Raw genomic sequence first — 57,671 nt, 5'->3', positions numbered from 1 at the left:
GAAAGACAGGAGGCGATCTCCCATGTTTCTATCAAGCTACAAGGGATAAACTATAGTACATTATCCGATCAATTTGGCAACTTCGAAATAAAAGAAATACCCTCAGGAAATTATTCGGCTACGCTATCAGCAATAGGCTACAAATCTGTATCTGTAGAAATTTCTATTACTGAAAAACCACCAAAAAAATCACAAACATTTGTATTAGAGGAAAATAAAAAAGAGATAGAACAAGTGGAAATTGTGGCCCGCAGTCGTGCTGAGGAAATTAATAGACAAGCCTACAATGTGACAGCTATTGATGCGAAAAAATTCTATAACACCACCATGGATATCGGACAAACTTTAAATAGAGTATCTGGCGTCCGAATACGAGAAAATGGTGGATTAGGCTCTAACATTAGTCTATCTCTCAATGGTTTTTCTGGAAATCAAGTAAAACTATTTATTGATGGTCTGCCGATGAGTAATTTTGGCTCATCATTTCAACTCAACAATATCCCTATTAATTTCGCAGAAAGGGTAGAAGTGTATCGCGGTGTTGTGCCGATATGGCTTGGAGGTGATGCTCTCGGTGGTGCAATCAATATCGTCACGAAAAACGAGGCTAGAAAATATCTGGATGTATCTTACTCATACGGATCATTCAACACGCATAAAACTACGGTGAATGCTGGATTCGTAGATAAATCTGGTTTTACATTTTTATTAAGCGCTTTCCAAAACTATTCGGACAATAATTATTGGGTAAATGTAGACGTTCATGACTTTCAAACTGGACAATATGAGTATGACCAACGTGTTCGACAGTTCCACAATACGTACCATAACGAAACATTAGTCACTGATATTGGTGTATCCAACAAAAAATACGCCGATCAATTCCTTGTAGGAATAACCCTAGGAAAAAATCAAAAAGAAATACAGACGGGTAACAATATGCAAGATGTATACGGGGGACGAGAGACGCTCGGAAATATTATACAACCTAGCATCAAATATTTAAAACGCAATTTATTTACAGAAGGGCTTACGGTAAGTATGGCTGGACGTTATAACTTAGGACGCGAACGCAGCCTTGACACCATTCCTGCTCTATTTAATTGGCGAGGGGAAATGAAATACAAAAATCCAAATAATCCGACGGCTCCTGGAGGAGAATCGACACTCACTGATTATCGATATCGAAATAACAATGCTGTTTTTTCTGCAAACATCACATATGATTTAAATTCATCACACAACTTCGCTTTAAATCATCAGTTTAGCAACTTCGATCGAAAAGGAGAAGATCGATTTTACCCCGATTCAGAAGAAAATAATCAACCCAAGAAAACGCGTAAACATATTACAGGTATAGGTTACCGCTATACATTCAATGAAAAATGGAATACAAATGTTTTTGCTAAGCACTATTACCAAAAAAATATATCACATGATGTGAGCAATGGCATTTACTACCATGCAGAAAAGCAGATGGATTATATGGGTTATGGTATTGCTATGACTTATTTCCTTCAATCAGATTTACAATTAAAGACATCTTTTGAACGAGCTATCCGACTTCCAGAGAACAATGAACTATTTGGAGATCTTGAAAACCAGTCGGGAAATGCAAATTTAAAACCTGAAAAGAGCTATAACTTTAACTTTGGAGCCTCTTACTTCGTAAAACTAAATGATCAACACAGGGCAAGTCTTGATGCCAATTATATTTTCCGTAATGCCAGTGATTATATTCGCGCAGTAGTAGAAGCGGAAGATGCCAATGGCAGACAGATATCTCATTTTTTAAATTTAAGAAGCGCCTTAAACCATAGTTTCGATTTCAACTTTCGCTACTTTTACAAGAATTTGATTTCCCTTGGGGGAAATATGACCTATCAACGATTAACCAATCAAACAAAAGTTGAACCAAATAAAATAAACGAAAGTGCAATTTATGGAGATCAACTTCCTAATATTCCCTACCAATACGGCAATTTTGATGCAAACATTCACTTTCAAAATGTTTTACAAGAGGGATCTGTATTAAGCTTGGGTTACAATTTGCTGTACGTTCACGAATTTTTCTTAGACTGGCCAAGCTACGGAACTCCTAGCAAACGCAATACTATACCAGAACAACTCTCACACGATCTGAATATCGTTTATAGCTTAAAATCGGGTAAATATAATATCGCCTTTGAATGCCTAAACTTTACTGATGTGACCCGCTACGACAACTTTGCATTACAAAAGCCAAGTCGAAGCTTTAACCTCAAACTACGTTATTTCATTAAAAACAAATAAAAATCAAACACATGAAAATTAACACTTTGTTAAAAACAAGTCTCTTTATTGGTGCCTGCTCTCTTGGCTTACTTGGCTGTAAAAAAGATTCTGCAGTAGACAATACTGTGGTTACAGAAGCCGAATCTACTTTCGTATTTGTGGTACAAAGTGAGGCATCTAGCGAAGGTGGCGGAACAGGAACATATGCCGTACATGCCGATGATCTTACAAAAGGAACCCTAAGTATTATTGGTAACGGTATTCCAACCAATGAGTATTACTTTCAAGCACAGAACAACTATGTTTTTGGAATGGCCTATAGCACGCAAGGACCGATCACACCCTATGGTTTTGACAACTTCGGAGAATTGAACAAGTTTGATAAGAAAACAGTCAATACAATGCGTATAGGTATATTTGGAAACTACGGAGACAAAAATATCATATTAGGGTCCACAAATCGTAACATCAATGACCCTGTTGCTACTCTTCTAAACTTCGATGCAGAAAATTTTCTTATTGCGAACACAAACACGATTAACCTATCTACAGAAATCGCCGGTTCCGATCGCATGACCGTTTGGACTGGATTGTTCCAAGTCGGGGATAAGATCTATGTTCCTTATCAGATTGTAGACGGAACCAATACTTGGGGAGGAAACATATTGGAGATGGATAAAGCTACTATTGCAATTTTCGATTATCCAACCCTAAACCTTGTAAAGAAAATTGAAGATAGCAGGGGAAGTTATATTGGCAATTGGGGTAGTAATCAAGGAATAGGAGTCAGCGATAACGGCGATGCCTATACTTGGTTTACTGCTGGAACAACTTCTGCTGGTCTAGCATCTAAAAACAAATCCGGCATTTTAAGAATAAAAAAGGGAACTGATGTATTTGACGAGTCTTATTTTTTCAATGTAGAAGCATTAGGTAAAGGTAAAATTGCACGCGGAAATCATTTAATTGGCGATAAATATTTAATGACACTATACCAAACCGATGAAACAGGTGGCACTGTAGGCGGAAAAGTGAACTTAGCTATCGTAGATGTTGCTAACCAAACGGTTACGGAAGTTACAGGAGCTCCAGATCATGACCAATCGTCATATAATAACAAAGTTTATACAGAAAAAGATGGCAACACAGCATATTACATCTTAACAGATCCTACTGATGGAGAATTGTATGTTTACGTAATCGATATCGAAAAAGCAACTGCTACTCGGGGATTAAAATTCGAGGGAATCACTGATGTGACTGCATTTTCTAAGCTGGAAACAGGTAAATAAAATTTAAAAAAGGAGTTGAAAATTCAACTCCTTTTTTATTTGGTAGCCCCAAGCAGAATCGAACTGCTATCAAATGTTTAGGAAACATCTATTCTATCCGTTGAACTACAGGGCCAAGGCGAATCAACATTGTATTGCAAAAATAGCTTTTTTATTCTTTAATATTAAATAAACAAAATCTATAACTACCAACAACAATATATAGATTTTACCAATACATCATCAAGTTTTTTGATTCTTTCCTCTGCAAAAAAAGTTTAATTTTGTGGAACAAAAAGAAAGAATCATTATGAGTTTTACAGGTAAAAATTTTCCAAACATCACGGTCGACGCTATTGATTATTTAGGAGACAATTTCACAGTTAACATTTTTGAAAAAGCACAAGCTGAAGGCAAAAAAGTGTTGCTTTTTTGGTATCCAAAAGATTTTACTTTTGTTTGTCCTACAGAGTTACATGCATTTCAAGAGCAAGCTGAAGAATTTGCAAAAAGAAATACCATTCTTATTGGTGCTTCATGTGACTCAGCGGAAGTACACTTTGCTTGGTTAAATACAGCTAAAGATAATGGTGGTATTGAAGGTGTAGAATATCCACTTATCGCAGATACAAATCGCAATCTTTCTAGCGTATTGGGTATCTTGGAAATGAAAGAAATTGAACACCCTGAATATGGTACATTAGTAGAAGGTTCTGCTGTTAGTTACCGCGCAACATACCTTATTGATGAAGCAGGAAAAGTATTCCATGAATCTGTAAATGACATGCCTTTAGGTCGTAACGTAAAAGAATATCTTCGTTTGATCGATGCTTATACACACGTTCAAAAACACGGTGAGGTATGTCCAGCAAACTGGGAAGAGGGTAAAGATGCGATGAATGCGACTCGCGAGGGGGTTGCTTCTTATTTATCTGCCAACTAAAATATTAATCCTAGAAGGTGTCTAAATATTCGCTAAATTGATTCTTCAAAAGCTTTAGTGACTTATTCAATCCAAAAGAAATCACTATTTAGACACCTTCTTCAAAACATTTATCCTTTATGTTACAAGAATTAGAAAATGATTCTCTACAACAAATTGTTGAGAGCAATGATATCGTTTTGGTTCAATATTCAGCTTCTTGGTGTGGAAACTGCCGTATCATGAAACCAAAATTTAAAAAACTTGCATCGGAAACAGAGCAGGTACCGTTTGTAATCGTTGATGCTGAAAAATTTCCAGATTCGAGAAAACTCGCCAATGTAGATAACTTGCCTACATTTGCGGCTTTTAAAAACGGAAAATTAGTGAATCAAGTGCAAACAAATAAAATTGACGGTTTAATAGATCTTTTAAATGAAGTTACCAGTAATTAAACATTTGCTCGAGTTCATTGAGCAAAACGATGTAGATTTTGTCTTAGAGACCATCGAGACCCTTGAATCCTTAACAGAGGTATCGACATTAAAGGACGAGGAATTGGATGTTATTGGCGAGCTGATCTCTAATATGTATGGCGCGGTAGAAGTAGATAAATTAGTTAAAGAAGGTGCTTCAAAAAAAGATGCGTTAAACGGCTTCATGAAACGCGTCTTAGGATCTATTGATAAATAAACACACCTTACTGGAAGACTAAACAAAAGACCCGGTTGTTTATAACTTGTTCGTTGTGGAAAAGTTTTTCTTTCGAATATGGATAATTCCTGTTAATAAATCCTACTTTTATAATACTAAAGGTTACTATTTTAAAACTGTCGACTGTTACCGTTTGGTTTTTTCGAAATTCACAGGGTTGAATTGGAAGTTTTAGACAAAAAGATTTTTAATTGTTGGTAAAAGGGATCAAATGGCGATTTGATCCCTTTTATTCTTTATGATAACACGTGAAGACAGATTGTAGAAAACGAATTAAAGATTTACACCCTTTAGGAGATACTGCCAATCCAAATAATCCCGTGACTGCCATATTCGACGCTTAGTTTATGACAAAATCTTTAACCGATATTGTAATTACAAACTATTCCTCAACAGGGAATAAACCTTCAAACTCAAACCCTTTAATTCCTTAGGTTTAAGCATCTATAAGGATAATGTCTGCTCAGGATTGTTCAATCCCATGCATTTGAACGGGACGGATTTTTACCTCGAAGAGGACCTTCTGAAGGCTATGGAAGAGAGCCGAAATAAGGGCAGATGATGAAAAATTTGTCATAAACTCATATAAGTTTGTCGTATCCGAACTTCGTTTGTCATAAATTGATACGCGTTTGCGGTAGACTTGGTTGCGTTTGCGGTAAACTGATTCTCGTCTGTGAAAAACGCAATCGCGGTTGCTACAGATTGATATGCGGTTGGGGTGTCAGATGCTAGCTGATGATAAACTTGACTTCGTTTGCGACAGACGCAGTTGCGTTTGTGATACACTGATTCTCATTTGCAATAAACTACCATGCGGTTGGGATAGACTGTAATACGGCTGGGACAAATGTATATCGGGTTGGTTCAGACTAAGTGTCGGTTATGGGGGCTTTTTGGTTTTTTCTGGTAGGAAACAGGTCAGATTGGGTCAATTTAGGTCAAATCGGGTCAAAATTTCTTGGTGGTGGGTCTATTTTTTACGTTTGTACTGTTCGGATAGCTCGCGAGGAAGAACGGACAGTAGTGGCACACGCCGTGTTTTGTGTGCTAAGATGAATGAAAAAATGACGACTAAATTTAAAGCGCTCATCGGCTTTTCAGGGTTAAAAGAAGATGGGCTTGTGGTCGCTACGACGACAATCGTTAATACAATGACAGTAATGTTAGTCGAACAGATCGATTTCAACTAAAGTCTTTTCAACGTGAGCTGATTGAAAAAATTTTACAACAATCAGACCTTGCTTACGTCAAAATATTTTCTATTTTAGAAGCCATGAGAAGATATTTTATCTGCATTGCTGTTGCGGCTGTATTCATCAAGTATTCGAGTGCGCAATATCAGCCACTAAACGCATCTGAGATTTATCAAAACATTGAACGTTTAAACGTACTAGGATCTGTTTTATATTTTGCAGCTCATCCAGATGATGAGAATACAAAACTGATTGCTTATCTCGCTTCAGAGCGTAAAGTACGAACAGCCTATCTTTCTCTTACCCGCGGTGATGGGGGGCAAAATTTAATAGGTACAGAACAAGGAATTGAACTTGGTCTTATACGAACACAAGAGCTTCTACAAGCTCGGAAAATTGATGGAGGCGAACAGTACTTTTCCTCTGCGTTCGACTTTGGATTTTCGAAAACTTTCGAAGAGACCTTTTCCTTTTGGAAAAAACAGGAAGTTCTTCGCGAAGCCGTTTGGATTATTCGTAAACTGCAGCCCGATGTAATCATTACTCGATTTCCACCAGATGAAAGGGGGGGACATGGTCATCATCAAGCTTCGGCAATACTAGCACGAGAAGCCTTTAATGCTGCTGCCGATCCTAAAGCTTTTCCGGAACAACTTAAAGAGGTAAAACCTTGGAAAACGGCTCGCCTACTTTGGAATACTGCGAACTTTATGCAAATGCAAGGTGATAGTAAGAATCAGTTAAAAATAGATATTGGTGCCTTCAATCCCGTTCTGGGATTATCCTATGGAGAAATTTCTGCAAAAAGTCGCTCGCAACACAAAAGCCAAGGTTTTGGCACAGCCGCCACAAACGGAAAAACAATCGAAACATTCGAGTTTGTAGCAGGAAGCAAACCGTCCACAGATCTTTTCGACGGACTTGATATCAGTTGGGAACGTGTACCAAAGAGTCAATCCGTGCACAACGAAATTAAGAAACTCATTTCGAATTTCAACTTCTCTAAACCAGAAACAGCGGTTCCTCAGCTCGCAAAAATATGGAATGAGTTAAACAATCTAGATAACGGCTACTGGAAAACGCAAAAAATCAAAGAAGTTGAAAATCTTATTCTTGCTTGCAGTGGAATAAAGATAGAGAGCATCTCCCTACAACCTCGTTTCACTGAGAATAGCAATATTCCTTTCCAAACGGAAATTATTAAAAGAAACAATGATCTTTCTGTTCAATTACTTACAATCAATGAACAACGAATCAATAAGACATTACCAACAAATGAAATTGAACGTTTTGAAGGTACTATACCAAATGTAAACAGTACGCAGCCCTATTGGTTACAAAAGCCTAGTAGTCTAGGCAAATTCGACGTAGAAGAGAAATATTACGGCTTTCCTACCAATCCCGATATGCCTTCTGCAAAAGTTGTATTGGACTTTCAAGGTATTCCGATAAATATTTCGGTTCCTATACAGTACAGATATGTTGACCCCGTAAGAGGTGAAATACATGAATACATCGAAGTTGTCCCTTCCATTACCGCTAGCGTAGAAACAAAATCCGTACTTTTAGAAACAGGACAGAAGAGAACGCTTTCAATTACCTTCGAAAGAAATGATACGAATCTAAATACTGCAAATATTGACGTTAACATTTCATCGCCTGGATGGACAGTATCTGAAGAGAAAATACCTTTAACGTTTGAAAAAAATCAAACAAACATTACGAAAACGATCCAAATAAGTAATCTTCCTGGAAATACCGAAGACGCTTCATTGCGTTTTATTTATAATGGTAAAGCCTTGAAAGATATTCGTGAAATTAGCTATGAACATATTCCTCGTCAAGCTTGGTTTCCAGACGTAAACGTTAAACTCGAACCGTTAACGTTAATAAACCCTGTAAAAAAAGTTGGCTATATTATGGGGGCTGGGGACTTAGTTCCAGAATCCCTACGAAATATTGGAATTGGCGTAGATATCTTGGATATCACCAAATTAAACCGTGATATACTGTCTTCCTACGATGCTATCATATTCGGTGTTCGTGTTTTGAACGTTGAACCAGGGATTGCAAAAAAATTACCCATCGTTTTTGATTACGTAAAAGATGGTGGAACTTTGCTCATGCAATATAACGTAAACTCGCGTCTTATAACGGAGAATATTGCTCCATATCCTTTCCAAATCACAAGATCCCGCGTAACAGAAGAAGACGCCATTGTAGAATTTATAGATCCTTCAGATCCTGTGTTAAATTACCCGAATAAAATTACTTCGAATGATTTTAAGGGTTGGATACAGGAACGTGGGTTATATTTTGCGGAACATATCGATTCTAGTTACCGTACTCCATTGCTTATGCATGACAAAAACGAACCCGCACATAATGGCTCACTATTGGTTAATAAATTAGGAAAAGGCAAATTTGTCTATACGTCACTATCTTTTTTCAGACAATTACCCGCAGGAATTCCCGGAGCTTACAGATTATTTGTAAATTTGTTAGCAAAAGAACAATAAGCACAAGTTGATACAATGGAAAATCAAGTAGAAAAAAATGAAACATTGGATGCAAAAGGCATCATTATATTAGCAGGAACTATCTTCGGCGCGTTAATTTCAATTGTTGCCTCTGGTACATTCCTTGGTTTTATTAAAGGAATCGTTATTGGACTCGTTTTCGCTATTTTCTTTATTAGCGTATTTCTTCCACATAAACCCCATGACAGATAGAGGATTACCTCCCTTTGTAAAAAGTTGGCGGCAGTTTTACATATTCGTTTGTGTTTGGCTGGGGCTCTGCATTTTGCTAATGTATTGGTTTACTAAAATCTTTTCATGAGTACTATTGATTGGATAGTACTCTTTTTTACTCTCCTTATTATTGTCGCTTATGGCATGTATAAGAGCAGGGGAATAAAAAATATAGAAGGTTATATTGTTGGCGACCGTCAACTCCCTTGGTATAACGTGGGCTTGTCAGTAATGGCTACACAAGCTAGTGCTATAACCTTTCTATCGGCACCCGGTCTAGCTTACTCTTCAGGGATGAGTTTTGCCCAGTTCTATTTTGGACTACCTCTTGCCATGATCGTCCTGTGCATTACATTTGTACCTATATTTCATCGTCTACGTATCTATACTGCTTACGAATTTCTTGAAAAACGATTCGATGTACAAACGCGAGTATTAACAGCGTCGTTATTCCTTATACAGCGGGGAATCTCTACAGGCATCACAATATTCGCACCTTCTATCATATTATCGAGCATATTACATTTAGATGTCACTTATACGACATTGATGATAGGTAGCGTAGTTATTCTTTATACTGTATGGGGTGGTACTAAAGCGGTTTCTTATACGCAGCTTTTACAAATGGCTATCATTATCGGAGCACTATTGACAGCAGGAGTAATGGTAGTGCATTTGCTTCCCGACAATATCGGTTTTCTAGATGCTCTGCATATTGCTGGAAAAACAGGTAAAACAAACGCAATAGATTGGACTTTTGATCTGGAGAATCAATACACAGTATGGACAGGCTTAATAGGCGGTTTTTTCTTACAGTTATCTTATTTCGGCACTGACCAAAGCCAAGTTGGACGATATCTAACAGGATCGTCGGTTCGCGATTCCCGTATGGGACTTCTCATGAATGGACTATTGAAAGTACCCATGCAATTTTGTATTCTATTAATTGGGGTATTGGTGTTTGCTTATTATCAATTCAATACACCTCCTTTATTCTTTAATAATGTCGAAGTAAACCGTATTGAAAAAAGTGCATATGCTTCAGATTATGCCCAAATCATACAAAAACACGAATCGCTAAACGAGACAAAACGAGAAAACATAAAACAATTTCTTGCTGCTAAGGCACAAAAAAATGCACAAGTAGAAGAAGCTGCAATACAGGCTTTAAAAAGTAAAAATCAAGAGGACATAGCTCTACGAGCAGATTTAGAATCTCTACTAAAGAAAAATAATCCCCAAGTTGAGCTCAACGACAACAACTATATCTTCCTTTCTTTTGTTACGAACACATTTCCTATTGGATTGATCGGTTTACTGATCGCTGTCATTTTTTTAGCATCAATGGGCGCAACGGCAAGTGCGATCAACTCACTGGCATCGACCACTGTAGTCGATATCTATAAGCGTTTTATCAATAAAAAGGGCTCAGATAGAGGCTACTTGAACGCTTCTCGTGTATTTACTTTTTTATGGGGTATAATTGCATTGCTTGTTGCTCTATTTGCGAGTCAATTAGGCAACCTATTAGAGGCTGTAAACATATTGGGATCTTTATTCTACGGTACTATTTTAGGAATTTTCCTTGTAGCATTCTACTTGAAGAGCATAGGTGGTAAAGCAGTTTTTTGGGCAGCTATCCTATCCGAAATAGTCGTGTTTATCATTTGGAAAACGGATATTATGGCTTATCTATGGCTCAATTTGGTAGGCTGTATAACTGTGATATCAATCTCTTTTTTATTCCAATTGTTATCTCGAAGATCAAAAATATCGACGATATAAATTGTACAGCACCCGTTTATCAAAATCTGTAAGCATCTCACTGTTACCATCCAAGCCGATAAACTTTCGCTTAAAGGCTATAATTGTGGCCCTTAAATTACTTACATCATACCCTATTATACGCAGGGCATCTACATAATTAAAATTTTCAGGAACAGGAACTAGATTCGATTCGTCATACCAAACACCAAAACCTTGTTCTGCAAGTTTCTTCCAAGGAAAAAAAACACTCGGATCATCTTTGCGTGTGGGCGCTATATCAGCATGACCAATAAAATTTGTGAAAGGAATCTGATATTTTGTTTTTAAAGTGTCCAACAAGGTTAAAAGTGCATTTATTTGCACGTCTGGAAATGCTTCCTTTCCATTATTGTCCAACTCTATACCGAGTGATATTGAATTCATATCCGTTACATTTCCCCATTTCGATTTTCCCGCGTGCCAAGAACGGAGATAGTCATTCAGCATTTGTACGATTTGACCATCTTTGCCTATAACATAGTGTGCTGAGACCTTCGTATGCTCTAACTGAAAGGTACGTATCGTCTGATTAATACTCTGTTGAGCCGTGTGATGAATAATAACAAAATTTGGCTTACGTACATCATAATGAATCGCTTCCGTCCAATCTGCACTTTTGGTAATTCCATTTCGCATCATCATCTGTATCCGGTCCTCTGTTGTTAAAACAGAGGGAATTCCGCTCAACTGATTTTCCATTAGCGTTTCGGCCAGCGGGGGAGGCCGTAGTGAATCAATGCTTATTTTTAGGGTATCTGAACGTAAAACAGGTATATTCCCTGCCTGCAAAATTCGATTTTTAGGCGTTCCACAAGCAACGAAAAATGGTATAATTAAAAAAAAATATATTCTTTTCAATATTCTATTTATTGTGGCAAGGAGTAGGTTAGTCCCAAGGCTAAAAACTGACTAAATTGAAGTTCTGGTTTTGTTTTCCCGCGATCTTTATCGATAAAGTCACTATCGTATAACATTACACCGCCCAAAGATACCTGAACAAGCTTCGTAACTTTCGCTGCTAAAGTCAAATCTAAACGATGTGAAGGATCGCCCAATTTTTCGTAATCAGCAGTTAACAAATATTCAGATTTAATATTTAAATTCTTCGCAAGATCTCGATTCAATTTAGCTCTTAATTGAAAAGCGAGCAAATTCTTCATTGTCTTTCCTTCTTCAATATCATACAACGTTACATCAACATTCTTATCAAATACGAATGTCTGACGCGCTGTTCCCGTACCAAAACTTAGAGAAAATGTTTTATCAGGAATAAACTCAAAACCGAAAGATTCTGTCAAACGAGCTGGGGCGAAGAAGTTTGATTTTGTACCACTAACGTACTCATTTCCTAAGGAATCTTTCGCATAAGTATATCCTTTGTCAAACTGGCTTTCGAAGGCAAGAGAAGCAAATAACGACCATTTTGGAGACAATTTATAGGAAACTTTATGATCCCAATACATACGATCCAAATTCTTTTTTGAAAGGGTTTTTACATCATGATTTAAAAAATCATTTTGTATTTTTCCATATTGCAAGTCCAATTCTGTCGTATACGAAAATTTATTCTTCGTATACTCCGATTTATGATTAGCTAATATAGATACCGCTATAGAACTAACCCCTCCCTGGCTCCAGCTATCACTGAAAGCCGTCTGATTAGCGTTCATCCCGAGTTTTGTCCAATGTTTCCAGTAATTTACTTCTAAACCTAGTTTGGGGATCGGAACAAGTATTTGATTGATATTCGCTACAGGCGATTTAGATTCGTCCACCAAAACTGTATCCGGTTTCGCGCGAAGCTTTTTTAGGTCAACTTGAGCACTAGCAAACTTTCCTGCCAGCAATGCCGCAACAACTACAAGTAACTTAATTTTATTCACTATCATGTCCTTAAATTAATTAACATCTAAATCTATATCCGGTAATTTCGGTAAAAAGCGCAAGTTAGGATTTAATTTAAATATTTCATATTTACTTCGAATATAGGAAGAAAGTTCATAGGGTGATGCAGCCACGGCAAAATAGTAGGTCGGTCTAAAATTATGCATAAAAATAGAAAGACGTTCACCTGTCAACCCCGTAACTCCCGTTACTAAATCTGGCGTAAATTTCGAATCAATAACATTATCCTCATACTCAAGCTGTATTATATGTGTTAAGCGTCTGGCATTTTTTCCTTCTCTGCTAAGCATGTTATAGATTGCGCCAATGCTAAGTCCAGCTCCAGTTGGCCCGACACTAAATACGGAACCTGGATCCGCCAACTTAAACGCTTTATTAAAATCGTCTTTACGTTGCTGCAAGACTTCTTCTGGCGATCGGCGGGCAACAACGTTAACCTCAGGAATATAAATAGAGGATCGGTGTAAGTACATCATTAAGACTTTTTGTCCGCTGTATTGAATAGTATCAGCAAAATAACCTTCTTTCGATGTGATGATCAAATCGCCTAATGATACCTCCATGTTAAACTCCCCACGTGCATTATTATAAGCATTCTCTTTACTCCGTTCGTTTTTAACAAAAACTTTACCAATTCTTTGATTCGTATCTTTATCAAAAACAATACCCTGCACTAGTGCTCTCTGTGCATAGAGTGAGGAAAAAACAAAAAAGTAAACCCAGACAAGAATATATTTCAAAGCATCCACGGATATAAAACTACAGGAAAGAAGTTTATGTTTCCATTTTTTAACAACTTTTATCCTTTTACTTCGATATAACCAAAAGTTGCCCTATAGATAAATTGTCAGAAGAAAGACCATTGAGTTGTTTAAGTTGTTCAACGCTTATACGATATTTCGTGCTAATACTAAAGAGGGTTTCCGAAGCTTTCACTTCGTGAATAATCATAGCCACAGCATTTTTTATTTGTTCTGTCTGAACTTGAGGTTCTTGAACGGCTTTCTCTTGGATAATTTCCTCCACTTTTTCTTCCCTTTGCTCTTTTGCAACATAGGAGGCCTCAGCACGATCGTATTTATAAAGCTGATAGCGCTCTATAAGATCTATCAAGAGATCAGGATACCTTGGGTTTGTTGCATATCCAGCATCCTTCAAGCCTCTGGCCCAACCGCGATAGTCATTTTTATCCAAAAGGAACAATTTTTCATACCGTTTCCGTAAAAGAAATTGGCTATGATCGCGAAATGATTGTTCTGGATTATCGTATACTCGAAAACAATCATCTACCTTGTCATCCGGCCTTGTTACCGACTTCCCAGACCAAACACCTCCGCACTTGATTCCAAAATGATTATTTGCCTCACGCGCCAGATAACTGTTACCACTTCCAGACTCTAGGAGAGCCTGAGCTAGCTTAATGCTTGCTGGTATACCATATTGGTTCATTTCAGCAATAGCGATATCCTTGTATTGTGAAATGTAATTCAAACCAGAAGAAGATGTTCCGCTACTCGTTCGTGTATTTTCTATAGACCTATGAACGTCTTTCTTATTCGTAGGTGACTGCAGTACTGTAGATCTTTTAGATGCACAAGAACTTATTCCGAACGCGAGAATCAGTATAAAATATAATCTGGTTGATTTCATTAAAGTAATAATCGTTGACCGATGGCAAGCTTCGACGACTGCAAGTTATTTCTTTTCTTAAGCGTCTCAATAGAGGTATCATATTGCTTAGCGACCTCAGATAAAGTGTCTCCTTTCTTGACTATATGTGTCTGCAAGCCTTTCAGGTGATCTATCGATGATTCATTTTTTTCCATTACGCTCATCAACAAATCTGAAGACTTGTTGTCTTCTTGGTTCGCTAAAAGTACATTTTCAGTATTCAATTGGTCAAATTCATCCAAATTATACCTATTAATGGTCGCTATCACCTTCGAAGACCAAGATCGAGTCGTAGAATAACCCGAACGGGCAATCCCCTTGATCCAGCTGTTATAATCTTCTTGACTACAGGTTTCAAAAAGTGTATTCGTCGATTTTCTTCGCTTCAAAAAACCAATAAAATCCAAATAGGAATCTTTTACTGAACCATATCCCTTATACGCCGACCGAATAGTTTTACTGGTATTTTTTCCTTTAATCCCGAAATGGTTGTTCAGGTGTTGGGCTATACGACTATTTCCATAAGCACTTTCATGGATCGCTACAGCTAAAATAACAGATGCTGGCACACCTGTCTCAATCATTAATTGTTGTGCTATATCTTTATGTTCAGCGATATAGCTACTCGGGGAAAATTTTTGTGCAATTGTCGTCTTGACAGTAAACACAAACATCAGCAGCACAAAAACGTACTTACCAATACCTGTCTTTTGCATACATTTACTTTTAGTTCAACAATTACTTTTTGCGTAATACAAAAAGTCCATCTCTAATTGGCAAAATAAGCTTCTCCACACGTTGATCTTTTGCCAAAGTTTCGTTCAACGTCGATACCATTTTCGTTTGGCTATCAGCGGCATTTAATACTACTTTTCCTTTCCAGAGCACATTATCAATCAATATCAATCCTCCACTCGGAACACGTTCTATCAAAGCATCATAGTAAAAAAGATTTCTTTTTTTATCTGCATCGATAAACAAAATATCCAATAGACCTTCAATAGACGAGATGACAGTTGCTGCATCTCCTATATGATATTGTATTTGCTCAGCATAAGGAGATTCATTAAAATACCCTTGCACTCTTTCTTGTTGTTCTTCGTTTATATCTATGGTATGAATAACCCCGTCGGCAGATAAACCTTCGGCTAGACATAAAGTTGCATATCCCGTAAACGTACCTATTTCCAAAATTTGCTTTGGTTGAACAAGTTTTGAAAGCATAGCCAATACACGTCCTTGAAAATGTCCAGACAACATATGTGGCATTGTCTCCTTTAAATACGTTTCTCTATTGATCCGTTTTAAAAGTTCGCTTTCTTCGTCACACGTCCCCTCCAAATAAGTATTTAAAGCCTCTTCAGTCTCAAGCATAGCCACAAAAGTAATAAGTACTTCGATATTGCGAAATACTTTAACAAAAATTAATAAACTGCCTTACACCACATTAGCTATAAAAAGGCACTTTTTGAAATCAAAAAGTGCCTTTTTATAGCTAAAAATACTAATCCAAAGAAGCGGTTATTAACCGAATAAATTCTGATCTTGTAACATCATTCTGGAAAGCACCTGTAAAAGCAGATGTTGTGGTTACAGAGTTTTGCTTTTGTACCCCTCTCATCGCCATACACATATGCTTACATTCTATAACAACAGCCACACCAGCGGGTTTTAGAGTATCTTGGATACAATCTCGAATTTCGTTTGTTAAACGCTCTTGCACTTGCAATCTCCTTGCAAAAGCGTCGACAACCCGAGGAATCTTACTTAATCCAACGATATGACCATTCGGAATATATGCGATATGTGCTTTGCCGAAAAAAGGAAGCATATGATGTTCACACATTGAATATACTTCTATGTCCTTAACCACAACCATCTGGCTATAATCTTCTTCAAACATAGCGCTACGTAAAACCTTAGCAGCATCGATATCATATCCATGTGTCAAAAATTGCAAGGCTTTCGCTACACGCTCTGGAGTTTTCGCAAGACCTTCGCGCCCTGGATTTTCACCAAGAGCTTTCAAAATAGCAGGGTAATGTGCCGCAATTTCTTCGACTTGCTTTTCATTATATTGGTCAATTTTCATATAACCGTCCTGCTCTTCGTGTTCGAAAGATGTTATGTCACTCATTTTTAAAAAGTAAAAAGTAAAAATTAACACTAAAACCTAAGCCTTAGACACGCTTAGATTTAGTTTGCTATTCGTATTATTCGCCGAAATATTCGACATAATTGTTTTCGGTTTCGTGGAGTTTTACAGCGTGTAATTGTACCTTTTCCTGTTCGAAAAATGGCTGAAGTACATGAAAAATTTCGACAGCAATAACTTCTGTCGATGCTTTTTTTCCTTTCATAAAGTCCACGTCAAGGTTAACGTTTTTATGATCTAATTTATCGATCACATGCCTCAAGATAATGCTTTTCATTTTCTTGAGATCAATGACAAATCCCGTTTCTGGATTAATTTCTCCTTTTACGGTTACAAATAACACATAATTATGTCCATGCCAATTTGGATTGGAACAGTTGCCAAACACAGCCTCATTCTGTTCCTGTGACCAATCCTCGCGATATAGTTTATGCGCTGCGGAAAATCTCTCTCTTCTTGTGATATAGATCATAATACAAAGATAGGGCTAAAAAACTATATTTTGTTATCTTGCACATTGCAAACAGCACGCCATTCCATGAACACACTTGTCATAGCAGCAACCGTAGAAGAAATTCAACCTTCTTTGCATTTTCTAAACGAAAGAAAAATTCCCTATATAATTACAGGGGTAGGTATGATAGCAAGTGCATATGCGATAACGAAGGCCGTGACACTCACGAATCCCGATTTACTCATACAGGTCGGTATTGGTGGCATATTAGATACAGAAGCAACATTAGGAAGTGTTTATCAAATCCAAGAAGATCTAATTTTCGACTTCGGAGCAGAAGACAACGACAGCTTTATTCCAATGGATCGACTAGGTTTCGGCAAATCTCATTTCTCGCAACCCAAGTTACCAGACGCTATTGTTCTCCCCAACACGAAGCATGCGCGGGGTATCACTGTGAATAAAGTACATGGAAACCCATCAAGTATAGCACAATTAAAAAACCAATATTCAAGTCCAATCGTCGAGTCTATGGAGGGAGCTTCTGTTTTCTATGTCGCTGAAAAAGAGAAAATAATGGCATTACAGTTCAGAGGCATATCGAATTTTGTTGAGCCAAGAAATAGAGAATCATGGCAAATTGGCTTAGCAATACGAAACTTAAACATACATCTCCAAGAAGTCATACATTGCTTAGCTTAAAAAGAGGGCACTAAGTATTAAAAATGTTCCTAAATAATGACATATTTAAGGCTTTTTTGCGTTAAATCCATTACGAAATATCAATTAAATATAGTAGTTTTGCGATATTCAAAAAAGACACAATTTTACTACTGATGAGAGAAATACAATTCAGAGAAGCGCTTCGTGAGGCAATGAACGAAGAAATGCGTAAAGATGATAAAATATTCTTGATGGGCGAAGAAGTCGCTGAATACAATGGTGCATACAAAGTGAGCCAAGGTATGTTAGATGAATTTGGCCCAAAACGAGTGATTGACACGCCTATCGCTGAGCTTGGTTTTGCAGGTATCGGGGTAGGAGCCGCAATGAACGGTTTGCATCCAATCATCGAGTTCATGACTTTCAACTTCTCTTTAGTTGCCATCGATCAGGTTATTAATGCAGCAGCTAAAATTCGGCAGATGAGTGGTGGCCAATTCTCTTGTCCAATCGTTTTCCGAGGTCCTACAGGAAATGCTGGACAATTAGCGGCACAGCACTCTCAAAATTTTGAAAACTGGTTTGCGAACACTCCTGGATTGAAAGTTGTCGTTCCTTCCAACCCTTATGATGCAAAAGGTTTACTAAAATCTTCAATCATCGATCCAGATCCTGTTATATTTATGGAGTCAGAAGTGATGTATGGAGATAAGGGGCATGTTCCTGAAGAAGAGTATTATCTTCCTATCGGAAAAGCAAACATTATCAAAGAAGGAACTGATGTAACGGTTGTTTCTTTTGGTAAAATGGTCCCTCGCGTGGTTATTCCTGCGGTAGAAGAATTAACAAAAGAAGGCATCAATGTCGAATTAATTGATTTACGTTCTGTACGTCCTATCGACTATCCAACTGTAATAGAATCTGTTAAAAAAACAAATAGATTAGTCGTTGTCGAAGAAGCTTGGCCACTAGCCTCTATATCTTCGGAACTAGCATTTAAAGTTCAAAAAGATGCCTTTGACTATCTAGATGCTCCTGTGACACGTGTTACATCAGCAGATGTTCCTCTTGGATACGCACCAACATTGGTAGAAGCTACCTTACCTAGTATCGCTAAAGTGGTAAAAGCAGTGAAAGAAGTGTCTTATCTTAAGAAGTAATATTACATTTTTTAGGAATATACAAAAGGTCTTCAATATATTGAAGACCTTTTTTTGTGCATATTAACAATAAAAAACATATATTCACCACATACTAAAACGTAACTATGAGAAAACTTTTTATTACAGGTGCTATACTCTTCACGGGGTTATTTTCATTTGCCCAAAAAACAATAAATTTCCAATTAAATCCAGAGATTGGTAAACCGTTGATCATTAATATGCTTGTAAAAACTGACGTAGATGGACCACAAAGTATAATTATGGATATGGCCATGAAAATGACTATGACCCCGACGCAAAGAGTGGACGAAAAAATCACGATAGAAAACGTTACGAATTCGATAAAAACAGATATCAATGCTGGCATGATGACTATGTCATATAATTCAGAACAAGAGCCACAGGATGAAGCTGGAAAAATGTTAGCTGCCCAATTTTCTAAAATAGTTGGTCAAACGATAACGATGGTTTTAACCTCAAAAGGCGAAGCTTTAGACATAATTTTGCCAGAAGGAATGCAGGAAACAGTTGATAAAAGCACTTTTTCAAATATCACAACACCTCTACCTGCTGAATCCATTAGTATAGGAGCGAGCTGGAAACATGAAGCCGAAATGTCCAATAATCCCATAATAGCAAAAACCGAAAGCACATCCACTTTTAAAGAAGAAACTTCGGATGGTTACGTCATCGAAGTTGTGGGAAAATTATTAGATGAATCAAACAATGAAATTGGTACTATTAGTGGTTTAAACACCTTAGATAAAAAAACATTCATAACGAAAAAAGCACAAGTAAAAACGATTTTTGAATCCGAAGGAACAAAAATCGTCAGTGACATCGATATGAATGTCGAATAGCATTATTCTTACATAAAAAAAGCGGGGTCTTTGTAGAAAGGACCCCGCTTTTTTATTATACATTATACCTTTTATGCATTAATTTCTGACTTATATTGTTCAGAAGACAATAAAGCATCTACATCTGCTACATTATTTAATTTCACTCGTATAATCCATCCCTCTCCATAAGGATCCGTATTAACAAGTTCTGGTGATGAATCAATAGCATCATTCACTTCTAAAACAGAAGATGCAACCGGCATAAACAAATCAGAGACCGTCTTTACAGCTTCCACTGTACCAAAAACCTCGTTTGCAGCCACTTCTTCACCTACCGTATTGATATCAACGAAAACTATATCTCCTAATTCGCGCTGAGCGAAATCTGTAATACCGATAACGGCTTCATCACCTTCTACACGAACCCACTCGTGATCCTTTGTGTATTTTAACTCTGCTGGAAAATTCATACTTTATTTTTCTTTGTTCAAAAATAAAATTATCCTTTGATATAACCAAAATTTAAACATTTTACGGAAATTTCAAGCGCTACACTCCTTCTTATTCTTAACTTTTCTTGTATTTTTATGATATGAACCCACTAATACAGAGACTTTATCAAATTGCAAAAAAAGACAACAGACGTATCATAGGTTTAATGTCTGGAACTTCTTTAGATGGACTTGATATTGCTTTATGCCACATCACAAACAGTGGAAGCAATACCTCATTGTATTTAGAGAAGTTCATAACTCTCCCTTATGAGGATATCTTCAGACAAGAAATACGTCAGATATTTGCGAAAAGAGAAATAGATCAGCAAACCCTATCAGGCCTTAACGTCTATGTTGCACAAACACATGCTCAACTCGTTAATCAGGCTTTGAAACAATGGCAAATTAATCCTGATCAAATTGATATTATCGCCAGTCATGGCCAAACGGTTTATCATGCTCCACAACGTCTAACAAAGGATTTACATCTCCCAAACAGCACCTTACAAATTGGCGACGGTGATCATATTGCTGTTATGACGGGAATTATAACACTATCCGATTTCCGGCAAAAACATATCGCTACCGGCGGAGAAGGAGCTCCATTAGCTGCTTACGGAGACTATCTTCTTTTTAGGGATAAGATAGAAAATCGCTTTCTACTTAATATTGGTGGGATATCAAACTTTACCTTTCTACCTAAAAGTGGATCGGCTAGAAAAGCTTACGCTACGGATATTGGTCCAGGGAACACCATGATGAATCAATATATGTTTGAAAACTCTGGTTTGGAGATGGATAAAGATGCTACTATGGCAAAAATGGGAACTGTAAACCAATCGCTCTTAGCCACACTATTATCTCATTCCTTTTTTAAAGAATCGTTTCCCAAAACTACAGGACCTGAATTATTTAGCTTATCCTATCTAAAACAAGCCCTTAAAAGTGTCAATTGTAAAGAACTATCTTGTCATGATATAATGGCGACACTCAATAAATTTTCAGCGGAAAGCATTATAAAAGCAATCAAAGAACAAGCAAAATCGTTAGATGATGTAGCCATTTACGTAAGTGGGGGAGGACTCCATAACCCATTATTGATGCAGCATATAAAAGATGGACTTTCTGAAGAAATAAAAGTTACTTCATTTTATGATCTAAACTTAAATCCTGATGCTAAAGAAGCCTGTCTTTTCGCTATTCTCGCAAACGAAACCTTATCCGGAGAAAAAGAAAATGTACGTAATTTATCAGATTCTCCAGCGGTATGTATGGGGAAAATCAGTCTGCCTTATTGATCTAAAGCCTGATGAATAAAACTCTTAAAAGGGTGTATTCTTCGTGCAACGTTAGATAAAAGCTTTACGGATTTTTCACTTGTCAATTCAGCATCCGAAAAAGATTGGTATAAAATAAAGCTCTTCAATTTAAAAAGCTCTATATGAGGATCCTCCTCGTTATATCCTGCTGGTGCTCTTTTCAATTTATCCTCTGTAGACAAATCACTCAAAGACCAATTTCCTTGCTCCAATGCTTTCACCAAAGCATCATAATTATAATCGATTTCTTGACGAATAGCATCAAGGTGATGTTTTTCAGGACGCCAATAGCCTGCAGCTAAAAAATTCTTACCGGGTTCGATATGTAAATAATATTCTGGTCCATCCAACTTCCTACCATCGATAGAGATACCGGCTGCAAACCATGTTTTATAAGGCGTTTTATCCTTAGAAAATCGAGTATCTCGATAAATGCGAAATAAACATTTTCCAGCCTGTATATCCGTATTGATATGTGGGTCGAAAGTGGAAAGATCCTCAATAAGAGAGGCGATAAACTCTTTAACATTCGCTAAAGAAATTTCATATATCTCCCGATTAGCTTGAAACCAATCTCTATCATTATTTTCTCTTAATTTATTTAAGAAATCAAATGTTTTTTTCTCTATTTTCATATCTATAAGACTGTATTCTCTTTCAAAAACTCATCAAAACACCACAAATTTTAGTAACATATACACTAGAGGTGCTGCCATAAGTAAACCATCGAACCGGTCTAAAAGTCCGCCATGTCCCGGCAAAAGATTACCAGAATCTTTAACACCGAGATTACGTTTGAGCATAGATTCTACCAAGTCACCACATGTACCAAAGATTCCAATAATGAAAGCCATACACACCCATTGCCATCCGAGTAAAGAACCAAAATATTGCGCCAAATTGAGTGCTACAACTACAGCTAAAAGAACTCCTCCGATAAAGCCTTCCCAAGTTTTATTTGGCGATATACGTTCAAACAGCTTGCGACGACCAAAACTTCTTCCAGCAAGATACGCTCCTGTATCATTCGTCCAAAGCAGGATCAAAAAACCTAAGGGAATATATGCATTATAGATACCATTGATAAAGCCCAAGCTCATAAAAATCCCAAACGGGACAGCAGCATATATGATTCCAAACAAAGAATAGGATATATCCTCGATAGGTAACGAACGTTTACGAAAAAGTGCTGCTATGTAAATAAATAAAATCATAACCAACACCCATAAAAGGTTTTTCTCGCCGATAATTCCCAAAATGACCAAACTCCATAAAACTAAAGCAAAGCATGCTGCAGCAGTACCCAAAAAGATTAGCGGTTTTTTATCCTTAGCTTGTACCATTTTATAAAACTCATATACAGAAGCCGTTCCTATTATAGAAAAAAAAGTAAGAAAAGAATAAGCTCCAAATAACACAGCTCCTATCAATACCGCAATAAAAAAGAATCCAGTAATTGCCCTAGTCCTCATTTATTTCTACATTATAAGTATTAACTATTTCTGTAGCTTTTTCTACATCTCCCTCTTTTACAAGGATTTCGATCTTACCAAATTTTAGCGAAGAATCTTGTTTATTCATAAGTACTACGACAATACCTTCTTCTTGAAGAAGGAGCCTACACATTTCACTTGACAATTCATTTGCAAAAGATCCAACTTTAACCCAACCTTTTTCCATATAGCTTCCTTCTGTTATATCGGTAAAATATAAATGCAATAATAATACTAAAAACAAAGCTGCCAAGATACGCAAATAAACCGTAAGAATCACTTTTCATTAAGGCAGCATAGTCTTTACCCGTTGAAGCATAATAGAATGCCAATACCACTACAGTCGTATTGTTTACAAAATGTGCGAAGACTGCAATCCATATATTCCGGGTTAAAACAACCAAATATCCAAATACAACTCCCAAAATAAGTCTTGGAAAAAAACCGTAGAACTGAAAATGGATAGCACTAAATATTACACCTACCACCCAAATTGCTAAATATTCATTCTTAAATACGCGATGAAAAATCCTTTGCATTGCCCCACGAAAAAATAACTCCTCACTAATTGCAGGCAAAAAGCCAATAATAAGAATATTTAACAACAGCTTATGCCATTCTTTGACCATGACAATACGCTCTGTAAGTCTTGCCATAAGATCTTCCTGTGTCCTCATCCAACCTTCAACCCCTTCCAAAAAATCCGGTAATTTCATGTGCATATTCCAGTCTGAAATTAGCGACATTAGCGGACCAAATACGTACAAAAATAAAATGGCTAAGACATACAATTTCCAGTCTGAAACATTTTGAGAAGGAAAAATTTTTACCTGCCTGTTTAATCTTTGGAAATAATAGGCGGGTACTAGAAATGTACCAACAGAACTACTTGCGAGCAAACAGTAATTAAAATAGATTCCCTCTTTTTGCCCTTCGCCTGAACCTATAGAAGAAAGGATATTGAGATCACCTGTAAGTAATGCCCCTAAAACCAAAACAATAAATTGAAGACCAATTGTAAAGAGGAGTGTGATCCCCATCAATATCAATAAATCGGACCAAGGACTTTTTTCTGATTTCTCTAGTGCGTTCATGGCTTAAAAATAAACAATCCTAAAATTAGAAAACAAAATAAGGAGCGAAATTTCGCTCCTTATTTTGTTTTCTAATTAATCCGAACCGGATCTTTTGGATCTTTCAAGTCTTTATATGGATAACTACGCATCTCCTCTAACAATAGATTGATTGTATGTTCCAATTGTGGATCTCTCCCTTCTAAAAGATCTTTTGGCGTTTGCTCTACAAAAACATCAGGAGAAACACCTTCATTTTCAATAATATAATTACCATTCAAATCAAAAATCCCGAAATTTGGAGATGTAATACTACCTCCATCTAAGAGTGGCGGATATCCGGATATTCCAACCAAAATCCCCATAGTGGTACGACCTACTAATTTTCCCAACCCTTTAAACCGGAACATATATGGCATCATATCACCTCCAGATCCAGCATTTTCATTAATTATCATTGCTTTAGGACCATATATACCATTGCCAGGCGTTGTAAAACTCTTTCCGTCCCTTATTTTCCAACCAGAAATCAATTCTCTAGAGAGTAGATCTATAACGTAATCTGCAACCGATCCACCTCCATTATTTCTTTCATCAAGCAACAACGCCTTTTTATCCATTTGAGAAAAATAATAACGGTTAAAATAATTGTATCCATCTTGACCGGTATTTGGCATATATACATAGGCAATTTTACCATTACTCAAAACATCTACCTTTTTGCGATTGCGTTCTACCCAATCCATCTTCCTCAGAGCAACTTCATCCGTAAATGAAATCGGCTTGACAACAATTTCACGAGCTCCTTTCAGTGAAGGCACGTTATTAATTTTTAAAACGATTTGCTTATCAACTGTATTTTCAAGCAACTGATACATATTTATACCTTTAATTAACGCTATGCCGTTAATTGACACAATATATTCCCCTTCTTTAACATTTAAGCCAGGTTCTGCAAGAGGTGCTCTAAAAGATGGATTCCAATCTAAACGGGTATATATTTTCTGAATCCTATAGCAGTCATCAGATACATCCAAATCAACTCCAAGGGTTCCTGTATTAATGGCTGTAGTTGTCGGTTGATCCCCTGGATAAATGTAATTATGGCCAACAACCATTTCCCCCATCATCTCATTCAGTAAATACCCTAAATCTGAGCGGTGTCCCACATAAGGTAAGAATTTTTCATATTTAACCTTTACTGCATCCCAATCTACACCATGCATATTTTCCACATAGAAAAAATCCTTTTGCATAGACCAAACCTCATGAAAAACCTGTCTCCATTCTGCCTCGGGGTCAATCAGTTGCTTAATCCCCTTGAATTCTAGTTTACCACTTCCTGGCGCCGGCTTCTGTCCTGCGTTAACAACATAATAATCCTGTCCTCCTCTATATATCATCTTTTTACCATCCGCACTTAGCTCAAATCCATTTGCATTTTCAACAATAATTTTATCTTCTAACTTTGCCAGATCGTACACACCTATCGATCTCCCGCGCATATAAGTCAATATATTCTCGGTAGCACCGTCTAGTTTGTAATAACCCGGCTGAAGAGGTAATGCCACAATACGGCCATGAATATCATCTAGATCAATAATCGTTTTAACGTCCTTTCCTTTCGCTGTATCTTTTTCTTGTCCTTTCGATTCTGCTTTTCCTTGATTTTTTTCGTCAAGTTGCTCCTCTTTAAGCTTTTCTTCATCACTCTCATTTTTGAAAAGAGAAGGTGTCTCTTTGCTCAAGATTAAAGCATATACGTTATAACTAACATTTTTCTCATAGGCCGACATATGGAGTCCAGAATTTGTCAAACCAGTATTTGTACTAGCAGAAAAGAATAGATACTTACCATCTCTACTAAATGTTGGTTGCATTACGGCACTCATACCATCTGTGATTTGTACCTGTTGTTTGGTTTCCAAATTATATAAAAATAACGTACGTATACCATTATTAAGACTTTTTACATAAGAAATCCAATTAGAATCGTACGACCAAGAAGGTTGAAAATGATTAGATGTTCTACCTGTAATAGAACTTGACCGATCATTATCTACCAACACAATTTTCTTCGTTTCTATATCAACATAGTATAAATTAAGATGTGCGTCATTGTAAAACAGCTTTTTGCTATCAGGCGACCAAGTAGGTTCAAAATAAAATCCTGTTTTTCCTAAGGAAATATATACAGGATCCTCTTTCGCCATTTGATCCCTGAGCACAAGTTCATATTTACCATTTTTATCAGAGATAAAAGATATCCATTTACCATTTGGAGACCAAGCGGGATAACGCTCATGGGAAGAAGGTGAATTGGATATATTCCGAGCATCTCCCTTTTCTTTTGGTACAGAGAAAATTTCTCCACGGTTTTCAAACAATGCACGTTGTCCGGTAGGTGAAATAGCAAATCCACGTATATCATTTCCCATATCTATGTAATGAGGCCTTTTATACATCACATCTGGATACACTTGGACAGGTATATGTTTAACTTTATTATCATCTGTATTTAAGATATATATTCCTCCTTGATATTCAAAAGCCAATTCTCTTCCGTTGCCTGTCAGTGTCCGCACATCGTAGTCTTTAAAATTAGTTAACTTCTCGAGCTTCTTCGATTTAATATCGAAGCTATATACATTTACAATTTTATCTCTGTCAGAAAGAAAATAGACTTTATCACCAAGCCACACGGGTTTTACATCGTTACTGTTTTTACCAGGAATAGCTTCAACAGACTGTGTTTGCGTATCAAAAATCCAAACAGAGGGCATACCTCCTCCACGGTATCTTTTAAAAGCAACACGGTCCCGTTCTGTGGGATCTGTATTTTTTATGTAAGCCCAATAACGTCCATCCTTAGAAGGACTTCCCTGATAAGATTCTGGCATTAAAAGCGGACTGGAAACATCTGCATCCAACGAAGACTTATACAAACGAGATCCTAATGAATACGTAAATTCTCTCGTTGTGGTAAAATAGACTTCCTTATTATTTAGCCAACCACGTAAAATATCAGCAGCGGGATGATAGGTTACTCGTTTAGGGCTTCCACCATAAATAGGTACTGTATATACATCGGTATTTCCATCGTAATTACCTGTAAATGCAATATTCTGCCCATCAGGAGAAAATATAGGATTTTGTTCAACACCTGGATTAACGGTCAAACGTCGAGGATTATCACCTGTCTTATCTGCAATCCAAATATCCCCAGCGTAAACAAAAGAGATATGTTTATCACTAATACTAGGACTACGTAAGAGAAACGTTTCTTGCTGAGCTTGTGCAGCACTAGAGAATAAGATGGTAGAATACAGTAAAACCTTACAAAGGTTATTTTTTTTACTCGTCATATCGTTAATTAGCTGATGTTTTTGTTCAAAAATAATAGAAATTAGATTAATTACCTTTACATATCAGATATGTTGCAATAAATACAGTATTTATTGACTCAGATCTTGAGAAGTAGAACTTTTCTAACGATTATCAAAAAAATAATTAAATAAAAAAGGCTAGGAATGTGATACCTAGCCTTTTTTATTTAATTATTTAAAATACAATTATCCGTTTTCTTCTTCGAAGACAACTCCTTCATCTACAATAATCCTTCCGCAGTGTTCGCATATGATTATTTTCTTTCTCTGGCGTATTTCAGACTGTAATTGAGGAGGTATCTTATTATAACATCCTGAACAGCTATCGCGTTCAATTGAAACTACGGCCAAACCATTGCGAAAAGAGCTACGCAATTTATTATAGACCTTAAGCAAGCGATCCTCAATATGCTTAGTTGCTTCTTCAGTTTTATCAACCAAAGCATCTTCTTCTTTTTGTGTTTCAGAAGTAATCGTTTCCAATTCCTGCTTTTTCACATCAAGCTCACCCTTGCTATAATCTAAATTTTTCTGCGTGGCTTCGTAAGCTTCTGTTTTATTTTTTATTTCGAATTCAGCTTCACGAATACGTTTCTCACAAACCTGAATTTCCAATCCTTGAATCTCGATTTCTTTGGATATAGCATCATATTCGCGGTTGTTTTTCACCTCGTTAAGCTGTCCTTCGTACTTTTTGATTGCTGCTTGCGCATCCTTAATCATATTTTTACGCTTCACAATAGAATCTTCTAGATCATCCAGATCTACTCGAATCTTTTCAATGCGCGTATCAAGACCAGCAATCTCATCTTCAAGATCGGCTACCTCAATAGGTAACTCACCACGTACCTGGCGAATTTTATCTATCTTCGTGTGAATGGACTGCAAGGCCCATAATGCTTTTAACTTTTGTTCTACGGTTTGTTCCATTAACTGTAGTATTTTATAGGATTTGTCTCTATTTCTGTCAATAGAACAGCAAAGTTAACAAATTTTTTCTGAATTACTTCCAATAATAATTCTTGTGTAAATTGTTCACTTTCAAAATGTCCAATATCAGCGATTACAATTTCATCTTCTGCATCAAAAAAATCGTGATACTTATAGTCAGCTGTTATAAAAATATCAGCCCCGGATAGCTTAGCTTCTCTCAATAAAAAGCTTCCAGCTCCACCACAAACTGCCACTCTATTAATAGGTTTATCCAACAATCTGGTGTGTCGGATAAGCTTTAAATTCATCTTATCTTTTAAATAGGCTAAAAAATCAGTAGCGGTGGAAGCAGTGGATAGATTACCTATTACGCCAGCACCAACGGTATGCAGTTGATTTCCTAATGAAAAAATATCATAAGCAACTTCCTCATAAGGGTGAGACTGGTACATAGCTAAGAGTACTGATCGTTCCTTGATTGCAGGATAAATTATTTCAATCTTCGTTTCCTCCACTCTCTCTTGAACACCTATCTTTCCAATGAGGGGATCAGCACCTTCTAAAGCACGAAATGTACCATATCCTAATGTATTATAACTACATTGATCATAGTTACCTATTCCTCCAGCACCAGCAGAAAACAAAGCATTACGAACAATTTCCACATGGGTTCGCGGCACATAGACAATCAATTTTTTCAATAAACCCACTTTAGGTTGCAATACAGCTTGACATTCCAAAGCTAATTTATCAGCAATCTTACTACTAACGCCGCCTAAAACATTGTCCAAATTTGTATGAATAGCATATATGGCAATTTTATTTTGAATAGCTTTAATAACGACACGCTCCACATAATTTTTACCATTAAATTTTTTCAATCCTTTGAAGACTATAGGATGATGAGAAACAATAATATCACAACCTTTGGCTATAGCTTCGTCAACAATATCTTCGGTACAATCTAATGAAATCAATGCTTTTTGGATTTCATCATCAGGATCCCCTACGATTAAACCCGAATTATCATAAGATTCTTGGTAAGATAAAGGAGCTATAAACTCCAAATATTGCGTCAACTCTCTAATTTTCATACTGTTCATTTTGAGCTATATAACCCTTTCCAAACTTGCGTACATGCAACTTCAACAAAGTTTTATATTGATTTACCTTTACCCAATACGTAATAAAATACACCAAATGCAAAATAGCTATAGTAGTCAAAATAAAAACAGGCAAAGGAATGTTACTTAACAAAAATGTCCAAGCAAATAACATTCCCCATTTTCTGGTAGGTTGCTCCTCAACTTCTATTTTCCGATCATAAAACTCGTTATTTAAAGAATCTGTCAACCTTCTAACAACTTCGAAATTCCAATAAATATTAAAAAAAGGAACAGCAATAAACCAAGCTTGATTTGGAAGTATGCATTGATTAGTCTTCTTTACTAATCTTAGTGTAGTATATAGTGTGTAGGCAAAAAGAATCCATATTATCAATCGTATAATTATTCCGATAATAAGAAAATATAAAACATCTTCGGTAATAGTTTCAGGCAACATTTCTAACATCACTCAAGAAATTAATTTACATATAATAAAAATATCGTTGGCTGTTTGTGTAGATCTATTTTTCGGTTCTTCCAATCCGCAATGGAAAGCGTAAGAATAAATTGATCATTTGCTGTCAAATTACTAGCTATACATAGTTTTGTCTCCTTTTTACAGCTTTTTAACAACTCCTCAAATAATGTATTATTTCGAAATGGCGTTTCTATAAAAATCTGCGTTTGACGTTCTTTTTGCGACTGCAATTCCAATTCCTTAATCTTTCTAGTTCTATCACTCTTATCAATAGGCAGATACCCATGAAAAGTAAATTTTTGTCCATTAAATCCAGATGCCATCAAAGCTAATAAAATTGAACTAGGACCAACCAACGGAACCACTTTTATACCTCGTTTGTGGGCTTCAGCAACCACATCAGCACCAGGATCGGCTATACCGGGACAACCAGCTTCCGACATCAGCCCCATATCTTTTCCTTTTAAAAGCGCTTGAAATAATTCGGAATAATCGATTTTATTTCTGAGATGCTTACCATAATCGTGCATAACCAATTCACGTTGAGGCTTCAATAAGCCTGCTTCTTTCAAAAATCTCCGCGCAGTTTTTTCATTCTCCACAATATACTCATTAATATTCTCAATAAGTTCTTTGAAGTAAAAAGTATAAGACGCGCGCTCGGCATTAACAGCTAAGGGCACAGGAAGAAGGTATAAAATTCCCAATGACATGTCCAAAACTACTAAATATTAGGTTCATTGTTATAAAATGAACAGTAAAGTATTTAAAAGAAAATTTGAGGTTTCAATATTATTTAATAATTTGGCTCCGACTAATAAGTTTATTATCAAATGACTACACAGATAACAGAAGGTGTTCGGGTATCCGTAGATGTTATTTATCAACCGGAATATTCCAATCCAGAAAAATTACATTACATGTTTTCCTATCAGGTCACCATTGAGAATCTAAGTGCCTACACAATACAACTACTAAATAGACATTGGGATATCTTTGATTCTTGTGGCGATTTTAAACAAGTAGATGGAGAAGGAGTTGTTGGAGAACAACCTATTTTAGCTCCAGGAAGTAGTCACCAATATATTTCGGGTTGCAACTTAAAAAGCGAAATAGGCTATATGGAAGGCTATTATGAAATGTCAAGGCAATTAGACGATAGCACATTCCTAGTGGATATACCAAGATTCAGTTTAATTGCAACTTTCAAATTGAATTAAATTCTACTTCAAAAGTAAATAAAGCGAAGAGAAGGCTCACTACACGACAAATACCCCAAATATTTACTTATTTTTGTGCTTGGATAGATATATCCCAACTAAAATTGTATTATAGCAGATTTAGTGGATAAAAGTTGTATTTATTAAAATACAACTATTTGGTATTCAACAAATTAAAGAAGTGAGCATATTATCAACGGAACAACTCGGTCATTCTTACAATGACAAATGGTTATTTAAAAATCTTCATTTCGGTCTTCAAAAAGGGGATCGCATAGCCTTAGTAGGCATTAATGGCACAGGAAAATCTACATTACTAAAAATATTAGCAGGTTTAGAAATTCCTACTTCAGGAAAAATTGTAAAAGAAAAAGGTCTAAAAATAGGTTTTCTGAATCAAGATCCAAATTTCGATGGATTAAAAACGGTTAATGATTTCATATATAGTTCAGATAATGAGCAACAACAATTAATCAAAGAATACGAATTTCTTCTATCATCTCCTGAAATAGATCAAAACAAACTAGCCATACTAACAGATAAGATTTCGGAATTAGAAGCTTGGGAATACGAATATAATATAAAAACCATCTTAAATAGGTTACAAATTATAAATTTCGAACAGAACATCAGTGAATTATCTGGAGGTCAAAAGAAACGATTATCACTAGCAAAATTATTGATAGACGAACCGGATGTATATATTCTTGATGAACCAACGAACCACTTAGACATAGAAACCATAGAATGGTTAGAGAAACTATTAACTACAGGAAACAAAACAGTTTTATTGGTTACACACGACAGATATTTCTTAGACAATGTTTGTAATGAAATTCGCGAATTGGATAGAGGTGAAGTATATCTATACAAAGGAAACTACACCTATTTTCTAGAGAAAAAGGCTTCAAGAGAAACTATAGATATTGTTATGGCCGATAAAGCGCGAAATCTAATGAAGAAGGAATTGGAATGGATGCGCAGACAACCACAAGCTCGTGGAACAAAATCAAAGTCACGAATAGAAGCATTTTATGATCTAGAAGAAAAAGCGAAAGGTCCTAAGAAAAATGACACCGTTCAATTATCGGTAAAAGTATCAAGACAAGGATCAAAAATTGTAGAAATTGAAAACATAGAAAAATCTTTCAATAACCAAACACTGTTTAAGAATTTCACCTATACCTTTAAAAAAGGAGATAGAATTGGCTTAGCCGGAAAAAACGGAACAGGAAAATCTACTTTTTTAAATTTGATAACCCAACAGATTCATCCAGATTCAGGCACGATTGACGTAGGGGAAACAACGGTATTTGGATATTATAAGCAAGGTGGACTAGAATTCAAGGAGAGCGACAAAGTTCTAGACGTAGTAAAAAATGTTGCTGATTATATACAAATGGCTAATGGAGATACTTTAACAGCTTCTCAACTTCTTACATTATTCTTATTTCCTCCAGAAAAACAATTCAATTTAGTAAGTAAACTTAGCGGCGGAGAAAAGAAACGTCTTCACCTTATGCGTATACTAATGAAGAGCCCCAACTTCCTCATTCTAGATGAACCTTCAAATGATTTAGACATAGACACACTTAATGTACTCGAAGAGTTCTTAGATAATTACCCAGGAATATTAATTCTAGTATCACACGACAGGTATCTAATAGACAAACTTAGCGATCAACTTTTTATTTTCGAAGGAGAGGGGCATATCAAAATCTATAACGGAAATTATGCAGATTACAAAATAGAAGAAGAAAGTAAAACAAAAAATTTGAAAGAAGAAAACAAAATCAAAGAAGAAAAAAAAGATCAACAAACAAAACAACCCACTGAAAAGAAAAAGCTATCTTATAAAGAACAAAAAGAATACGAGTCACTAGAAATAGAAATAGAAGAAATAGAACTATCCATCGCCATAAAGCAAGAATTTCTATCAAACTCAACAAACTACGACGAACTAACAAAAACAGCAACAGAAATAGAACACTTAAAAAAATCGCTAGATATAAAATCAGAACGATGGTTATCACTAGCTGAATTATCATAACGTTTCACGTGAAACATATATAAAAAAAATAAAAGTTCCACGTGAAACATATAGTTTAAATCATGTTTAAAAAATACAATGTAATAGTAGTAGGTGCAGGTCATGCTGGTTGTGAAGCTGCTGCTGCTGCTGCAAATCTAGGATCTTCGGTACTATTAATAACCATGAATATGGGTGTTATAGCACAAATGAGTTGCAATCCAGCAATCGGAGGAGTTGCAAAAGGACAGATCGTTCGAGAGATTGACGCGATGGGTGGCTATACTGGAATTATAGCCGACAAATCTACCATACAATTTAGAATGCTTAACCAATCTAAAGGACCAGCAATGTGGAGTCCACGTACGCAAAATGATAGAATGCGTTTTGCTGAGGAATGGCGATTAACATTGGAATCTATTCAAAATATCGATATATGGCAAGATACCGTAAAAGAAGTAATAGTAGAGAACGATAAAGCAAAAGGGGTTATCACATCGTTGGGTATTAGAATTGAATCAGATGCTGTTATCCTCACCAATGGAACATTCTTAAATGGGATTATCCATATCGGCGAAAAGAAAATAGGAGGGGGAAGAACAGGAGAAAAGGCAGCTACCGGCCTTACAGAACAACTAGTGTCTCTTGGATTCGAATCAGGAAGAATGAAAACAGGAACTCCACCTCGTATCGATGGTCGATCGTTAAACTACAAATCGATGGAAGAACAATGGGGCGATGAAAACAAAGGAAGATTCTCCTACACGGATGTAGAAAGACCTACAGAACAACGGTGCTGTTGGATTACCTATACGAATGATAAAGTTCACGAAATATTAAAAACTGGTTTCGATAGATCCCCAATGTTCACTGGTAGAATAAAAGGTTTGGGACCACGATACTGTCCTTCTATAGAGGACAAAATAAACAGATTCGCAGAACGGGATAGACACCAAATTTTTGTAGAACCAGAGGGTTTCAAAACGGTAGAAATATACGTAAACGGATTTTCTACTTCTTTACCAGAAGATGTACAATTAAAAGCGTTACAATTAATTCCCGGATTTGAAAATGCTAAAATGTATCGCCCAGGCTATGCTATAGAATATGACTATTTTCCACCAATGCAATTAGATCTAACACTCGAAACGCAAAGAGTAAGGCATCTATTTTTCGCTGGTCAAATAAACGGTACGACGGGATATGAAGAAGCCGCTGCTCAAGGATTTGTAGCTGGAGTTAATGCTCACCAACGTATTAATGACTTACACGAACTAATTTTAAAAAGATCGGAGTCCTATATCGGTGTACTAATAGACGATCTTGTTACCAAAGGGACGGAAGAACCCTATCGCATGTTTACCTCTCGAGCAGAACATCGGTTACTTTTACGTCAAGATAATGCTGACATTAGGCTTACTCCAATCGCACATAAACTAGGTTTAGTAAACGACGAAAGGTTAGAAAAAGTAAATAAAAAAATAAAAGAATCTGATAAAATCGTCGAATATATGCGCCAAAATAGCGTTTCGATGGAAAATATAAATCCTATATTAGCAGAGGTAGGATCGACATCTGTAAACCAAAAAACAAGACTATTTAATATACTTAGCAGACCACAAATCGGTATAAAAGACCTAGCTACAGCAGATAGAGAATTTAATAATTTATTAAATAACTATGATAATGAAACAATAGAACAAGCGGAAATTAAAGTAAAATATGAAAGCTATTTTGATAAAGAAATGGAAATAGTCAATAAGATGAAAAAAATGGAGGATAAAGAAATTAATCCAGAATTTGATTATAAATCTCTAACATCACTTTCAATTGAAGCACGAGAAAAACTACTTAAAGTAAAACCGAGAACTTTAGGGCAAGCATCAAGAATATCAGGCGTTTCTCCCTCAGATATCAGCGTTTTAATGGTTCATATGAGCTAAATACCTGTATATCAATTAATTAATATTTTTAAATAACAAGCTTAAATAAAGCGATTTAAACGAGTATTTTTATTTATATGACTGGAAGTTTCAAAAACAATACAAACGTCTTAAAAGGCTTTAAAATAAAAAAAACACAATATATAGTCCTTTTAGGGTTCATATTCTTACTGTTGTTGACGTTCAACCGCTGTGCTAACGTACAAAAGCCTACAGGAGGACCAAAGGATTCTTTGCCTCCGAAATTATTGCATGAAGCACCTCAAAATTATTCGAGAAATTTCAAAGACAAAGAAATTGTGTTGAGTTTTGATGAGTATATTAAATTAAGCAACCAATTTAAAGAATTCAGTATTAGTCCAAATTTGGATGAACAGCCTATTTTTAAAGTTCGTAAAAAAAATCTGGTCATACAGCTTCCCGATTCATTAGAAGAAAATACAACGTATACAATTAACTTTGGAAAAGGACTTGTCGATTACAATGAAGGAAATCCAATAATCAATTACAATTATGTATTCGCAACCGGAGCAGAGCTTGATTCACTTTCGATTAGTGGCTCAGTCATCAACGGTTTCACAAAAGAATATGACAAGAAGAAAGATGAAAATGTAAAAATTCTTCTAATACCAACCTCACAAGATTCTATTTTTGGAAAACGAAAAGCCAATATCTTCGTAAATGTTGATACTTCGGGAACGTTTAAGTTTAACAACCTAAGAACAAATACGTATCGTATCTATGCTTTGAAAGAACAAAATAATGATAGAATATTTAATGGAAACGATGAATGGATAGGTTTTTTGCGAGATAGTATAGTTTTAGAAAAAGATACAAGTAATATAAAACTCGAGTTTACAAAAGCTTACCCGAAAGATTTTAGAATATTGGACAAAAAAATAGAAACTACAGGAAACATTCTATTAACGTTTAATAAACCATTGCTTGAATCTGAAATCAAAATAATCTATCCATCCGAGTTAGATACGAAAAAAATTGTAAAATACAGTGCAAATAGTGACTCAGCAAAAGTCTTTATTGAAAATATAGAGCTTGATTCTATTAAACTAACTTTAAGAAAATCAGATGAAAATCTGGATACTGTACTCATTCGCGTAAACAAAAATGCAAAATACGATAGAGAACTGAAACCGACGTTAAACATAAATAACAAAGTAGATAAAAGACAACACATAAGGTTAACAAGTAGCACTCCAATAGCTAATGTCGATAAATCCAAAATATTAATATACGAAGATTCTATATCAAGAAGGAATTTTCAACTCCAACAAGATTCAGTCAATAAAGAACTATATCATATCAGATACAATTGGCGAGCAAAGCGTAATTACGAGCTCGTTATACAAGAAAAAGCGATTACAAGCCCTTTTGATGATTTCAATAAAGAATTAAAATCTCAATTTACATTAGATGAATCGGATAATTACGGAAATATAAAATTTACTGTACTTGGTCTCGATAGTGCTAAACAGTATGTTGTGGAACTTATAGATGATAAGAAAGAGAAAGTATTTGATAAACGCTCTATTGATTCATCAAATAATATAATCTCTTACGAAAATTTTCCTGGCGGAAAATATTCTTTAAGAATAATCTATGACGACAACAAAAACGGAAAATGGGATCCTGCTGATGTATATGAACGTAGACAAGCTGAAAACATCTGGTACTTTGGAAAAACGTTTACCATTAGGGCTAACTGGGACCAAAACGAAACAATAGATATTTCAAATTAGATAAGAAAGGAGGGGTACATCCCCTCCTTTCTACTCAAACCAAGAACTATACAAAAGATAATTCTGAGGCAATTTCTGCAACATATCCAACTGATTTTCGGATAATGCTTTAATCTTCTTAGCCGGAATTCCAGCATATAAAAAACCGGACTCCAGTATACTATTTTCTAATACTATAGCTCCCGCTGCTACAATTACGTTGGACTCCACTATCGCTTTATCCATAATAATAGCTCCCATTCCAACTAATACATAATCATTTATAACACAACCGTGTATTATGGCTTTATGACCGATACTGACATTATTACCAATATCCGTTCCATTCTTCAAATAGGTACAATGTATGACTGCTCCATCTTGAATATTGGTAAAATTCCCGACTCTTATATAATTTACATCTCCTCGCACCACAGCTGAAAACCAAATTGAACAATGATCGCCGATCACAACATCGCCAACTACAGTTGCATTTTCGGCTATAAATACAGATTTTCCGAATTTCGGTGTAATACCTTTAACAGGAAGAATAATTGCCATATTACAAAATTGTATCTTTTAAAGAATTTGACTTAACCGAATAATCTGTTGTATAATGCAAACCTCTACTTTCCTTACGCAACATTGCTGATTTTACAATGAGATAGGCTACTTGTATTACGTTTCGAAGTTCACATAGTTTTACAGACAACTTGGTATTTTTATAAAAATCCTCCGTCTCTTCATGCAAAAAACCCAACCTCCGGATTGCTCTATCTAAACGAAAGTCCGATCTTACAATCCCAACATAATCGCTCATCAACTTCTGTGTTTCTCGCAAATTATGGGTAACCAAAATTTCTTCGTTAAGAAGCATCACTTTTGATTCATCCCAATCTGGAATATCTGTATCATACGCTATGTCTTGAATGCGTACTTTTGCATCTTCAAATATACGATGTGCATAAACGACCGCCTCTAGTAATGAATTGGAAGCCAATCGATTAGCACCATGCAATCCTGTAGACGAACATTCGCCGCAAGCATATAAATTCCGAATAGAAGTATTGCCAACCTCATCCACCAAAATTCCACCACATATGTAATGAGCTGCAGGCGTGACTGGTATGTAATCTTTTGTCATATCCAAACCAATGGATAGACATTTCTCATAAATATTAGGAAAATGAGCAAGAATGTCAGCCTTCTTTCGATGTGTAATATCTAAATAAACAAAATCTAAGCCTGATTTCTTCATTTCATTATCAATAGCCCTGGCTACTATATCGCGCGAAGCCAACGATCCCCTAACATCGTATTCTTCCATAAAAGATATACCATCTACGCGTCTTAAAATACCTCCAAAACCACGTACAGCTTCCGATATCAAAAAAGCTGGTGATTCTTTTGGATTATATAATGAGGTAGGGTGAAACTGTATGAACTCCATATTTCGGACTTTCCCTTTTGCACGATAAACCATTGCTATTCCATCTCCTGTAGCTATTGTAGGATTTGTCGTACTTGCATACACATGTCCCGCACCCCCCGAAGCCATAAGGACAATCTTACTCAAAAACGTCTCAATACGACCAGTCCGTGTATCCAAGGCGTAAATACCATAACAGGTGACATCTTTCGTAGATTTATCGACATGTATTCCTTTATGATGCTGTGTGATGATATCCACAGCAAAATAATGCGTTAACATCTCGATGTTAGGATGTGCATGTACCTGCTCTAAAAGTGCGCGTTCTATTTCATATCCCGTGATATCCTTATAGTGGAGTATTCTATGTTTAGAATGTCCACCTTCCCGAGCTAAATCGTAATGTTCTTCATCTACCTTATCAAAATTAGTCCCATAGTCTATTAGTTCCTTAATGCGTGCCGGAGCTTCTTTTACAACGTTTTCCACAATTTGTGGATTACATAATCCATCGCCAGCAATCTCAGTATCAACGATATGCTTATCAAAGCTATCTGATTTATCCACAACTGCAGCTACTCCTCCCTGTGCATACTTTGTATTCGACTCGTCTTCATTAGACTTAGTGATAATCAACACCTTACCTAACTCCGCAGCCTTTAATGCGAAGCTCAAACCCGCTATACCAGACCCGATAATTAAAAAATCCACCTTTTTATGTGCCATAACCTGTTATAAAGTGTGCGCTTTCTCTAAATTAGAAGAAACAAATTAACAAAATATGTGGAAAACCTGTATAAAAACCGTTAACTAAAATTGAAAACTTTTAAACTTTCCACACAGTCTACTATATTCCCACAAATCTTCCCCAAAAATTAACTAAAAATGAAGCAGATATTAACAAAATGTAAACACTAAAAAATCAACACAAAAATATGGAAAGATAAAACTTAGAAAAATCACCTTATTGAAAATCAAGCTATAAGGTGTTTATAACTGTTAATAAAATGTGGATAAGCTTATAAAACTCATTATTCAAAAAATAAAATATTGCACTTTTCCCCATTTTCCACAGACTAATAAACAATAAGATTCTTTCTTTAAAAAAATATTATCATTTATTGGAAAAAGGGAATGTGGATTTCGTTTCATTTTCTTTCTTTACTTTTGTATTGTCGCTTAGTCAAATAAAGTGAACGCTAATTTGTAGAGAAGAAAGATAAATGAACACAACCTTTGAAAGAGATTTGGATGCAAAAGGCTATATTGATGAGCCCATAGATCCAACTATCGATATTATCGCTGAAATTCAGCGACTTAAGAAAGAAAAGAATGCAGTCATTCTTGCTCATTATTATCAAGATGCTGAAATTCAGGATATTGCAGACTATATAGGGGATAGTTTGGGATTATCACAACAAGCTGCAAAAACGGATGCGGATATGATTGTTTTTGCAGGGGTTCATTTTATGGCTGAAACAGCCAAGATATTATCGCCTTCAAAAAAAGTTTTATTACCAGATCTCAAAGCTGGATGTTCACTTTCGGATAGTTGTCCGCCACATCTGTTTGCTAAATTCAAAGAGCAATATCCCGATCATTTAGTAATTACCTACGTTAACTGTACAGCAGAATTAAAAGCATTGTCGGATATCGTTTGTACCTCAAGCAATGCTGTAGAGATTGTAGAAAGTTTGCCAAAAGAACAAAAGATCATATTCGGACCTGATAAAAATTTAGGGGATTATGTTAAAAAGAAAACCGGGCGTGATCTTGTACTTTGGAATGGCGCTTGTATGGTGCATGAAATATTTTCTCAGGATAAGATTACAGATCTAAGGAAGCAGTTTCCGAAAGCTAAATTCATTGCCCATCCAGAATGTGAAGATCATATATTAGCACAGGCAGATTACATTGGGTCTACATCAGGTATGTTAAAGTATACGATAGAGGATAGCGCTCAGGAATTTATAGTAGCAACAGAATCAGGAATATTACATCAGATGCAGAAATCCAGTCCGACTAAAATATTCATTCCAGCTCCTCCAAATAATGTATGTGCATGTAATGATTGTCCACATATGAAATTAAATACATTGGAGAAACTTTATAACTGTTTATATTATGAACTTCCTGAAGTTGACTTACCAGCTGATGTAATCGATCGAGCTAAAAAGCCAATAGAACGAATGCTAGAAATATCAGAACGTTTTGGTCTTTAATAAATAAGTTCGTAAAATTTAATTTTAAACTACTTTACTCAAGAAATGTTTGACAATAAAAATAGAACGAATATCAATGAATTAGGCGAATTTGGTCTCATTGATTACCTAACGAAAGCCGTTGAAATTAGCATGCCTTCTACTATTAAAGGAATTGGCGATGATGCTGCTGTTTTAGACTTTTCAAATAAAAAGACTTTGATATCCACCGATTTACTTTTAGAAGGAATACATTTTGATCTGCGCTATGTACCATTGAAACACTTAGGTTATAAGGCAGTACAGGTAAATTTGAGTGATATCTATGCAATGAACGGAAAAGCTTCGCAGATTACTTTTTCTATCGGATTGTCATCGAAATTTCCATTAGAGGCAGTAGAAGAGATATATGAAGGAGCGCTTATTGCTTGTAAAAAATATAATGTAGATCTTGTTGGGGGAGATACTTCTGCGTCGAAACAAGGGCTAGTTATTTCTGTAACAAGTATAGGTTTTGCCGATGCCGATAAAGTTGTTTATCGTTCGGGAGCGAAAGAAGGTGATCTTCTTTGTGTAAGTGGAGATTTGGGAGGAGCCTATGTAGGACTTCAACTTTTGGAAAGAGAAAAACAAATATTCTTAGAAAACCCTAATATTCAGCCTGATTTAGAGGGAAAGGATTACATTGTTGAAAGACAACTAAAACCAGAATCTCGTAAGGATGTCGTGGAGTTGTTTGAAACTTATGGTATTCAACCCCATTCAATGATTGATATTTCTGATGGTCTAGCTTCCGAAATTATTCATATTTGTAAAGCTTCTCGTGTTGGTTGTAAGTTATATGAAGAAAAGATTCCTATTGATCCGATGACTTATGAAACAGCACGCGAATTTGGATTAGATCCTACTGTATGTGCTTTGAATGGTGGAGAAGACTATGAGTTATTATTTACAGTTCCTCAAGAGCAATACGATAGAGTTAAAAATCAATTGGATATTTCAATAATTGGCTATATAACGGAGGAAAACGAAGGTTGTGAAATGATTTCCAAATCCGGACATGTACACAGCATAAAAGCACAGGGTTGGAACGCTTTTGGTTCTGATAACGTTTCTTCATCGGAAGGATAGTATAATATCTAATTCCCATGATACAAAAAGGTAATTTGTTTTTTTAAGAAATAAATTACCTTTTTACTTTCTGTAGATTATGCTATTAAAAGATTTCAGCTTTTCACAGTTTTTAGTATTTTAGCGGAGTAGCCATTTTTAAACAACATGAAAAAGCCTCTATGGACCCCCAGTGAGCCTTATAAGTTGAGATCTTCGCTGTCACATTATCAACACTATCTATATGAAAATTATGGATATAATTTCTCAACATACACTGATTTGTATTCCTGGTCTATTGAAAACATAGAATCTTTTTGGAAGACCATCTTAGATTTTTTCAAAATAAAATATTCAGGTAGCTATTCGGAAGTACTTATTGCAGGAGGAGATGATACCGGTTTTATTGGAACAAAGTGGTTTAATGGAATATCCTTAAGTTACGCAGAACACATTTTTCTTAATAAAGACAAGGATAAAGTAGCCATATATTACCATGACGAAGAAGATGGTTACAGGGAAGTAACCTGGGGAGATCTTAAAAATAAAGTTTCCGCTATTCAGCAATTTCTACGTAATGAAGGGATAAAGAAAGGAGATACGGTTGTAGGTATTCTTACAAATAATGTAGAAGCTATTGCTATCTTTCTTGCGGTGAATTCTATTGGAGCAATATGGTCTTGTTGTTCACCTGATTTTGGTGATAAGAGTATAATTGAACGTTTTTTATTGATTGAACCTAAGCTACTCTTTATAGAAATTAATTACCGATATAATGGAAAACACTATACAAAGAGTGAAACGCTGTGTGCTATTGAAAAGCAAATAAACAGCCTAACTCGGGTGGTAAAAGTGAATGAATGCGAATGGGAAAATATTTTATCCTCGTTCAGCGCAAAGACTTTAAATTTTGAGCGAGTTCCTTTCGATCATCCTATTTGGATTTTATATTCATCTGGTACAACAGGATCTCCAAAAGCCATTGTTCACGCAACAGGAGGGAATTTACTAGAACATTTTAAAGCATTATCTCTACATCAGAATGTACAAGCAGGAGATAAATTTTTATGGTACACAACCACAGGTTGGATGATGTGGAACTACGCTTTGTCTAGTCTTCTATGTGATGCTAGTTTATGTATATTCAATGGGGCTATAAGTTATAATGGTCACCGTAATTTTTGGAATTTTGTGAGAGACATTAAGGTAGATCATTTAGGCGCAGGTGCAGCCTATTTTTCCACTATACATCAACTTGATATCTCTAATTATTTTCCGAAAGTTATAGGTTCAACTGGCTCCCCTCTACCAATAGCTACATTTGAAAATTTGCAACAGAAATTTCCTGAAACACATATTATTTCGCTAAGTGGGGGAACAGACGTATGCAGTGCGTTTCTATCTGGATGTCCTTGGTTACCTGTATATGCCGGTGCTATACAATGCAGGACATTAGGCTCAGCTATTTTGGCATTAGATGCGAATGGGAATCCAGTTTATAATGAAGTAGGCGAACTCGTTATTAAAAAACCTCTACCATCAATGCCTGTATTTTTTTGGAATGATGAAGGCTTAAATAGATATAAAGAAAGCTATTTTATACAATATCCAGGCTATTGGACGCATGGTGATTGGATTAGTATTGATGATGAAGGGAGTATAGTTATGCAGGGGAGATCCGATGCAACATTAAATAGGGCAGGCATACGTATTGGTACCGCAGAGATATATGATGCAGTACAAACTTGTATAGGGATAATAGACAGTTTAGTGATAGCCACAGAGGGAGTGTATGCGGAATCACAGATAATTCTATTTTTGCAGTTAGAAACAAATGCTTCCCTGTCTTTTATCGTCCCCCAATTGAAGACATATATTCGGGAGCAGTATTCTGCTCGTCATATCCCAGATCTCTTTTTTGAAGTACCTGATATTCCCTATACCCTAAGTGGTAAAAAGTTAGAGATCCCTGTAAAGAAAATCTTTAAAGGATTAACAATTCACGAAGTTGTTTCAAAAGATATTATGCGAAATCCAGAAAGTTTACAACCTTTTTTACGTATTTATAATGATCTATTCGATGGAAAAATATTATAAATAGCTTTTACTTCTATCTACGCTTTTTTTTGCTGATCTAAACTTGGATTACACCAACGTTATAACGCTGTATATCAGTATTATGGTTTGCAGATTCGATCCCCATCGATATTATTTTTCTTGTTTCACGTGGATCTATAACACCATCTACCCATAATCTCGCTGCAGCATAATATGGGCTAAGTTGTTGATTATATAGTTGTTCTATCTCCGATAGTCGTTTTATTCTGTCCTCTTCACTCAGAGAATATTCTTGGCTTTTTAAGTTAGATTCTTGAATTTGTAATAAAGTTTTTCCTGCAGATGCTCCACTCATTACTGCTATTTTAGCCGTTGGCCAAGCATAAATAAGACGAGGATCATACGCTTTTCCACACATAGCGTAATTACCTGCACCATAGCTATTTCCTATAATGAACGTAAATTTAGGAACGACAGAATTAGCCATTGCGTTAACCATTTTTGCTCCATCTTTGATAATTCCACCTTGCTCTGATCGTGAACCAACCATAAATCCTGTTACATCCTGGAAAAATACCAAAGGTATTTTCTGTTGGTTACAATTCATAATAAATCGAGCTGCTTTATCTGCTGAATCCGAGTAGATAACACCTCCCATTTGCATCTCACTTGTATTCCCAACTTTTTTTGCTTTTACTATTTCGCGTTGGTTGGCGACAATACCGACAGCCCATCCATCAATACGTGCTAGGGTACAAATAATGGTTTTTCCGTAATCTTTTTTGTACTCCTCTAAAGAATCTTCATCTATAATAGCCTTTAATATTTCATGCATATCATAAGACTTTAGTCGATCTTTTGGTAGATAATTATAGATAAAATTGCTATCATATAGGGGTTCTTTAGCTTTTATTCTGGAAAAATTTGCTATTGGCCTATGTCCAAATTTTTCGATGATGTTTCGTATAGCCTGTAAACAACTTTCATCATTTGGATATTTATTATCCGTAACACCAGATATCTCACAGTGTGTTGTGGCTCCACCTAAACTTTCATTGTCGATGACTTCCCCTATAGATGATTTTACAAGATAGGAGCCTGCTAAGAAAACGGAACCAGTACCTTCGACTATTAGTGCATAGTCAGACATAATCGGCAAATATGCACCTCCGGCAACGCAAGACCCCATAATTGCAGAAATTTGAGGTATGCCCATAGACGACAATTTAGCATTGTTTCGAAAAATTCGACCGAAATGTTCTTTGTCTGGAAAAATTTCATCCTGCATAGGCAGGTAAACACCAGCAGAATCCACTAAATAGATGATGGGTAAGTGGTTTTCTAGGGCTATTTCTTGTGCTCTTAGATTTTTTTTTGCCGTTATAGGAAACCAAGATCCGGCTTTTACAGTAGCATCATTGGAAACAACAACGCATAATCTACCAGAGATATATCCTATAACAACTACTACGCCTGCATTGGGACAACCACCATGTTCTTCATATAAACCATCACCAGCAAACTTACCTACTTCAATGTATTCACGATCGGTATCTAATAGTATAGATATACGTTCCCAAGCGGTCAACTTACCTTTTTCTTTATGTTTTCGTATTTTATCGGGGCCTCCTCCCAGATGTAGTTCGTCGGTTTTGGTTTTCAGCAAATCTAACAATTCTTGCATAGCTGTCTGTTTTGATATTTTTAATTTATAAGTGGTTAACGGTATTCGGATTACAAAAATTTTAATATGTGAAATATATTTTATATTTTTCGTAAAACACCAGTATAAACTTACAAAATATTATGTTACGTATCTATGAAAATGAACAATTAGCTTTGGTACGGGAAAGTGCTAAACAATTTACTAAAGAATTTATTAAGCCTTTTGTTAAAGATTGGGACGAGAAGCAATATTTTCCTATTGATCTTTTTAAAAAGCTTGGAGAATACGGATTTATGGGAATTCTAGTTCCAGAGAAATATAATGGTGGAGGATTAGGTTATCAAGAATACATCACTATCTTAGATGAAATATCACAGGTTTGTGGTGCTATAGGATTATCTTTAGCAGCGCATAATTCACTATGTACAAATCATATTCTTTCTTTTGCAAGTGAGATTCAGAAACAGAAATATTTACCAAAGTTGGCTACAGGAGAATGGATTGGAGCTTGGGGACTAACGGAAACTTCTTCTGGATCAGATGCTGCGGGATTGTCTACTACCGGTGTTAAAGAAGGTGAATACTATATCATCAATGGATCGAAAACATTTATTACGCATGCAATAAGTGGTGATGTAGCTGTAGTGATGGTTCGAACAGGAAACATGGGAGATAAGAAAGGCGTTACAGCATTTATCATAGATAAAGATACACCTGGTTTTTCAGCGGGAAAAAAATTGGATAAACTGGGGATGAGAGCTTCGGAGACAGCAAGTTTATTTTTTGATAATTGTAAAATACATCAGGATCAGATTATAGGTAAAGAGGGAGAAGGTTTTGTACAAGCTCTAAAACTGCTTGATGGTGGAAGGATTTCTATTGCTGCTCTTTCTTTAGGGATAGCACGGGGAGCTTATCTTTCAGCATTGCGTTATGCAAATGAACGAGAACAATTTAATCAAAAGATTTACGATTTTCAAGCCGTAGGTTTTTGTTTAGCCGATTTATCTACAAAAATTGAAGCGTCGGAATTATTAGTTAGACAAGCGGGACAATTAAAGGATGGAGGTAAAACTGTAACAAAAGAAAGTGCGATGGCTAAATTGTATGCTTCTGAAATTGCCGTTGAAGTTTCAAATGAAGCTGTGCAAATTCATGGAGGATATGGATTTACTAAGGATTATCCAGCAGAGAAATTTTTTCGTGATGCCAAGCTTTGTACAATAGGGGAAGGAACTAGTTCTATACAAAAAATGGTGATATCCAGAGAAATAAGAAAAGATGTATAACGACTCTCCTGTAAAATTAGTAGACTGTCCTCGAGATGCGATTCAAGGGATTAAATCTATTATTCCCACTGAAAAAAAAATAATGTATATGAATAGCCTACTCGAAAGTGAGCTTTTTGATTACATTGATTTCGGAAGTTTTGTATCGCCTCATGCAATACCACAACTTGCTGATACAGCAATGGTATTAGATGGACTACAAAAAAATAACAAAACTAAGTTGATCGCTATCATTGCAAATGAAAAAGGAGCACAAATTGGAAAATATTATGATAAGTTAGATTATTTAGGCTATCCATTCTCTGTATCGGATACGTTTCAAAAAAGAAATACAAATCGTTCTATCCTGGATGCGTATAAAACTATTGCAGCTTGTAAGGATATACTTCAAAATACGGAGAGTCCCGAGTTAATGATATATTTATCTATGGCTTTTGGAAACCCTTATGGAGACCCCTGGCATCCTGAAGAAGTCGTTGCTTGGATGGATAAATTAGTAGCTTTAGGAATAGCTAAATTCTCGATTGCAGATACAACTTCTTTAGCTTCTCCAGCGGCAATAAAAAATTTATTTAGCGTGTTACATGGCTCTTTTCCAAAGGTAGAACTTAGTATACATTTGCATAGTAACGTAGCTTCAGCTACGGACAAGATTCAAGCAGCGTATGAAGCAGGATGTCGTATTTTTGAGGGAGCTGTAATGGGATATGGTGGTTGTCCATTTGCACAGGATGAGCTTGTTGGAAATATACCAAGCGAATTATTACTTAACATGTTCACATCAAATTCTGGACAAGCTGTCGAATCTTTAATAGAAAATTTTCAACTATTACTTCAAAATGCAGTATAATTATATCCGAACACAAAAGAATGGTTCTATTTTTACACTAACATTGGCTCGCCCAGATAAAAGAAATGCATTTACGCCAACAATGATTAGTGAAATATCGCATGCATTGGGCATAGCAGAAGAGGAGAGTGATGTAAAATTAGTGGTGTTACGAGCAGAAGGGAAAATATTTTGCGCAGGAATGGATCTTAAAACATTTGAAGATCCTTCATCAGATAAGTTAAATCCAGAATTGATAAATACGGATGTGTCTTTAGGGGCGGTCATGTACAGTTTTTGTAAACCATCGATAGCTATTGTAGAAGGAGATGTAATTGCCGGAGGTTTTTTACTGATTTTAGGATGTACTTATGTATTGAGTGCAGCAAATGTTCGTTTCCGTTTACCTGAATTGGAACTTGGAATTTTTCCATTTCAAGTTATGGCTAGTTTATTAAAGGTAATGCCAGAGAAGAAAGTACTACAATTATGTTTAGAAACCTCGTATTTTGGCTTTGATGAGGCACTGGCATATGGCATTGTAGACGACTTATTTACTGAGGAAAAATTAAATAGGCTCATCGATTCATTTTCAGATAAAAAAGTTACAGCGCTGAAAGCAGGAATTTATGCACTACGCAAATTGGGTACTATTAATTCGAATGATCAATTTCATTTTCTCAAAAAGCAATTAGAATCGTTGCGTGAAAATTCTCAGTAATTAATTATATGTCCTCTTTTTTTTCTATCCAAAAATTGTTGTAACCTAGACCAACCTCTATTTCCAAGAGACGTTGTTGTAGCATTTCAAGCATAGCTAAGAAATTATATACAAATTGTACTTTATTCTCTGAATGTTTTCTCATTTGCTGAAAATCAAGTTTTCGATTGATTTCTATAAGTTCTGTAATAGCTTTTTTTTGCTGTTCGATGGTGTAAGGATATTGGATTACGGTGTGGGTTACCTCTACAATGCGATGTCTAAAATTGAACATCAATTTTTCGTAAACAAGCATGAGCCTATATAAATCGAACGAATCCAACTGTTCGTCTGTATTGTCTTTTTTACGAGCGAGTTTATTATCGAAAATAATATTTCCGCGATCGTGAATTTTAGATCTGTTTTCTTCGAAAATGCGAAGGTCTTCGCAAATTTCCTTAAATTGTTTATAGAGAATAAGTTTTTGAGTCAGTTCCTTTTTAAGATCTATTTCATTTTCTGCTTCATCAAGTTCGGGACGAGGGAGTAACATTTTTGCCTTTATACGCATAAGGGTGGAGGCAACAAAAATAAATTCACTTGCTAGCTCAATATTTAATGATTGCATTTTTTGGATATAATCCAAAAAATCATCTGTTATTTTAGAGATAGGAATATCATGAATATTTAATTCATCTCTCTCTATAAAAAATAAGAGAAGATCAAAAGGGCCTTCAAATTGTGCTAATTTTATCTCGTAAGCTTCTGTCTGCATAGTTAGCCAAAAATAGGCATTTGCATGGGAATTATATTTTGCAATTTTTTAACAGTCTGGATATGATAAACTTTTATTTGGATTTATTGTTCTGTAGTTTAACGAATAAGTTGTTAATTTGTAACTTATTTATAGACAAGAGAAGATATGCAAGTAGAGGCAGGCCCACTATTACAACAAATAAACTTTCCTTCTGATCTTAGAACATTCAAAGCAACAGATTTGGAAGCTGTTTGTCAGGAATTAAGACAGTTTATTATAGATATTGTATCTGTAAATGGTGGGCATTTTGCGGCTAGTTTGGGGGTGGTGGAGTTGACTGTAGCTTTACACTACGCTCTTAACACACCTTATGACCAAATTATATTTGATGTAGGACACCAAGCATATGGCCATAAAATACTTACCGGACGTCGTGAAGTATTTCATACTAATAGGGTATTTGGCGGAATATCTGGATTCCCGAAGAGAGGAGAAAGCGAATATGACACCTTCGGTGTTGGACATTCTTCTACTTCGATTTCGGCAGCTTTAGGTATGGCTGTGGCTTCGGAATACAAGGGGGAAACAGATCGACAGCATGTGGCTATCATTGGCGATGGAGCATTGACAGGAGGAATGGCTTTTGAAGCACTTAATCATGCAGGAATCGAAAAATCCAATCTGTTAGTCATACTCAATGATAACTGTATGTCAATAGATCCTAATGTCGGAGCTATGAAAGAGTATCTAACAAGTATTACCACTTCTAAAAGCTACAATAAATTTCGTGATGACCTGATAGCTGTTTTAGCAAAAATTTCTAAAAATGGGCCAGATGCTTATGGCTGGGCGAAGAAACTTGAGCAAAGTATTAAAGGTACACTTTTAAAAAATGCCAATTTATTTGAGTCATTGAATTTTAGATATTTTGGACCAGTTGACGGACACGATGTGGTTAAATTGGCAAAGACAATTGAAGACCTTAAACGTATACCAGGACCAAAACTTTTACATGTTGTAACGGTAAAAGGAAAAGGTTATGCTTTAGCAGAAAAAGATCAAACAAAATGGCATGCACCAGGCTTATTTGATAAAATAACTGGAGAAATTAAAAAAAGCACAGCCGATAAACCTCAACCACCAAAGTATCAAGATGTTTTTGGACATACTCTAGTTGAATTAGCGGAATCTAATGATAAAATAATGGGAGTGACACCGGCCATGCCTTCTGGATCTTCTATGAATATTATGATGAAAGCGATGCCGAATAGAGCATTCGATGTTGGTATTGCTGAACAACACGCTGTCACTTTTAGTGCTGGCCTTTCAACACAAGGGATGGTTCCTTTTTGTAATATATATTCCTCTTTTATGCAAAGAGGCTATGATCAGGTTGTGCATGACGTTGCTTTACAAAATTTAAATGTTGTTTTTTGTTTAGATAGAGCTGGAATTGTAGGTGCAGATGGACCTACACATCATGGTGCGTATGATATTGCTTTTATGCGATGTATACCAAATATGATTGTATCAGCGCCAATGAATGAAGAAGAGCTGCGAAATCTTATGTATACAGCCCAGCTTCCAGATCAAGGACCTTTTGTTATACGTTATCCCCGAGGCAATGGAGTTATGGTTGATTGGCAGCGGCCGTTTTCATCAATAGAAATTGGAAAGGGAAGAAAATTGCATGATGGAGAGGAATTGGCTATTTTAAGTTTTGGTGCTATAGGTAATGAAGTTGTAAAAGCAGTTCAACTTTTAAATCAAGAGGGAATATATCCCGCTCATTATGACCTAAGGTTTGCGAAACCTTTAGACAAAAGTTTGTTACATGAGGTTTTTGCTACCTTTAGCAAGGTAATCACGGTGGAAGATGGAAGTATTATGGGAGGTGTTGGATCTGCCGTTTTGGAATTTATGGTTGATCATGGATATAAAGCACAGGTAATACGTTTGGGAATACCTGATGAAGTTGTGGATCACGGTGAGCAATCTGAATTATGGAAGATTTGTGGATATGATGCATCATCTATTGTCTCTACTTGTAAGACATTGGCCACTTCTATTAAAACAGATACGATGGTTTCTTAAATGATGACAGATCAAATATTATAAAAAGGGAGATTTATCAAAATCTCCCTTTTTTTTATACTTAAAAAGTGCTACATTTAATCATGGGAAATGATCAATAGTTTTCCACATATATTTTGTGTTTTACGTATTTTAACAGAAAGTAGCGCGTATAAATCCCTAAAATATATAGCTGTGGAAAAATAAAAATTGTGCGGTTTATTTAGCACAAAAATGCTTTGAAAATATACTTAAGTTACTGATTTACAATTTGTTTACTTTTTTTTAACATTTTAGTTTTTTAGCTCAAAATTTTTGTTCATCTTCGTCATAAGCGAAAGTTTTAAACAATTTTTTTGTCAAATATTGGTTTTCAAGTTATTAACAATTTACGAATGGAAAAAACGTGTATGAGTGTCTGGAATAGTTGTCTTCAAATCATAAAAGACAATATCCCTGCACAAAGTTTTAAGACCTGGTTTGAACCTGTGAAAGCGGTAGGTCTGAACGGAAACGTTTTGACTATTCAAGTGCCTTCGGTATTTTTCTACGAGTGGTTGGAAGAACACTATGTTGGTATTCTTAGAAAAACGATCAAAAAGTTCTTGGGCGAACAAGGTCGTTTAGAGTACAACATTATCGTAGACAAATCTTCTGCAAACACTCCGTATACCACAAACATTCCATCAAATGGGAATGGTGCGGAGGGAAAAAAACAATCTATTCCTGTACCCGTAGCATTAAACAAGAATATCAAAAATCCTTTTGTTATTCCGGGACTAAAGAAGTTGCAGGTTGATCCGCAGCTAAATCATCATTATACTTTTGATAATTTTATTGAAGGAGAATGTAATCGTTTAGCGCGTTCAGCCGGTTTCGCTGTGGCTAATAAGCCAGGAGGAACTTCTTTTAATCCATTAATGATTTATGGTGACGTAGGTTTAGGTAAGACGCATTTAGCTCAAGCTATCGGTAATGAAATTAAGAAGAATTTACCTGATAAGCTTGTGATCTACGTATCCTGTGAGAAATTTTGTCAGCAGTTTGTCGATTCATTGAAAAATAATACAATCAATGATTTTGTAAACTTCTATCAAGCAATGGATGTGATTATTATGGATGATGTACACAATTTCGCGGGTAAAGAAAAGACCCAAGACATTTTCTTCCATATCTTTAATCATTTACATCAATCAGGAAAACAGATCATCTTAACTTCAGATAAAGCTCCTAAAGACTTATCTGGACTAGAGGAACGTTTATTGAGTCGTTTCAAGTGGGGGTTGTCCGCCGATATCCAAGTTCCAGATCTGGAAACGAGAATGGCTATCTTGAAGAAAAAAATGTATTCCGATGGTATCGAATTGCCTGAAAGTGTAGTAGAGTATGTAGCTACACAAATTGACAACAGTGTGCGTGAGTTAGAAGGAGCGATGGTTTCGCTTTTAGCACAGTCTACATTGAACCGTAAAGAAATTGACCTCAACTTGGCTAAATCCATGTTAAAGAACTTTGTGAAAAATACACACAAAGAGATTTCTATGGAATATATCCAAAAGCTGGTTTGTGAATATTTTGAGGTTCCTGTAGAAATGGTGAAATCGAAGGTACGTAAACGTGAGATTGTTCAGGCTCGTCAAATATCGATGTATTTGGCGAAGAATCATACCAAATCTTCTCTCAAATCTATCGGCAGTTTTTTTGGCGGACGAGATCATTCCACCGTGATTTATGCTTGTCAGACTGTAGAAGATTTGATTGAGACAGACAAAAAATTTAAAACTTATGTGCAAGATATTCAAAAGAAACTAAAAACATCTTAGTTTTTTTTGAATGTTTAATGGAATGAAGAAGCGTAACCTTAAGGGTTACGCTTTTTTTGCTTTAAAGAGAGACTATTTTATAGATGTGTTGTTAATGTTAATTTGGAATATTGGTTTATTCTTATTGTTAAGTAATGTTAAATTGTAACATAAGTGATACAATAGAAATACTAAATCATGGTTTTAGTGAGTTATTATAACAAATGAGTTATTAGTAATGGTTTAACAATTAAAATTTATAGTCATGAAAAAATTATTTTTAACAGGTATCAGTTTATTATTCGCGATCACATTGACATTTGCGCAAACCAACCCAGATGAAGTTGCTAAAGAGGAAGTAACTACATTAACAGAAAAACTGACGCTCACTGAGGATCAACAAACGAGCATCTTTCAAATTGTTCTGGAAGGTGAAAAATCAAAAGAAGCGGTAAAAGTAGACGGGACATTATCACCAGAAGTACTTGCCGAATCTCTAAATAAGCTGCAAGCTAGCACAGATGCACAAGTAGCTGAGAAGTTGTCTGATGAGCAAAAACCACTATTTGAAAGAATAGTTTCTGAACGTCCGAAAGAAACTGCTCCTATTCCAGTTGAAACTCCGATCCAGCCAGCTGAACCTGTTCAACCTTAATGGAATAAAGATCGTATAGGCTTTTTGATATAAGTAAATACAATTATCATAAAAAAGAGGAGTCCTAAGATTCCTCTTTTTTTCTTTGCTTAAAGAAGCTTTTCATTAGTCTTTTTTTGGAGGTCGTTGTCCTCGCTTACTCTCCAACTCTTCATATGTTTTTAGCTGTTTTTCATTTAAAAAAGACTTTATCTTTGTGTCGAATTTTTTTCTATTTTCTTGCATAGCTGTACGAATGGTTTCTCTATCACCACTAGCATTTGCAAATATTTCTTTTTCAGCAGTGGCTTGTGCTAAGGCCTGTTTGTATATAGAATCCTGTTGACTTTTTTCTAATGCAAGTTCATCTGTTAATCTTTCGACAATTCCTTTTGCACGATCCGTAGCTGACATCTCCTGAAATTTGCCTCGTTCTTGCGCAAAACCGATACTTATTCCTAGTATCAGAAATACAATACATAAATTGATGTTTTTCATATGTAAATAATTTTTTTAAAAAAGGTCATATGGAATGTCGAGATTATTTTCATTCTTGTTTGTCTTTTGTAATCATGGACATTTCATATGTTTAATAAATTGCTTTTTAATGGCCATATGGTTGTTTTCTACAGCCGTCGACGTTCCATATAGTTTATTTTTGTACTTGTCAAAAGTAAACTATAGGAAGCTAAGTTGTTGTATAAGAAAAGCTTATTTAGGGAAGTTTAACGCTGATTAATACTAATTAACAATATGGAATGCATCAAACAATAAATTATTGAATTTTTCGGCTTGATTAAATAGAATTTCTGTTTCAATAGGGATATAATGAACATTATATGCTGAAACAAATGAGCTAGCTAAACGTTGAATGTCTTTCTCTGTAGTCAGTAATATTTTGTTATCAGCGCTTATATTTTGGAAATTTTTTAAGATATTTTTTTTGTCTTCTTCTGAAAAGTCATGATGATCAGAAAATGCAATATAGTGGAGTTCTTTAACCTGTAATTTTAGATAATCATACAGAGGGACAGGATTTGCTATACCTGTAAACAAAAAAACGATCGTATTCTTTAAATCAAAGTCCGTTAGATCTTTACCATTTGGTTGAATAATATTTTTATAAGATATTTTTGAAAAAAATAAAGGTGCCTTGGAGTAGTTCGAAATTTTTTTTATGATTTTAGTTTTTAGCTCTTCGTTTAGAGTATTTGGACATTTTGTGATGACGATTGTATTTGCTCGTTTGCTTTCTGATAGAGTGTCTCGAAAGTTTCCTGTAGGTAAGGGGAGTGCCTTTTCTAGTAGTGAGTTGTAATCGAATAAGAGTATCGAAAAACTAGGTTTTAAAGAACGATGTTGATAGGCATCATCAAGTAGTACTGCATCGCATCCTTGGTTTATTTTTTTTATAGCTTTTACGCGATCTTCACACACCACTACCGTTGTTTCGGGATATTTTTTTTTAATTTGAAGAGGTTCGTCACCTGTATAGTCCGAAATATCGTTTTCTTCCACATATCTAAACCCTTTGGTTTTTCGACCATAACCTCTACTAAGAATGGCGACTTTTAAATACGGTTTAATCGTCCGTAATATATATTCTGTCATAGGACTTTTTCCAGTACCGCCAACAGCAAGATTTCCAATAACTATTACGGGGAAATCAAAAGATGTACTTTTTAGTAATCCTATATCGTAAAGTCTATTCCTTATCCAGACAATCGTTGCATAGCATAAAGCAAAAGGAAGTAAAAGCCATCTAAAAAAGGTTATCATGGTTTTTTCACGATTTTTAAACCGATATCGCTAATATCCCTTAAAGGATTTTCACGCATATTTTGTTCAATAGAAAAAGTATATAACCCTGTATCGGGAAAACTATAATTCTCCTTTAATAATCGCTCTACACTATATAGATTTCCTGCACTTTTTCCTAACCATCTTCCGTCCAATTCAGCTAATTTTAATTCATATCGAATAGCGGTATCAGAAATTGCAGGACCTTTTTCGTGAATCAGAAGAAAGACATTCGCATAATTATATTCATTCGAATGTCTTAAGTTAACCCACAGATTGTACTTCGCAGTCCTGTCTGTAACTCTAACGCTAAAAACTGGGATCTCACTGTAATTCCAACTTCTATTTGGAATAGCCTTATTAACCTCATAAAAAGCCTGATCACCGCAAGAAATGACAAGCAGTGACAGGAATAAACTAACGATGCTTTTCCAAAATGTAAGCATAGTATTTTAATTAGGAAGATTCCCTTTTGTTTGATCAGAATTTTTATTTCTGTTTCTATTAAATCTCTTTTTGGGTTTAGCAGGATCTCCTTGAACAGACTTAGTTTCTGCTTTTTGAGGCATATTACTTTTCTGTTCCCTTGGCTGTTCTACTTTCTTTTGTTCTGTTTGTTTTGTATCCGAAACAACAGTATCCTTTTTATTCTTTGTTTTCTTACGTTTTTTCCTTTTGCTTTTATCGTCTAGACGTGTCAGTGAATCTTGTCCGACTACATTTTCGTAATCATAAGAAATAGGCTTCTGTACTTCTTCGGGGACATAGTTAACTGTTAAATCTTGAGATTTACGTCCTTCTTTGTTCATTTCGGCATACTCTTTTACCTTGTGAACATCAATAGGAATCCAGTTTTCCCCTCCTGGATAAGAGTACCACATCAGTTTCTTGAAAATATCAGTTTTCTGAAGATAAGCCATACCTACCTCCGTATCAAGTCTTTCTACATTTGTAGGGATGTCACGTAATGCATCCATGTAACTATCAAGTTCGTAATTGAGACAACACTTTAATTTGCCGCATTGTCCAGCTAGCTTTAACGTATTCAAAGACAGATTTTGATAACGCGCTGCAGAGGTAGATACTGTTTTGAAATCCGTAAGCCAAGTGGAACAACAAAGCTCTCTCCCACAGGATCCTATTCCTCCTAATCTACTAGCTTCTTGTCTCATTCCAATTTGTCTCATTTCAATACGGATACGAAACGCCTCAGCCATGCGCTTAATCAGCTCACGAAAATCTACCCTTCCTTCTGCAGTATAATAGAATGTTGCTTTTGTTTTGTCTCCTTGATAATCCACATCGGAAATCTTCATAGACAAACCAAGTTCGAGTGCTAAATTACGTGCTCGATGCATGGTTTCCCATTCCAGATCTTTAGCAGCATTGTATTTTTGTACATCTGCTTCATTCGCTTTTCTGTAGATTTTTTTTACGACAGTATCTTGTTTTACATTGTTCTTTTTCAACTGTAAACGAACAAGTTCTCCAGTGAGCGATACATGACCTATATCATACCCACCTGTGGAGGGTTCTACAGCAACCATTTCGCCCATTTCTAGGTAAAGATTATCCGTATTGATGTAGAAGTCTTTACGTGATCCCTTGAATCGTATTTCAACAATGTTGAAAGGTTTATAGTTTGAAGGCAAATCCATATCGGAAAGCCAGTCGTATACATCTAATTTATTACATCCGCTAGTCATACAAGAGCCATTATTTTGGCAACCTGCAGGGGCACTTCCTGTAGTTGTTGTACTACCGCACCCACCTCCGGATGAGCAACTGCCACATCCCATATTTTTCTTCTTTTATATATATTGAGTCCCTTGAGGGAACGTTTGATATTTAAATATTAAAACTAACTGCAAAGATAAATCTAAAAATAGAATTTTTGGATTTGCATTGCGTTCTACTTTGTAATGTGTTTTTTCTAATAAATCGATGGCATAAGCCAACTGATCGGCACTAAAACTTTTACTGAATTTACTTACGAAATCCAGCTCCTGACCTTGTAGGAGAACAAGTTGTCGAAGTCCCTGCTGTGTCAAAACAATTTGACGCAACATATTAATGGCATAAAGTAAGAAATTTTTTTGGTTTTCTCTACCCAATTTTGGAAACTCCTCTTCGCAAAACCGGATGAAATTTAAACCAGAGTCTGTAACAATGAAACGAAGCCAATGAATAAGAAGGTCGAAATATGGATTTTCTTCTTCATTCAAAAGGTCTTGAGCCAATTGTAAATTTCCATCAGCGATAAAAGAAATTTCATTTGCTCGTTGCGCTTCAATTTCTTTTTGTTTTATGAGATATTGTGTGAC

The 57,671-nt window shown here is 35.7% G+C and carries 53 protein-coding genes and 1 tRNA gene (2 of these 54 only partly in view); 26 read left to right on the top strand and 28 right to left on the bottom strand.

Features of this window, described 5'->3' with window-relative positions; translation table 11 throughout:
• Positions 1-2,292 carry the 3' portion of a TonB-dependent receptor gene (locus tag ACSZOX_RS08555; protein WP_437919456.1) on the top strand. 99 nt of this gene lie to the left of the window's left edge, so 2,292 of the gene's 2,391 nt are visible here — the last part of the coding sequence; the start codon falls outside the window, past its left edge; the stop codon is at positions 2,290-2,292.
• Positions 2,293-2,303: 11 nt separating this feature from the next.
• Complete coding sequence (locus ACSZOX_RS08550) at positions 2,304-3,566, top strand: DUF4374 domain-containing protein (RefSeq protein WP_437919455.1); 1,263 nt, start codon at positions 2,304-2,306, stop codon at positions 3,564-3,566.
• Between the two features lie 40 nt (positions 3,567-3,606).
• On the opposite strand, the gene ACSZOX_RS08545 is transcribed toward ACSZOX_RS08550, so the two are convergent.
• Positions 3,607-3,681: transfer RNA gene (locus tag ACSZOX_RS08545), tRNA-Arg, on the bottom strand.
• A gap of 150 nt (positions 3,682-3,831) precedes the next feature.
• Between ACSZOX_RS08545 and ACSZOX_RS08540 the strand changes: the two genes are divergently transcribed.
• The 7 genes from ACSZOX_RS08540 (at position 3,832) to ACSZOX_RS08510 (ending at position 10,915) form a co-directional block, all read left to right on the top strand.
• Positions 3,832-4,488, top strand: coding sequence for a peroxiredoxin (locus ACSZOX_RS08540; protein WP_437919454.1), 657 nt, complete (start codon positions 3,832-3,834; stop codon positions 4,486-4,488).
• A 119-nt stretch (positions 4,489-4,607) separates the two neighbouring features.
• Entirely contained in the window at positions 4,608-4,922 is a 315-nt protein-coding gene (locus ACSZOX_RS08535) for a thioredoxin family protein (RefSeq protein WP_437919453.1), read from the top strand.
• Positions 4,903-5,160, top strand: a complete 258-nt coding sequence (locus tag ACSZOX_RS08530; protein ID WP_437919452.1) for a DUF6952 family protein — start codon at positions 4,903-4,905, stop codon at positions 5,158-5,160. The genes ACSZOX_RS08535 and ACSZOX_RS08530 overlap by 20 nt, the downstream gene beginning before the upstream one ends.
• A 1,088-nt stretch (positions 5,161-6,248) precedes the next feature.
• Positions 6,249-6,374, top strand: coding sequence for a hypothetical protein (locus tag ACSZOX_RS08525; protein ID WP_437919450.1), 126 nt, complete (start codon positions 6,249-6,251; stop codon positions 6,372-6,374).
• A gap of 83 nt (positions 6,375-6,457) precedes the next feature.
• Complete coding sequence (locus tag ACSZOX_RS08520) at positions 6,458-8,896, top strand: PIG-L family deacetylase (protein WP_437919449.1); 2,439 nt, start codon at positions 6,458-6,460, stop codon at positions 8,894-8,896.
• Positions 8,897-8,911: 15 nt separating this feature from the next.
• Positions 8,912-9,109 (top strand): hypothetical protein, encoded by a 198-nt coding sequence (locus ACSZOX_RS08515; protein ID WP_437919447.1) that lies wholly within the window; start codon positions 8,912-8,914, stop codon positions 9,107-9,109.
• A 105-nt stretch (positions 9,110-9,214) separates the two neighbouring features.
• Positions 9,215-10,915 carry a sodium:solute symporter gene (locus tag ACSZOX_RS08510; protein WP_437919446.1) on the top strand — a complete coding sequence of 567 codons (1,701 nt, stop codon included), beginning with the start codon at positions 9,215-9,217 and terminating at the stop codon, positions 10,913-10,915.
• On the opposite strand, the gene ACSZOX_RS08505 is transcribed toward ACSZOX_RS08510, so the two are convergent.
• The 8 genes from ACSZOX_RS08505 to ACSZOX_RS08470 all read right to left on the bottom strand — a co-directional run bounded on the left by ACSZOX_RS08505 (position 10,895) and on the right by ACSZOX_RS08470 (position 17,139).
• On the bottom strand, positions 10,895-11,794 hold the full coding sequence (locus tag ACSZOX_RS08505) for an N-acetylmuramoyl-L-alanine amidase (RefSeq protein ID WP_437919445.1): 900 nt from the start codon (positions 11,792-11,794) through the stop codon (positions 10,895-10,897). The genes ACSZOX_RS08510 and ACSZOX_RS08505 overlap by 21 nt on opposite strands.
• An 8-nt stretch (positions 11,795-11,802) precedes the next feature.
• Positions 11,803-12,825: a DUF3078 domain-containing protein gene (locus ACSZOX_RS08500; RefSeq protein WP_437919443.1), complete on the bottom strand. Its 1,023-nt coding sequence runs from the start codon at positions 12,823-12,825 to the stop codon at positions 11,803-11,805.
• A 9-nt stretch (positions 12,826-12,834) separates the two neighbouring features.
• Positions 12,835-13,581, bottom strand: a complete 747-nt coding sequence (locus tag ACSZOX_RS08495) for a hypothetical protein (RefSeq protein WP_437919442.1) — start codon at positions 13,579-13,581, stop codon at positions 12,835-12,837.
• A 67-nt stretch (positions 13,582-13,648) separates the two neighbouring features.
• Positions 13,649-14,491 (bottom strand): glucosaminidase domain-containing protein, encoded by an 843-nt coding sequence (locus ACSZOX_RS08490; protein WP_437919441.1) that lies wholly within the window; start codon positions 14,489-14,491, stop codon positions 13,649-13,651.
• Positions 14,491-15,228 carry a glucosaminidase domain-containing protein gene (locus ACSZOX_RS08485; protein ID WP_437919440.1) on the bottom strand — a complete coding sequence of 246 codons (738 nt, stop codon included), beginning with the start codon at positions 15,226-15,228 and terminating at the stop codon, positions 14,491-14,493. The genes ACSZOX_RS08490 and ACSZOX_RS08485 overlap by 1 nt, the downstream gene beginning before the upstream one ends.
• Before the next feature lie 22 nt (positions 15,229-15,250).
• Complete coding sequence (locus ACSZOX_RS08480; RefSeq protein WP_437919439.1) at positions 15,251-15,886, bottom strand: O-methyltransferase; 636 nt, start codon at positions 15,884-15,886, stop codon at positions 15,251-15,253.
• 130 nt (positions 15,887-16,016) lie between these two features.
• Complete coding sequence (gene folE, locus ACSZOX_RS08475; protein ID WP_437919438.1) at positions 16,017-16,649, bottom strand: GTP cyclohydrolase I FolE; 633 nt, start codon at positions 16,647-16,649, stop codon at positions 16,017-16,019.
• Between the two features lie 76 nt (positions 16,650-16,725).
• Positions 16,726-17,139: a 6-pyruvoyl trahydropterin synthase family protein gene (locus ACSZOX_RS08470; protein WP_437919437.1), complete on the bottom strand. Its 414-nt coding sequence runs from the start codon at positions 17,137-17,139 to the stop codon at positions 16,726-16,728.
• A 66-nt stretch (positions 17,140-17,205) separates the two neighbouring features.
• Between ACSZOX_RS08470 and mqnB the strand changes: the two genes are divergently transcribed.
• From mqnB to ACSZOX_RS08455, 3 genes are all read left to right on the top strand, one after another.
• Positions 17,206-17,823, top strand: coding sequence for a futalosine hydrolase (gene mqnB / locus ACSZOX_RS08465; RefSeq protein WP_437919435.1), 618 nt, complete (start codon positions 17,206-17,208; stop codon positions 17,821-17,823).
• A gap of 134 nt (positions 17,824-17,957) precedes the next feature.
• Positions 17,958-18,944, top strand: coding sequence for a pyruvate dehydrogenase complex E1 component subunit beta (locus tag ACSZOX_RS08460; protein WP_437919434.1), 987 nt, complete (start codon positions 17,958-17,960; stop codon positions 18,942-18,944).
• A 107-nt stretch (positions 18,945-19,051) separates the two neighbouring features.
• Positions 19,052-19,807 (top strand): DUF6263 family protein, encoded by a 756-nt coding sequence (locus ACSZOX_RS08455; protein WP_437919433.1) that lies wholly within the window; start codon positions 19,052-19,054, stop codon positions 19,805-19,807.
• 71 nt (positions 19,808-19,878) lie between these two features.
• Here ACSZOX_RS08455 and gcvH read toward each other — a convergent pair whose 3' ends face one another.
• Positions 19,879-20,259 (bottom strand): glycine cleavage system protein GcvH, encoded by a 381-nt coding sequence (gene gcvH, locus ACSZOX_RS08450; RefSeq protein ID WP_437919432.1) that lies wholly within the window; start codon positions 20,257-20,259, stop codon positions 19,879-19,881.
• A gap of 122 nt (positions 20,260-20,381) precedes the next feature.
• Between gcvH and ACSZOX_RS08445 the strand changes: the two genes are divergently transcribed.
• On the top strand, positions 20,382-21,581 hold the full coding sequence (locus tag ACSZOX_RS08445; RefSeq protein WP_437919431.1) for an anhydro-N-acetylmuramic acid kinase: 1,200 nt from the start codon (positions 20,382-20,384) through the stop codon (positions 21,579-21,581).
• On the opposite strand, the gene ACSZOX_RS08440 is transcribed toward ACSZOX_RS08445, so the two are convergent.
• The 9 genes from ACSZOX_RS08440 to ACSZOX_RS08400 form a co-directional block, all read right to left on the bottom strand.
• Positions 21,575-22,237 carry a DUF2461 domain-containing protein gene (locus ACSZOX_RS08440; RefSeq protein WP_437919429.1) on the bottom strand — a complete coding sequence of 221 codons (663 nt, stop codon included), beginning with the start codon at positions 22,235-22,237 and terminating at the stop codon, positions 21,575-21,577. The two genes, ACSZOX_RS08445 and ACSZOX_RS08440, sit on opposite strands and share 7 nt — an antisense overlap.
• 33 nt (positions 22,238-22,270) lie before the next feature.
• On the bottom strand, positions 22,271-23,074 hold the full coding sequence (locus tag ACSZOX_RS08435; RefSeq protein ID WP_437919428.1) for a phosphatidate cytidylyltransferase: 804 nt from the start codon (positions 23,072-23,074) through the stop codon (positions 22,271-22,273).
• Entirely contained in the window at positions 23,064-23,282 is a 219-nt protein-coding gene (locus tag ACSZOX_RS08430) for a putative signal transducing protein (protein ID WP_437919426.1), read from the bottom strand. The genes ACSZOX_RS08435 and ACSZOX_RS08430 overlap by 11 nt, the downstream gene beginning before the upstream one ends.
• Positions 23,263-24,189 carry a CPBP family intramembrane glutamic endopeptidase gene (locus tag ACSZOX_RS08425; RefSeq protein ID WP_437919425.1) on the bottom strand — a complete coding sequence of 309 codons (927 nt, stop codon included), beginning with the start codon at positions 24,187-24,189 and terminating at the stop codon, positions 23,263-23,265. The genes ACSZOX_RS08430 and ACSZOX_RS08425 overlap by 20 nt, the downstream gene beginning before the upstream one ends.
• 71 nt (positions 24,190-24,260) lie before the next feature.
• The gene (locus ACSZOX_RS08420) at positions 24,261-27,533 is read right to left on the bottom strand and encodes a S41 family peptidase (protein WP_437919424.1); all 3,273 of its coding nucleotides are present in this window, start codon (positions 27,531-27,533) and stop codon (positions 24,261-24,263) included.
• A gap of 207 nt (positions 27,534-27,740) precedes the next feature.
• Positions 27,741-28,484, bottom strand: coding sequence for a zinc ribbon domain-containing protein (locus ACSZOX_RS08415; RefSeq protein ID WP_437919422.1), 744 nt, complete (start codon positions 28,482-28,484; stop codon positions 27,741-27,743).
• Positions 28,484-29,581, bottom strand: coding sequence for a Nif3-like dinuclear metal center hexameric protein (locus ACSZOX_RS08410; protein ID WP_437919421.1), 1,098 nt, complete (start codon positions 29,579-29,581; stop codon positions 28,484-28,486). Before ACSZOX_RS08410 ends, ACSZOX_RS08415 begins: the two co-directional genes overlap by 1 nt.
• Positions 29,571-30,059: a hypothetical protein gene (locus ACSZOX_RS08405; RefSeq protein WP_437919420.1), complete on the bottom strand. Its 489-nt coding sequence runs from the start codon at positions 30,057-30,059 to the stop codon at positions 29,571-29,573. Before ACSZOX_RS08405 ends, ACSZOX_RS08410 begins: the two co-directional genes overlap by 11 nt.
• A gap of 11 nt (positions 30,060-30,070) precedes the next feature.
• Positions 30,071-30,784, bottom strand: coding sequence for an SAM-dependent methyltransferase (locus ACSZOX_RS08400; RefSeq protein WP_437919419.1), 714 nt, complete (start codon positions 30,782-30,784; stop codon positions 30,071-30,073).
• A gap of 120 nt (positions 30,785-30,904) precedes the next feature.
• Between ACSZOX_RS08400 and apaG the strand changes: the two genes are divergently transcribed.
• The 4 genes from apaG to ACSZOX_RS08380 all read left to right on the top strand — a co-directional run bounded on the left by apaG (position 30,905) and on the right by ACSZOX_RS08380 (position 37,020).
• A complete protein-coding gene (gene apaG, locus ACSZOX_RS08395) occupies positions 30,905-31,291 on the top strand; it encodes a Co2+/Mg2+ efflux protein ApaG (protein WP_437919418.1) in 387 nt (128 codons plus the stop codon).
• A gap of 181 nt (positions 31,292-31,472) precedes the next feature.
• Positions 31,473-33,341 (top strand): ABC-F family ATP-binding cassette domain-containing protein, encoded by a 1,869-nt coding sequence (locus ACSZOX_RS08390; RefSeq protein WP_437919417.1) that lies wholly within the window; start codon positions 31,473-31,475, stop codon positions 33,339-33,341.
• Positions 33,342-33,403: 62 nt separating this feature from the next.
• A complete protein-coding gene (mnmG, locus tag ACSZOX_RS08385; RefSeq protein ID WP_437919416.1) occupies positions 33,404-35,263 on the top strand; it encodes a tRNA uridine-5-carboxymethylaminomethyl(34) synthesis enzyme MnmG in 1,860 nt (619 codons plus the stop codon).
• A gap of 77 nt (positions 35,264-35,340) precedes the next feature.
• Positions 35,341-37,020 carry an Ig-like domain-containing protein gene (locus ACSZOX_RS08380; RefSeq protein WP_437919415.1) on the top strand — a complete coding sequence of 560 codons (1,680 nt, stop codon included), beginning with the start codon at positions 35,341-35,343 and terminating at the stop codon, positions 37,018-37,020.
• A gap of 30 nt (positions 37,021-37,050) precedes the next feature.
• On the opposite strand, the gene ACSZOX_RS08375 is transcribed toward ACSZOX_RS08380, so the two are convergent.
• The gene (locus ACSZOX_RS08375) at positions 37,051-37,560 is read right to left on the bottom strand and encodes a gamma carbonic anhydrase family protein (protein WP_437919414.1); all 510 of its coding nucleotides are present in this window, start codon (positions 37,558-37,560) and stop codon (positions 37,051-37,053) included.
• A gap of 1 nt (position 37,561) precedes the next feature.
• Positions 37,562-39,154: an L-aspartate oxidase gene (gene nadB, locus ACSZOX_RS08370; protein WP_437919413.1), complete on the bottom strand. Its 1,593-nt coding sequence runs from the start codon at positions 39,152-39,154 to the stop codon at positions 37,562-37,564.
• A gap of 497 nt (positions 39,155-39,651) precedes the next feature.
• On the opposite strand from nadB, the gene nadA reads away from it, so the two are divergent.
• From nadA to ACSZOX_RS08355, 3 genes are all read left to right on the top strand, one after another.
• Positions 39,652-40,650, top strand: coding sequence for a quinolinate synthase NadA (gene nadA / locus ACSZOX_RS08365; RefSeq protein WP_437919412.1), 999 nt, complete (start codon positions 39,652-39,654; stop codon positions 40,648-40,650).
• Positions 40,651-40,695: 45 nt separating this feature from the next.
• The gene (gene thiL, locus ACSZOX_RS08360; protein ID WP_437919411.1) at positions 40,696-41,760 is read left to right on the top strand and encodes a thiamine-phosphate kinase; all 1,065 of its coding nucleotides are present in this window, start codon (positions 40,696-40,698) and stop codon (positions 41,758-41,760) included.
• Between the two features lie 147 nt (positions 41,761-41,907).
• The gene (locus ACSZOX_RS08355; protein ID WP_437919410.1) at positions 41,908-43,836 is read left to right on the top strand and encodes an acetoacetate--CoA ligase; all 1,929 of its coding nucleotides are present in this window, start codon (positions 41,908-41,910) and stop codon (positions 43,834-43,836) included.
• A gap of 37 nt (positions 43,837-43,873) precedes the next feature.
• Here the strand turns inward: ACSZOX_RS08355 and ACSZOX_RS08350 are convergent, their stop codons facing one another.
• Positions 43,874-45,481 (bottom strand): acyl-CoA carboxylase subunit beta, encoded by a 1,608-nt coding sequence (locus tag ACSZOX_RS08350; protein WP_437919409.1) that lies wholly within the window; start codon positions 45,479-45,481, stop codon positions 43,874-43,876.
• Between the two features lie 122 nt (positions 45,482-45,603).
• On the opposite strand from ACSZOX_RS08350, the gene ACSZOX_RS08345 reads away from it, so the two are divergent.
• The 3 genes from ACSZOX_RS08345 to ACSZOX_RS08335 are packed head-to-tail and all read left to right on the top strand — an operon-like array spanning position 45,604 to position 48,302.
• Positions 45,604-46,752 carry an acyl-CoA dehydrogenase family protein gene (locus ACSZOX_RS08345; RefSeq protein WP_437919408.1) on the top strand — a complete coding sequence of 383 codons (1,149 nt, stop codon included), beginning with the start codon at positions 45,604-45,606 and terminating at the stop codon, positions 46,750-46,752.
• Positions 46,745-47,602: a hydroxymethylglutaryl-CoA lyase gene (locus ACSZOX_RS08340; protein WP_437919407.1), complete on the top strand. Its 858-nt coding sequence runs from the start codon at positions 46,745-46,747 to the stop codon at positions 47,600-47,602. Before ACSZOX_RS08345 ends, ACSZOX_RS08340 begins: the two co-directional genes overlap by 8 nt.
• Positions 47,592-48,302 carry an enoyl-CoA hydratase/isomerase family protein gene (locus ACSZOX_RS08335; RefSeq protein ID WP_437919406.1) on the top strand — a complete coding sequence of 237 codons (711 nt, stop codon included), beginning with the start codon at positions 47,592-47,594 and terminating at the stop codon, positions 48,300-48,302. The genes ACSZOX_RS08340 and ACSZOX_RS08335 overlap by 11 nt, the downstream gene beginning before the upstream one ends.
• A 4-nt stretch (positions 48,303-48,306) precedes the next feature.
• Here ACSZOX_RS08335 and ACSZOX_RS08330 read toward each other — a convergent pair whose 3' ends face one another.
• Entirely contained in the window at positions 48,307-49,056 is a 750-nt protein-coding gene (locus tag ACSZOX_RS08330; RefSeq protein ID WP_437919405.1) for a segregation and condensation protein A, read from the bottom strand.
• Positions 49,057-49,203: 147 nt separating this feature from the next.
• On the opposite strand from ACSZOX_RS08330, the gene dxs reads away from it, so the two are divergent.
• The 3 genes from dxs to ACSZOX_RS08315 all read left to right on the top strand — a co-directional run bounded on the left by dxs (position 49,204) and on the right by ACSZOX_RS08315 (position 53,568).
• The gene (dxs, locus tag ACSZOX_RS08325; protein ID WP_437919404.1) at positions 49,204-51,132 is read left to right on the top strand and encodes a 1-deoxy-D-xylulose-5-phosphate synthase; all 1,929 of its coding nucleotides are present in this window, start codon (positions 49,204-49,206) and stop codon (positions 51,130-51,132) included.
• A gap of 374 nt (positions 51,133-51,506) precedes the next feature.
• Positions 51,507-52,934, top strand: a complete 1,428-nt coding sequence (gene dnaA, locus ACSZOX_RS08320) for a chromosomal replication initiator protein DnaA (protein WP_437919403.1) — start codon at positions 51,507-51,509, stop codon at positions 52,932-52,934.
• Between the two features lie 244 nt (positions 52,935-53,178).
• Positions 53,179-53,568, top strand: coding sequence for a hypothetical protein (locus ACSZOX_RS08315; protein ID WP_437919402.1), 390 nt, complete (start codon positions 53,179-53,181; stop codon positions 53,566-53,568).
• A 105-nt stretch (positions 53,569-53,673) separates the two neighbouring features.
• Here the strand turns inward: ACSZOX_RS08315 and ACSZOX_RS08310 are convergent, their stop codons facing one another.
• The 5 genes from ACSZOX_RS08310 to ACSZOX_RS08290 all read right to left on the bottom strand — a co-directional run.
• Complete coding sequence (locus ACSZOX_RS08310) at positions 53,674-54,045, bottom strand: hypothetical protein (RefSeq protein ID WP_437919401.1); 372 nt, start codon at positions 54,043-54,045, stop codon at positions 53,674-53,676.
• A 243-nt stretch (positions 54,046-54,288) separates the two neighbouring features.
• Complete coding sequence (lpxK, locus tag ACSZOX_RS08305; protein WP_437919400.1) at positions 54,289-55,326, bottom strand: tetraacyldisaccharide 4'-kinase; 1,038 nt, start codon at positions 55,324-55,326, stop codon at positions 54,289-54,291.
• Entirely contained in the window at positions 55,323-55,793 is a 471-nt protein-coding gene (locus tag ACSZOX_RS08300) for a gliding motility lipoprotein GldH (RefSeq protein WP_437919399.1), read from the bottom strand. Before ACSZOX_RS08300 ends, lpxK begins: the two co-directional genes overlap by 4 nt.
• Before the next feature lie 6 nt (positions 55,794-55,799).
• Entirely contained in the window at positions 55,800-57,146 is a 1,347-nt protein-coding gene (locus tag ACSZOX_RS08295) for a PSP1 domain-containing protein (protein ID WP_437919398.1), read from the bottom strand.
• Positions 57,147-57,158: 12 nt separating this feature from the next.
• On the bottom strand, positions 57,159-57,671 hold the final stretch of the coding sequence (locus tag ACSZOX_RS08290) for an ATP-binding protein (protein WP_437919397.1). 630 nt of this gene lie beyond the right edge of the window; the window shows 513 of its 1,143 coding nt (coding positions 631-1,143); the start codon falls outside the window, past its right edge — the gene reads right to left on this strand; its stop codon occupies positions 57,159-57,161.

The sequence above is a fragment of the Sphingobacterium sp. LRF_L2 genome, from assembly GCF_965644235.1.
In the GTDB taxonomy this organism is placed as follows: Bacteria; Bacteroidota; Bacteroidia; order Sphingobacteriales; family Sphingobacteriaceae; genus Sphingobacterium.
Note: the sequence above shows the minus strand (reverse complement) of the source record. Positions and strands in the feature narration are given on the sequence as shown.

Bases quoted from the DNA above. Each gene is read 5' to 3' on its own strand.
- dnaA (WP_437919403.1), top strand. From the start codon at position 51,507: ATGGAAAAAACGTGTATGAGTGTCTGGAATAGTTGTCTTCAAATCATA.
- ACSZOX_RS08500 (WP_437919443.1), bottom strand. From the start codon at position 12,825: ATGATAGTGAATAAAATTAAGTTACTTGTAGTTGTTGCGGCATTGCTG.
- lpxK (WP_437919400.1), bottom strand. From the start codon at position 55,326: ATGATAACCTTTTTTAGATGGCTTTTACTTCCTTTTGCTTTATGCTAT.
- mqnB (WP_437919435.1), top strand. From the start codon at position 17,206: ATGAACACACTTGTCATAGCAGCAACCGTAGAAGAAATTCAACCTTCT.
- ACSZOX_RS08525 (WP_437919450.1), top strand. From the start codon at position 6,249: ATGACGACTAAATTTAAAGCGCTCATCGGCTTTTCAGGGTTAAAAGAA.
- ACSZOX_RS08350 (WP_437919409.1), bottom strand. From the start codon at position 45,481: ATGCAAGAATTGTTAGATTTGCTGAAAACCAAAACCGACGAACTACAT.
- ACSZOX_RS08375 (WP_437919414.1), bottom strand. From the start codon at position 37,560: ATGGCAATTATTCTTCCTGTTAAAGGTATTACACCGAAATTCGGAAAA.
- ACSZOX_RS08470 (WP_437919437.1), bottom strand. From the start codon at position 17,139: ATGATCTATATCACAAGAAGAGAGAGATTTTCCGCAGCGCATAAACTA.
- apaG (WP_437919418.1), top strand. From the start codon at position 30,905: ATGACTACACAGATAACAGAAGGTGTTCGGGTATCCGTAGATGTTATT.
- ACSZOX_RS08515 (WP_437919447.1), top strand. From the start codon at position 8,912: ATGGAAAATCAAGTAGAAAAAAATGAAACATTGGATGCAAAAGGCATC.
- ACSZOX_RS08295 (WP_437919398.1), bottom strand. From the start codon at position 57,146: ATGGGATGTGGCAGTTGCTCATCCGGAGGTGGGTGCGGTAGTACAACA.
- ACSZOX_RS08535 (WP_437919453.1), top strand. From the start codon at position 4,608: ATGTTACAAGAATTAGAAAATGATTCTCTACAACAAATTGTTGAGAGC.
- ACSZOX_RS08550 (WP_437919455.1), top strand. From the start codon at position 2,304: ATGAAAATTAACACTTTGTTAAAAACAAGTCTCTTTATTGGTGCCTGC.
- mnmG (WP_437919416.1), top strand. From the start codon at position 33,404: ATGTTTAAAAAATACAATGTAATAGTAGTAGGTGCAGGTCATGCTGGT.
- ACSZOX_RS08315 (WP_437919402.1), top strand. From the start codon at position 53,179: ATGAAAAAATTATTTTTAACAGGTATCAGTTTATTATTCGCGATCACA.
- ACSZOX_RS08300 (WP_437919399.1), bottom strand. From the start codon at position 55,793: ATGCTTACATTTTGGAAAAGCATCGTTAGTTTATTCCTGTCACTGCTT.
- ACSZOX_RS08520 (WP_437919449.1), top strand. From the start codon at position 6,458: ATGAGAAGATATTTTATCTGCATTGCTGTTGCGGCTGTATTCATCAAG.
- ACSZOX_RS08530 (WP_437919452.1), top strand. From the start codon at position 4,903: ATGAAGTTACCAGTAATTAAACATTTGCTCGAGTTCATTGAGCAAAAC.
- thiL (WP_437919411.1), top strand. From the start codon at position 40,696: ATGTTTGACAATAAAAATAGAACGAATATCAATGAATTAGGCGAATTT.
- ACSZOX_RS08435 (WP_437919428.1), bottom strand. From the start codon at position 23,074: ATGAGGACTAGGGCAATTACTGGATTCTTTTTTATTGCGGTATTGATA.
- ACSZOX_RS08400 (WP_437919419.1), bottom strand. From the start codon at position 30,784: ATGTCATTGGGAATTTTATACCTTCTTCCTGTGCCCTTAGCTGTTAAT.
- ACSZOX_RS08480 (WP_437919439.1), bottom strand. From the start codon at position 15,886: ATGCTTGAGACTGAAGAGGCTTTAAATACTTATTTGGAGGGGACGTGT.
- ACSZOX_RS08420 (WP_437919424.1), bottom strand. From the start codon at position 27,533: ATGACGAGTAAAAAAAATAACCTTTGTAAGGTTTTACTGTATTCTACC.
- ACSZOX_RS08430 (WP_437919426.1), bottom strand. From the start codon at position 23,282: ATGGAAAAAGGTTGGGTTAAAGTTGGATCTTTTGCAAATGAATTGTCA.
- ACSZOX_RS08510 (WP_437919446.1), top strand. From the start codon at position 9,215: ATGAGTACTATTGATTGGATAGTACTCTTTTTTACTCTCCTTATTATT.
- ACSZOX_RS08340 (WP_437919407.1), top strand. From the start codon at position 46,745: ATGTATAACGACTCTCCTGTAAAATTAGTAGACTGTCCTCGAGATGCG.
- dxs (WP_437919404.1), top strand. From the start codon at position 49,204: ATGCAAGTAGAGGCAGGCCCACTATTACAACAAATAAACTTTCCTTCT.
- ACSZOX_RS08330 (WP_437919405.1), bottom strand. From the start codon at position 49,056: ATGCAGACAGAAGCTTACGAGATAAAATTAGCACAATTTGAAGGCCCT.
- ACSZOX_RS08380 (WP_437919415.1), top strand. From the start codon at position 35,341: ATGACTGGAAGTTTCAAAAACAATACAAACGTCTTAAAAGGCTTTAAA.
- ACSZOX_RS08490 (WP_437919441.1), bottom strand. From the start codon at position 14,491: ATGAAATCAACCAGATTATATTTTATACTGATTCTCGCGTTCGGAATA.
- ACSZOX_RS08455 (WP_437919433.1), top strand. From the start codon at position 19,052: ATGAGAAAACTTTTTATTACAGGTGCTATACTCTTCACGGGGTTATTT.
- ACSZOX_RS08485 (WP_437919440.1), bottom strand. From the start codon at position 15,228: ATGCAAAAGACAGGTATTGGTAAGTACGTTTTTGTGCTGCTGATGTTT.
- ACSZOX_RS08460 (WP_437919434.1), top strand. From the start codon at position 17,958: ATGAGAGAAATACAATTCAGAGAAGCGCTTCGTGAGGCAATGAACGAA.
- ACSZOX_RS08310 (WP_437919401.1), bottom strand. From the start codon at position 54,045: ATGAAAAACATCAATTTATGTATTGTATTTCTGATACTAGGAATAAGT.
- folE (WP_437919438.1), bottom strand. From the start codon at position 16,649: ATGAGTGACATAACATCTTTCGAACACGAAGAGCAGGACGGTTATATG.
- ACSZOX_RS08410 (WP_437919421.1), bottom strand. From the start codon at position 29,581: ATGAAAATTAGAGAGTTGACGCAATATTTGGAGTTTATAGCTCCTTTA.
- ACSZOX_RS08445 (WP_437919431.1), top strand. From the start codon at position 20,382: ATGAACCCACTAATACAGAGACTTTATCAAATTGCAAAAAAAGACAAC.
- ACSZOX_RS08425 (WP_437919425.1), bottom strand. From the start codon at position 24,189: ATGAACGCACTAGAGAAATCAGAAAAAAGTCCTTGGTCCGATTTATTG.
- ACSZOX_RS08335 (WP_437919406.1), top strand. From the start codon at position 47,592: ATGCAGTATAATTATATCCGAACACAAAAGAATGGTTCTATTTTTACA.
- nadA (WP_437919412.1), top strand. From the start codon at position 39,652: ATGAACACAACCTTTGAAAGAGATTTGGATGCAAAAGGCTATATTGAT.
- ACSZOX_RS08345 (WP_437919408.1), top strand. From the start codon at position 45,604: ATGTTACGTATCTATGAAAATGAACAATTAGCTTTGGTACGGGAAAGT.
- ACSZOX_RS08405 (WP_437919420.1), bottom strand. From the start codon at position 30,059: ATGTTAGAAATGTTGCCTGAAACTATTACCGAAGATGTTTTATATTTT.
- ACSZOX_RS08415 (WP_437919422.1), bottom strand. From the start codon at position 28,484: ATGGAACAAACCGTAGAACAAAAGTTAAAAGCATTATGGGCCTTGCAG.
- ACSZOX_RS08440 (WP_437919429.1), bottom strand. From the start codon at position 22,237: ATGAAAATAGAGAAAAAAACATTTGATTTCTTAAATAAATTAAGAGAA.
- gcvH (WP_437919432.1), bottom strand. From the start codon at position 20,259: ATGAATTTTCCAGCAGAGTTAAAATACACAAAGGATCACGAGTGGGTT.
- nadB (WP_437919413.1), bottom strand. From the start codon at position 39,154: ATGGCACATAAAAAGGTGGATTTTTTAATTATCGGGTCTGGTATAGCG.
- ACSZOX_RS08355 (WP_437919410.1), top strand. From the start codon at position 41,908: ATGAAAAAGCCTCTATGGACCCCCAGTGAGCCTTATAAGTTGAGATCT.